Annotated in this window: 53 protein-coding genes (2 of these 53 cut by a window edge); 28 read left to right on the top strand and 25 right to left on the bottom strand. The window is 65.6% G+C overall.

What is annotated here, in order from left to right; all coding sequences use genetic code 11:
- The 5 genes in view from QCE64_RS07165 to QCE64_RS07185 are tightly spaced (at most 29 nt apart) and all read left to right on the top strand, a layout consistent with a single transcriptional unit that may run on beyond the window.
- A protein-coding gene (locus QCE64_RS07165) for a ShlB/FhaC/HecB family hemolysin secretion/activation protein (RefSeq protein WP_310003220.1) crosses the window boundary here: on the top strand, positions 1–819 show its 3' portion. Its footprint begins 948 nt before the window's first position; only the last 819 of its 1,767 coding nucleotides appear in the window; its start codon lies beyond the left edge, outside the window; the stop codon is at positions 817–819.
- A gap of 8 nt (positions 820–827) precedes the next feature.
- On the top strand, positions 828–1,475 hold the full coding sequence (locus tag QCE64_RS07170; protein WP_309930113.1) for a FecR family protein: 648 nt from the start codon (positions 828–830) through the stop codon (positions 1,473–1,475).
- A gap of 11 nt (positions 1,476–1,486) precedes the next feature.
- Entirely contained in the window at positions 1,487–3,763 is a 2,277-nt protein-coding gene (locus tag QCE64_RS07175) for a SulP family inorganic anion transporter (protein ID WP_310003222.1), read from the top strand.
- Complete coding sequence (locus tag QCE64_RS07180; protein ID WP_310003224.1) at positions 3,760–6,003, top strand: adenylate/guanylate cyclase domain-containing protein; 2,244 nt, start codon at positions 3,760–3,762, stop codon at positions 6,001–6,003. The genes QCE64_RS07175 and QCE64_RS07180 overlap by 4 nt, the downstream gene beginning before the upstream one ends.
- A 29-nt stretch (positions 6,004–6,032) precedes the next feature.
- A complete protein-coding gene (locus QCE64_RS07185; RefSeq protein ID WP_310003226.1) occupies positions 6,033–6,842 on the top strand; it encodes a 3',5'-cyclic-nucleotide phosphodiesterase in 810 nt (269 codons plus the stop codon).
- A 15-nt stretch (positions 6,843–6,857) separates the two neighbouring features.
- Here QCE64_RS07185 and tehA read toward each other — a convergent pair whose 3' ends face one another.
- Positions 6,858–7,889 carry a dicarboxylate transporter/tellurite-resistance protein TehA gene (tehA, locus tag QCE64_RS07190; RefSeq protein WP_310003228.1) on the bottom strand — a complete coding sequence of 344 codons (1,032 nt, stop codon included), beginning with the start codon at positions 7,887–7,889 and terminating at the stop codon, positions 6,858–6,860.
- 119 nt (positions 7,890–8,008) lie between these two features.
- Positions 8,009–8,986 (bottom strand): alpha/beta hydrolase, encoded by a 978-nt coding sequence (locus tag QCE64_RS07195; protein ID WP_310003230.1) that lies wholly within the window; start codon positions 8,984–8,986, stop codon positions 8,009–8,011.
- 135 nt (positions 8,987–9,121) lie between these two features.
- Between QCE64_RS07195 and QCE64_RS07200 the strand changes: the two genes are divergently transcribed.
- Positions 9,122–9,448 (top strand): hypothetical protein, encoded by a 327-nt coding sequence (locus tag QCE64_RS07200; RefSeq protein ID WP_309916332.1) that lies wholly within the window; start codon positions 9,122–9,124, stop codon positions 9,446–9,448.
- A gap of 26 nt (positions 9,449–9,474) precedes the next feature.
- Here QCE64_RS07200 and QCE64_RS07205 read toward each other — a convergent pair whose 3' ends face one another.
- Positions 9,475–10,953 carry an NCS1 family nucleobase:cation symporter-1 gene (locus QCE64_RS07205; protein ID WP_310003232.1) on the bottom strand — a complete coding sequence of 493 codons (1,479 nt, stop codon included), beginning with the start codon at positions 10,951–10,953 and terminating at the stop codon, positions 9,475–9,477.
- A gap of 219 nt (positions 10,954–11,172) precedes the next feature.
- Between QCE64_RS07205 and QCE64_RS07210 the strand changes: the two genes are divergently transcribed.
- From QCE64_RS07210 to QCE64_RS07230, 5 genes are all read left to right on the top strand, one after another.
- The gene (locus QCE64_RS07210; RefSeq protein WP_309916338.1) at positions 11,173–11,343 is read left to right on the top strand and encodes a hypothetical protein; all 171 of its coding nucleotides are present in this window, start codon (positions 11,173–11,175) and stop codon (positions 11,341–11,343) included.
- A 78-nt stretch (positions 11,344–11,421) separates the two neighbouring features.
- Positions 11,422–12,333, top strand: coding sequence for a YihY/virulence factor BrkB family protein (locus tag QCE64_RS07215; RefSeq protein WP_309916340.1), 912 nt, complete (start codon positions 11,422–11,424; stop codon positions 12,331–12,333).
- Positions 12,334–12,377: 44 nt separating this feature from the next.
- Positions 12,378–13,289: a DMT family transporter gene (locus tag QCE64_RS07220; RefSeq protein ID WP_404987306.1), complete on the top strand. Its 912-nt coding sequence runs from the start codon at positions 12,378–12,380 to the stop codon at positions 13,287–13,289.
- Between the two features lie 608 nt (positions 13,290–13,897).
- Entirely contained in the window at positions 13,898–14,674 is a 777-nt protein-coding gene (locus QCE64_RS07225; RefSeq protein WP_310003234.1) for a hypothetical protein, read from the top strand.
- Positions 14,675–14,687: 13 nt separating this feature from the next.
- Positions 14,688–15,791, top strand: a complete 1,104-nt coding sequence (locus QCE64_RS07230; RefSeq protein WP_309916345.1) for a GGDEF domain-containing protein — start codon at positions 14,688–14,690, stop codon at positions 15,789–15,791.
- 16 nt (positions 15,792–15,807) lie between these two features.
- Here the strand turns inward: QCE64_RS07230 and QCE64_RS07235 are convergent, their stop codons facing one another.
- On the bottom strand, positions 15,808–16,719 hold the full coding sequence (locus QCE64_RS07235) for a recombination-associated protein RdgC (RefSeq protein WP_310003236.1): 912 nt from the start codon (positions 16,717–16,719) through the stop codon (positions 15,808–15,810).
- Between the two features lie 127 nt (positions 16,720–16,846).
- On the opposite strand from QCE64_RS07235, the gene QCE64_RS07240 reads away from it, so the two are divergent.
- Together QCE64_RS07240 and QCE64_RS07245 are read left to right on the top strand one after the other, a co-directional pair.
- A complete protein-coding gene (locus QCE64_RS07240; protein ID WP_310003237.1) occupies positions 16,847–17,713 on the top strand; it encodes a methyltransferase in 867 nt (288 codons plus the stop codon).
- 110 nt (positions 17,714–17,823) lie between these two features.
- A complete protein-coding gene (locus tag QCE64_RS07245; protein ID WP_309916352.1) occupies positions 17,824–18,144 on the top strand; it encodes a hypothetical protein in 321 nt (106 codons plus the stop codon).
- Between the two features lie 82 nt (positions 18,145–18,226).
- On the opposite strand, the gene QCE64_RS07250 is transcribed toward QCE64_RS07245, so the two are convergent.
- Positions 18,227–18,382: a hypothetical protein gene (locus QCE64_RS07250; RefSeq protein WP_309808395.1), complete on the bottom strand. Its 156-nt coding sequence runs from the start codon at positions 18,380–18,382 to the stop codon at positions 18,227–18,229.
- Positions 18,383–18,540: 158 nt separating this feature from the next.
- Here QCE64_RS07250 and QCE64_RS07255 point away from each other — a divergent pair, with 158 nt between their 5' ends.
- The 3 genes from QCE64_RS07255 (at position 18,541) to QCE64_RS07265 (ending at position 21,484) form a co-directional block, all read left to right on the top strand.
- Entirely contained in the window at positions 18,541–19,935 is a 1,395-nt protein-coding gene (locus QCE64_RS07255; RefSeq protein WP_310003239.1) for a selenium-binding family protein, read from the top strand.
- 19 nt (positions 19,936–19,954) lie between these two features.
- Positions 19,955–20,578 carry a hypothetical protein gene (locus tag QCE64_RS07260; RefSeq protein WP_309916360.1) on the top strand — a complete coding sequence of 208 codons (624 nt, stop codon included), beginning with the start codon at positions 19,955–19,957 and terminating at the stop codon, positions 20,576–20,578.
- A 297-nt stretch (positions 20,579–20,875) separates the two neighbouring features.
- Entirely contained in the window at positions 20,876–21,484 is a 609-nt protein-coding gene (locus tag QCE64_RS07265; protein WP_310003241.1) for a methyltransferase domain-containing protein, read from the top strand.
- Between the two features lie 333 nt (positions 21,485–21,817).
- Here QCE64_RS07265 and QCE64_RS07270 read toward each other — a convergent pair whose 3' ends face one another.
- From QCE64_RS07270 to QCE64_RS07280, 3 genes are read right to left on the bottom strand one after another with little or no spacing between them, the layout of a single operon-like run.
- Positions 21,818–23,320 (bottom strand): efflux transporter outer membrane subunit, encoded by a 1,503-nt coding sequence (locus tag QCE64_RS07270; protein ID WP_404987354.1) that lies wholly within the window; start codon positions 23,318–23,320, stop codon positions 21,818–21,820.
- A gap of 14 nt (positions 23,321–23,334) precedes the next feature.
- On the bottom strand, positions 23,335–24,549 hold the full coding sequence (locus tag QCE64_RS07275) for an efflux RND transporter periplasmic adaptor subunit (protein ID WP_309916365.1): 1,215 nt from the start codon (positions 24,547–24,549) through the stop codon (positions 23,335–23,337).
- A gap of 2 nt (positions 24,550–24,551) precedes the next feature.
- Positions 24,552–27,764: an efflux RND transporter permease subunit gene (locus tag QCE64_RS07280; protein WP_310003243.1), complete on the bottom strand. Its 3,213-nt coding sequence runs from the start codon at positions 27,762–27,764 to the stop codon at positions 24,552–24,554.
- Between the two features lie 570 nt (positions 27,765–28,334).
- Here QCE64_RS07280 and QCE64_RS07285 point away from each other — a divergent pair.
- A complete protein-coding gene (locus tag QCE64_RS07285) occupies positions 28,335–28,637 on the top strand; it encodes a DUF4148 domain-containing protein (RefSeq protein WP_309916370.1) in 303 nt (100 codons plus the stop codon).
- Positions 28,638–28,866: 229 nt separating this feature from the next.
- On the opposite strand, the gene QCE64_RS07290 is transcribed toward QCE64_RS07285, so the two are convergent.
- Both QCE64_RS07290 and QCE64_RS07295 read right to left on the bottom strand, forming a co-directional pair.
- A complete protein-coding gene (locus QCE64_RS07290; RefSeq protein WP_309916372.1) occupies positions 28,867–29,985 on the bottom strand; it encodes a hypothetical protein in 1,119 nt (372 codons plus the stop codon).
- A gap of 194 nt (positions 29,986–30,179) precedes the next feature.
- On the bottom strand, positions 30,180–30,428 hold the full coding sequence (locus QCE64_RS07295; RefSeq protein ID WP_310003245.1) for a hypothetical protein: 249 nt from the start codon (positions 30,426–30,428) through the stop codon (positions 30,180–30,182).
- 261 nt (positions 30,429–30,689) lie between these two features.
- On the opposite strand from QCE64_RS07295, the gene QCE64_RS07300 reads away from it, so the two are divergent.
- Together QCE64_RS07300 and QCE64_RS07305 are read left to right on the top strand one after the other, a co-directional pair.
- Complete coding sequence (locus tag QCE64_RS07300; RefSeq protein WP_309930132.1) at positions 30,690–31,733, top strand: DUF2235 domain-containing protein; 1,044 nt, start codon at positions 30,690–30,692, stop codon at positions 31,731–31,733.
- A 138-nt stretch (positions 31,734–31,871) separates the two neighbouring features.
- The gene (locus QCE64_RS07305; RefSeq protein ID WP_310003247.1) at positions 31,872–33,455 is read left to right on the top strand and encodes a hypothetical protein; all 1,584 of its coding nucleotides are present in this window, start codon (positions 31,872–31,874) and stop codon (positions 33,453–33,455) included.
- Positions 33,456–33,479: 24 nt separating this feature from the next.
- On the opposite strand, the gene QCE64_RS07310 is transcribed toward QCE64_RS07305, so the two are convergent.
- From QCE64_RS07310 to QCE64_RS07330, 5 genes are all read right to left on the bottom strand, one after another.
- Positions 33,480–33,866 carry a hypothetical protein gene (locus QCE64_RS07310; protein ID WP_310003250.1) on the bottom strand — a complete coding sequence of 129 codons (387 nt, stop codon included), beginning with the start codon at positions 33,864–33,866 and terminating at the stop codon, positions 33,480–33,482.
- Between the two features lie 153 nt (positions 33,867–34,019).
- A complete protein-coding gene (locus QCE64_RS07315) occupies positions 34,020–35,255 on the bottom strand; it encodes a porin (protein ID WP_309808409.1) in 1,236 nt (411 codons plus the stop codon).
- Positions 35,256–35,796: 541 nt separating this feature from the next.
- The gene (locus tag QCE64_RS07320; RefSeq protein WP_309916383.1) at positions 35,797–36,069 is read right to left on the bottom strand and encodes a hypothetical protein; all 273 of its coding nucleotides are present in this window, start codon (positions 36,067–36,069) and stop codon (positions 35,797–35,799) included.
- Positions 36,070–36,195: 126 nt separating this feature from the next.
- Positions 36,196–37,353, bottom strand: a complete 1,158-nt coding sequence (locus QCE64_RS07325; protein WP_310003251.1) for an aromatic ring-hydroxylating dioxygenase subunit alpha — start codon at positions 37,351–37,353, stop codon at positions 36,196–36,198.
- A gap of 132 nt (positions 37,354–37,485) precedes the next feature.
- A complete protein-coding gene (locus tag QCE64_RS07330) occupies positions 37,486–38,439 on the bottom strand; it encodes a LysR family transcriptional regulator (protein WP_310003253.1) in 954 nt (317 codons plus the stop codon).
- Positions 38,440–38,543: 104 nt separating this feature from the next.
- Here QCE64_RS07330 and QCE64_RS07335 point away from each other — a divergent pair, with 104 nt between their 5' ends.
- The gene (locus QCE64_RS07335) at positions 38,544–39,491 is read left to right on the top strand and encodes an EamA family transporter (RefSeq protein ID WP_309916391.1); all 948 of its coding nucleotides are present in this window, start codon (positions 38,544–38,546) and stop codon (positions 39,489–39,491) included.
- 5 nt (positions 39,492–39,496) lie between these two features.
- Here the strand turns inward: QCE64_RS07335 and QCE64_RS07340 are convergent, their stop codons facing one another.
- Positions 39,497–40,144, bottom strand: a complete 648-nt coding sequence (locus tag QCE64_RS07340; protein WP_309931594.1) for a DUF938 domain-containing protein — start codon at positions 40,142–40,144, stop codon at positions 39,497–39,499.
- A gap of 137 nt (positions 40,145–40,281) precedes the next feature.
- Here QCE64_RS07340 and QCE64_RS07345 point away from each other — a divergent pair, with 137 nt between their 5' ends.
- The 4 genes from QCE64_RS07345 to QCE64_RS07360 all read left to right on the top strand — a co-directional run bounded on the left by QCE64_RS07345 (position 40,282) and on the right by QCE64_RS07360 (position 44,105).
- The gene (locus tag QCE64_RS07345; protein WP_309916394.1) at positions 40,282–40,548 is read left to right on the top strand and encodes a hypothetical protein; all 267 of its coding nucleotides are present in this window, start codon (positions 40,282–40,284) and stop codon (positions 40,546–40,548) included.
- 241 nt (positions 40,549–40,789) lie between these two features.
- Positions 40,790–41,296, top strand: a complete 507-nt coding sequence (locus QCE64_RS07350; protein WP_310004180.1) for an ankyrin repeat domain-containing protein — start codon at positions 40,790–40,792, stop codon at positions 41,294–41,296.
- 288 nt (positions 41,297–41,584) lie between these two features.
- The gene (locus QCE64_RS07355) at positions 41,585–42,835 is read left to right on the top strand and encodes a hypothetical protein (protein ID WP_404987307.1); all 1,251 of its coding nucleotides are present in this window, start codon (positions 41,585–41,587) and stop codon (positions 42,833–42,835) included.
- A 31-nt stretch (positions 42,836–42,866) separates the two neighbouring features.
- Entirely contained in the window at positions 42,867–44,105 is a 1,239-nt protein-coding gene (locus tag QCE64_RS07360) for an MFS transporter (protein ID WP_310003258.1), read from the top strand.
- A gap of 28 nt (positions 44,106–44,133) precedes the next feature.
- Here QCE64_RS07360 and QCE64_RS07365 read toward each other — a convergent pair whose 3' ends face one another.
- Entirely contained in the window at positions 44,134–45,516 is a 1,383-nt protein-coding gene (locus tag QCE64_RS07365; RefSeq protein WP_310003260.1) for an FAD-containing oxidoreductase, read from the bottom strand.
- A 220-nt stretch (positions 45,517–45,736) separates the two neighbouring features.
- Here QCE64_RS07365 and QCE64_RS07370 point away from each other — a divergent pair, with 220 nt between their 5' ends.
- Positions 45,737–47,050: a cation:proton antiporter gene (locus tag QCE64_RS07370; RefSeq protein WP_309916407.1), complete on the top strand. Its 1,314-nt coding sequence runs from the start codon at positions 45,737–45,739 to the stop codon at positions 47,048–47,050.
- Between the two features lie 74 nt (positions 47,051–47,124).
- Positions 47,125–47,709: an ATP-binding protein gene (locus tag QCE64_RS07375; RefSeq protein WP_309930151.1), complete on the top strand. Its 585-nt coding sequence runs from the start codon at positions 47,125–47,127 to the stop codon at positions 47,707–47,709.
- Between the two features lie 71 nt (positions 47,710–47,780).
- Here the strand turns inward: QCE64_RS07375 and QCE64_RS07380 are convergent, their stop codons facing one another.
- The 3 genes from QCE64_RS07380 to QCE64_RS07390 all read right to left on the bottom strand — a co-directional run bounded on the left by QCE64_RS07380 (position 47,781) and on the right by QCE64_RS07390 (position 50,796).
- A complete protein-coding gene (locus tag QCE64_RS07380; protein ID WP_310003262.1) occupies positions 47,781–48,890 on the bottom strand; it encodes a saccharopine dehydrogenase C-terminal domain-containing protein in 1,110 nt (369 codons plus the stop codon).
- Positions 48,891–49,040: 150 nt separating this feature from the next.
- Positions 49,041–49,496: an Lrp/AsnC family transcriptional regulator gene (locus tag QCE64_RS07385; protein ID WP_309832366.1), complete on the bottom strand. Its 456-nt coding sequence runs from the start codon at positions 49,494–49,496 to the stop codon at positions 49,041–49,043.
- Positions 49,497–49,905: 409 nt separating this feature from the next.
- Positions 49,906–50,796 (bottom strand): LysR family transcriptional regulator, encoded by an 891-nt coding sequence (locus QCE64_RS07390; RefSeq protein ID WP_310003264.1) that lies wholly within the window; start codon positions 50,794–50,796, stop codon positions 49,906–49,908.
- Between the two features lie 144 nt (positions 50,797–50,940).
- Here QCE64_RS07390 and QCE64_RS07395 point away from each other — a divergent pair, with 144 nt between their 5' ends.
- Positions 50,941–51,480: a Spy/CpxP family protein refolding chaperone gene (locus QCE64_RS07395; protein WP_310003266.1), complete on the top strand. Its 540-nt coding sequence runs from the start codon at positions 50,941–50,943 to the stop codon at positions 51,478–51,480.
- 124 nt (positions 51,481–51,604) lie between these two features.
- The gene (locus QCE64_RS07400) at positions 51,605–52,033 is read left to right on the top strand and encodes a PGDYG domain-containing protein (RefSeq protein ID WP_309916415.1); all 429 of its coding nucleotides are present in this window, start codon (positions 51,605–51,607) and stop codon (positions 52,031–52,033) included.
- Positions 52,034–52,058: 25 nt separating this feature from the next.
- On the opposite strand, the gene QCE64_RS07405 is transcribed toward QCE64_RS07400, so the two are convergent.
- The 5 genes from QCE64_RS07405 to QCE64_RS07425 form a co-directional block, all read right to left on the bottom strand.
- Positions 52,059–52,424, bottom strand: a complete 366-nt coding sequence (locus QCE64_RS07405; protein ID WP_309930160.1) for a DUF3022 domain-containing protein — start codon at positions 52,422–52,424, stop codon at positions 52,059–52,061.
- Positions 52,425–52,462: 38 nt separating this feature from the next.
- On the bottom strand, positions 52,463–53,242 hold the full coding sequence (locus QCE64_RS07410; RefSeq protein WP_309916420.1) for a YhfC family glutamic-type intramembrane protease: 780 nt from the start codon (positions 53,240–53,242) through the stop codon (positions 52,463–52,465).
- 9 nt (positions 53,243–53,251) lie between these two features.
- Positions 53,252–54,331 carry a LacI family DNA-binding transcriptional regulator gene (locus tag QCE64_RS07415; protein WP_309916423.1) on the bottom strand — a complete coding sequence of 360 codons (1,080 nt, stop codon included), beginning with the start codon at positions 54,329–54,331 and terminating at the stop codon, positions 53,252–53,254.
- A gap of 105 nt (positions 54,332–54,436) precedes the next feature.
- Positions 54,437–55,405 (bottom strand): D-glycerate dehydrogenase, encoded by a 969-nt coding sequence (locus tag QCE64_RS07420; protein WP_309916426.1) that lies wholly within the window; start codon positions 55,403–55,405, stop codon positions 54,437–54,439.
- A gap of 46 nt (positions 55,406–55,451) precedes the next feature.
- Positions 55,452–56,129, bottom strand: partial view of an MFS transporter gene (locus QCE64_RS07425; RefSeq protein WP_309916429.1) — the 3' portion only. 606 nt of this gene lie beyond the right edge of the window; 678 of the gene's 1,284 nt are visible here — the last part of the coding sequence; its start codon lies off the right edge, out of view; the stop codon is at positions 55,452–55,454.

The following is a 56,129-nucleotide window of genomic DNA, read 5'->3' on the forward strand; positions in this document are numbered from 1 at the left end:
GCCGGCTATACGCGCTCGACCTATTCGGTGGGCGGCCAGTTCGACGATCTCGACGCCTACGGCAGCGCCAATGTGTGGTCCACCTTCCTGAGCTACGCGCTGCTGCGCGCGCCCGCGGCGAACGTGTACGCGACGCTCGGCTACGATCACAAGCTGCTGTCGGATCATCTGGGCGCGTTCGATTCCGTCGACGACAAGAACAGCGACGTCGCGCGCCTTGCGCTGTCGGGCAACCTGACGCTCGAAAAGAGCATCACGACCTTCGATCTCGGCGCCCAGCACGGCAACCTGCGTTTCAAGTCGCCGCAGCCGGGACAGGCCGCCGCGCAGATCGCGGGTTCGTTCTCGAAATTCGTGTTCGCGCTGACGCACACCCAGGTGCTGGGCGCGCAGGCCAACGGGACTCAGTTGTACTTCTCGCTGAACGGCCAGGCGAGCTCGCGCAACCTCGACTCCTCCGAGCAGATCTCGCTGGGCGGGCCGTACGCGGTGCGCGCCTACGCCACCGGCGACGCGCCCGTCGACGAGGCCTACATCGCGAGCCTGGAACTTCGCCAGGGCGTGCCGCAGACGCTCGTGCCGGTGCGCGTCACGCTGAGCGCTTTCGCCGACACCGCCGACGGCAAGGTCGTCGCGCATCCGGTCGTGCCGGGCAGCAATCATGTGCGGCTCTCGGGCCTGGGCGTCGGCGCTAGCGTGGCCGCCCCGCACGATCTCCTGCTGTCGATGTCCTGGGCGCATACGCTCGGCTACGTGCCGGCGACGCTCGGCACCGGCCACGCGAACCGCTTCTGGGTCGCGCTCACCAAATCGTTCTGAGACCGGCCATGGCGCGCGTCCTCATCTTTCTGCTGTGTCTGCTCTTCGCGCTGAGCGCGCGTGCCGAGGAAAGCCGCACGGTCGCGACCATCAAGGCGCTGGTCGGCAACGTCGCGATCCAGTCGGCGAACGGCGCGCAGCGTGTGGCGGCCGCAGGCGGCGAAATCGACAACGGCGACACGGTGCAGACCGGTGTCGGCGCCGAGATCGTGATGATCTTCACCGATGGCCAGCGCGTGTACCTGAAGCCGGGCTCCGTCTTCCGGGTCGACGACTTCAACTATGCCGCCGGCGCGCCGCAGCAGGACCGCAGCTTCCTGTCGCTGGTGAAGGGCGGACTGCGCGCGGTGGACGGGCTGGTCGCGAAACAGGGCAAGCCGGAGAACTATCGCGTGAAGACGCCGACCTCGACCATCGGCATTCGCGGCACCGAATATTCCGTCACCGATTGCGCCGATGTCGAACCCGGCAGCAACGCGAACTGCAAGGGCGAGCAGATCGTCGTGTACGACGGCCAGATCGTGGTGCTCAACCAGGTCGACAGGCAGATCGTGCGCGCGGGCGAAGGCACGATCGTCGTCAGTCCGCGACTGCCCTTCGGCGTGCTGCCGGCCTCGCGCGTGACGCCGGTGGTGCCGTCGGCGGCCTGCCGCTAGCGGAGGGCGCGATGAGCGAGCACCCGGGCCCCGATCCCGCATTGCTGCGGCCCGCGCGCGCCGCGCGGCCGGCGGCGGCGTTGGCGCTGGCGGCGCTCGGCACCGACACGCTGGCCGCGCTGCTCACGGCGCTGATCGCGCTGTCGTACGCCGCCGGCTACGGCGCGATGATCTTCTCCGCCGGCCTCTCGCCATGGCTGCCGGCCGGCATGCCCACCGCGCTGCTGAGCTGTGTGCTCGTCGCCCTGGTGGTGTCGCTGACGAGCTCGGTGCCGTTCGTGATCGCCGGGCCCGATTCCAACGCCACCGCGCTGCTGGCGCCGCTCGCCGCGGGCATCGCGTTGTCGGTGCATGCGGCGGGCGGCGACGATGAAGCCGTGCTCGCCACGGTGCTGATGCTGATCGCGGTGTCGTCGCTGGCGACCGGCGCGCTGCTGTTCGCGCTGGCGCACTGGAAACGCGGCAATGCGATCCAGTACATCCCGTTTCCGGTGATCGGCGGCTTTCTGGCGGGCACCGGCCTGCTGCTGCTCGAAGGCGCGCTGCGCGTGCTGACCGACGTGCCCGTCGGCCTCGCGACGCCGCTCATTGTCATGCAGTTGCCGTGGCTCGCGAGCGTGCCGGCGCTCGTGGTCGGCCTGGGCCTGCTGGTGCTGACGCGCATCACGCGGCCGTCGCGCTACGCGATCATCCTGCCGTCGATGATGGCGCTCGGCATCGCGCTCTTCTATTTCGGGCTGGCCGCGTCGGGCAAGCATCTCGAAGACGCGCGGCGCATGGGCCTGCTGTTCCGCTACGAACCGCTGTCCGGCATGCGCCTGCCGGTCGCGCTGATTCACGTCGCCTGGCTGCCGATGCTATGGTCGCGCGCACTCGACATCGTCGCCATCGCGGCGGTCTCGTCGATGACCGTCCTGCTCAACGCGACGAGCATCGGCGTCACCACGTCGCGCGACATCGACTTCAATCGCGAGATGCGCGCGGCCGGTCTCGCGAATCTGTTGACCGGGCTGGCGGGCGGGCTGGTCGGCGCGCAATCGATGACGCGCACCATGACCAACTGGCGGCTCGGCGTGCGCGAGCGGCGCGCGGGCGTGCTGGCCGCGCTGCTCTCGCTCGCCGTGATCGCGTTCTTTCCGAGCATGATGACGCTCCTGCCGAAGCCGGTGCTGGTCGGGCTGCAACTGTTCATCGGCGCGGCGATGCTGATCGAATGGCTCGTCATGTCCATCCGGCGCCTGCCGTGGCACGACTACCTGCTGATTCCCGCGATCATGGTCTGCATCGCGGTCTACGGCATCACGGCGGGCGTCCTGCTCGGCATCGTCGCGGCGTGTCTGCTGTTCGTGGTGCGCTACGGGCGCGTCAATTGCCTGCGCCGCGAATTCGACGGCCGTGGACGGCGTTCGAACGTCGAGCGCGGCGTCGATGACACCCGGCTGCTCGATGCCCACGCGCATGCGCTCTATGGCGTCGCGCTGCAGGGCTTCCTGTTCTTCGGCACGGCGCACTCGATCCTCGCGCATATCCGCGGGCGCATCGAAGCGCCGGAGGGCACGTCGAAGGAGCCGGGCGTGCGCTACGTGCTGGTGGATTTCGCGCGCGTGCATGGCGTCGATGCATCGAGCGCCGCGAGCTTCGTGCGGCTGCGTCAGGCCTGCGGACGCGTGCGTGCGCAGATTGTGCTGACGGGTCTGTCTCCCGCGCTGCGCAGCTGGCTGGCGCGTGATGCCACGCATGCAAACGACCCGAACGGCCCCGGCAGCCCGCATGTCTTCGACGACCTGGACGGCGGCCTCGAATGGATCGAGACACAGATCCTGCGCGACGCGCGCGGCGCCGCGTCTGCGTGCGCTGCGCCTGCCGCCAGCGAGACCTTCGTCTCGACGCTGCCCGCCACGCTCGACGCGCTGCGTCCGCATCTCGACACGCTCCGGCTCGCGCCCGGCGACTACCTGTTCCGCCAAGCCGATCCCGGCGATTCCATCTACTTCGTCGAGACCGGGCGCGTGACCGTGGCGCTCGCGCTCGGCGACGGCCACACGCTGCGGCTGAGGAGCTTCGGTGCGGGGACCATCGTCGGGGAAATGGCGGTGTACACGGGCGCGCAACGCAGCGCGGATGTCGTCGCCGACGCGCCCACGGTCGTCTCGCGGCTGGCGCTGACGACGCTCCGGCGTCTCGAGGACGAAGACCCCGCGCTCGCGGCGCGCATGCACAAGTTCGCCGCGCGCGTGCTGGCGGCGCGGCTCGGCGCGGCCAACGAGCAGTTGCGGGCGGCGCAATGAGGCGCCGCCGGCGCGCGGACCGCGAGCCCTTCGCTTTCGTGCTGAAACGCGCGGGCGGGCGCTGGGCGCTGGGTGTGGCGATCGTCATCGGGTTCGCGGCGCACGCGCTGTCGCTTTATCCGCTGCGTTTCGTCGATACCCTCGACGCCCTGATCTACGACACCCAGTTGCGCCTCTTCATGCCGCGCACGACGGACGCGCGCATCGCCATTCTCGACATCGACGAGAAGAGCCTCGCGGAACTCGGCCGCTGGCCGTGGAGCCGCGCGCGCATGGCGGAACTCGTCGAGACGCTGTTCGAGCGCGAGCATGTCGCGGTGCTCGGTTTCGACATGGTGTTCGCCGAGCCGGATGCGAGTTCAGGCCTCGCCGTGCTCGACGGCCTCGCGCGCGGCGCGCTCGCCGGCGACGCGGACTACCGCGCGGCGCTTGCGGCGCTGGCGCCGACCCTCGACTACGACCAGCGCTTCGCCGCCACGCTCGCGCGCCATCCCGTCGTGCTCGGCTATTACTTCGCGAACCAGGATGCGTCGAGCGGCGCGATCCCGGCGCCGCTGCTGCACGCGGGCGCGTTCGGCGCGCATCCGTTCACGCTGTTCGACTGGACCAGCTATGGCGGCAACCTGCCCGCGCTGCAAACGGCGGCGCGGCGCGCGGGTTACTTCAACCCGGTGATCGACTTCGATGGCGCCGTGCGGCGCGTGCCGCTCGTGACCGCTTATCGCGACGGCGTGTATGGCGCGCTGTCGCTCGAAGTGCTGCGGGCGCTGTACGGCGACGCCGCCGTGCGCCCGCTGTTCGATGACCCCGCCGACGCGAGCGCGCCGCTGTCCGGCCTTGCATTGACGACGCCGCGCGGCACCCGCGCGATACCGCTCGATGAAAACGGCGCGGCGCTCGTGCCGTATCGCGGCGGCGCGGGCAGCTTCCCGTATTACTCGATCGCCGACGTGCTCGCGCGGCGCATTCCGGCGGGCGCGCTGGCGGGCCGCATCGTGCTGGTCGGCACGACCGCGCCGGGCCTGATGGATCAGCGCACGACGCCGGTGGGCGAGGTGTATCCGGGCGTCGAGGTCAACGCGAGCCTGATCAGCGGCATGCTCGACGGCGCCATCCGCTTCCAGCCGCCCTTCGCCGCCGCGTTGCAGGCGGTCGCGCTGGCGGTTGCGGGACTCGCGATGATTTTCGTATGGCCGTGGCACGGTCCCGCGCGCGCGACGCTCTGCACCGTGCTGTTGCTCGCGGCGTTCGTCGCCGCCGATCTCTATGCGTTCGCGCGCCTCGACTGGTTCATTCCGATGGGCTCGCTGCTGCTCGCCATCGTCGCGCTCCATGCGCTCAACATGTCGTACGGCTATTTTGTGGAGGCGCGAGCCAAACGCCGCTTCGCCGCGCTGTTCGGCCAGTACGTGCCGCCCGAACTGGTCGAGGAAATGAGCCGGCATCCGGAGGACTACAGCATGGTGGGACGCCGTGCCGAACTGACGGTGCTGTTCTGCGACGTGCTGGGTTTCACGGCCATCGCCGAGACGCTGGAGCCGGAAGCGCTCGCGCGCCTGATGAACGAGTATCTCGGCACCATGACCGAAGTGATCCGCGCGCATCGCGGCACGCTCGACAAGTACATGGGCGATGCGATCATGAGCTTCTGGGGCGCGCCCGTCGACGACCCGGCGCACGCGCGTCACGCGGTGGCGGCGGCGCTCGGCATGCGTGCGGCGCTGGTGGAACTGAACCGTACGCTGAGCGCGCGCGGCTGGCCGACGCTGTGGATCGGCATTGGCATCAATACCGGGCCGATGACGGTCGGCGACATGGGCTCGCCGGTGCGCAAGGCCTATACGGTGATGGGCGATGCGGTGAACGTCGCGGCGCGGCTCGAAGGCCTGACGCGGCGTTTCGACATCGACATCATCGTCGGCGAGGCGACGCGCGCGCAGGTGCCCGATGTCGTGTTTCGCGAGCTGGACCGCGTGCGCGTGCGGGGCCGCGTGGCACCGATCGCCGTGTTCGAGCCGCAGCCGCCGCAGCATGACGCCGAGGCGCTCGCGCGCTGGCACGCGGCGCTGTCGCATTACCGCGCGCGCGAGTGGGACGCAGCGCAGGCGCGGCTCGATGCGCTGGCGACGCAGTATCCCGGGCAGCAGCTGTATGCGCTGTATCGCAGGCGGGTCGAGACGCTGCGCGGGGCCGAGCTGCCCGCCGACTGGGACTGCGTCAGCGCATTCGATACGAAGTGATTTCCTGCAGTCTTCAACTGGGCCGCATCATGAAAGTTCGGGTACTCGGCTGTAGCGGTGCGATCAATGGCGGCGGTGGCGGTGGCGGTGGTAATGGCTCCGACCACGATCCGGGTGGCACCACGGCGCTGCTCGTGGACGACGATCTGCTGATCGATGCGGGCACGGGCGTCGCCGTGCTCGCCGACGAAGCCCTCGCACGCATCGATCACGTGTTCCTCACGCATTCGCATCTGGATCACATCGCGTATCTGCCGCTGATGATCGATGCCGTCGGCGAAGCGCGCAGTGCACCCGTCACCGTGCATGCGAGCCGCGCGACGCTCGACATCCTGCACGCTCACATCTTCAACAATCTGATCTGGCCGGACTTCACGCGGATTCCATCGGCGGCGGCGCCCGCGGTGCGCTTCGAGGCGCTGGAAGCGGGCGGGAGCGTGGTGCTCGACGGGCGCACCGTGACCGCCCTGCCCGCATACCATACGGTGCCGTCCACCGGCTTCGCGCTGACGGGCGCCGCGGCGAGTCTCGCCTTCAGCGGCGACACGACGACGCATCCCCCGTTCTGGGCCGCCGTGCGCATGCTGCCGGGCTTGCGTTACGTGATCGTCGAGACGGCGTTTCCCGATGCGCAGATCGACCTGGCGCGGATCGCGCATCACTATTGCCCGAGCCTGCTCGCCGCCGATCTGCGCGGCATTGGCCCTGGCTTCCAGGCCGAACTGCTGATTTCGCATCTGAAGCCGCCGCACGGCGCGCAGATTCTCGATGAACTGCGCGCCGCGCTGCCGGATCTCGCGTTGCGTGCGCTGCGCGCGGGCGAGGTGCTTGAACTGTGACGAGCGTCGCCGCGTTCAATGCGGGAGCGCGGCGGCGCGGTTGTTGATCGGCCGGGCCGGGCTGCTGGCGCCGGCGGCCGCCGGCATCAGTTCGCCCCGCACGATGGCCCGCACCGTTCCCGCGATCAGCAGTCCGATCACCACATTCGACAGCACGAAGGCCACCGGCGCGAGCCATTCGAGCGGTCCCGTGGCGCCGCGTTCGAGCATGCGCAGCATGAGCGTCGGCAAGGCGGCGGCGCCGAAGCTCACGGCCCAGTAGGCGGGCGTGAAGCCGCGCTGACGGATCCACGGAACCAGCCGGATCAGCAGCAAGGCCTGATAGAGCCCGTAGCCGAGCAGCATCCAGGCGAACACATCGGGTACGCCGTGCGTGATCGCGAGATAACTCACACCGCCGACGACGGGCGGCGCCAGCTGGATCCCGAGACTCGGACGCATTGCCTCCGGCAAGGGTTCATGCACGGCGGCGCGATGCAGCACGATGGATTCGATCGCTATCCACGAAAACACGCCTGCGCCGAAGAACAGCGCGCCGAGTTGCGTGAAGCCGAGACTCGCAGCGGCCGTGCCGGCGACGAAGCTCGGCGCGACGGTCGGCAGGTAGATGGCGGGCGTGCTCAGTTCGGGCTTGCGGCCGCCTTGCCAGAATCGTCCGTGCAGCCAGACCCCGAGCGCGAGCTGCGCGATCACGCCCAGCGTGAAGAGCGCGATGGCGAGATCGCGCGAATAGACCTGCACCGCTTGCGCGGCAAGCAGCGCGGACACGGGCACGAGCGCCGCGAACGAGGACTGCACCGGATGCTGCAATTCGGTGAGCGCCGCCGCGCGCGCGACGCGCCACGTGCGGGCGTAGGCGATCAGAACCACCAGCAGGACGGCAAGCGCGGCGGCGGTGAGGAATGCCGGGATGACATCGGGAATCGTCCAGACGCGTGCGGCGGCGCGCCACGCGCCTGCGAAGGCCAGTGCGCCGACCGGGATGCCGAAGAACGCCACCGGCATCGGCGCGGGCTGGGGTGTTGCGCTGTTGCTGTTGCTGTTCATTGCTCTTCTCCTGGAAGTCGATGGAGAGAGCTTAGGAGCGCAGCGCTCCGGGTTGAATGTCGCGGAGGATCGTTGGTCTGCTCGGGCGTCTCAATTCGCTCCGTCCGATCCCGCGCCCGTCACCGCCCGACGAACGCATCCACATGCCGCGCCAGCTCCAGCGGATACTGGAACATCAGCGCGTGCCCCGCATCCGCCACGACGTCGAGCCGCGAACGCGGAATCATCTGCTCGAGCGCCCGGCCATTGGCGTCGGGCAGCACCGCGTCGTCCGCGCCCTCGATGATCAGCGTGCGCACCGGCGAGCGCCGCAATGCCGCGGCGGCGGTGTGATCGGCGAACCAGCCCTGCATCGCCCGGTCCTGCTGCACCGCGACCGCGTCCGGCACCGGCCGGCCCTTGTAGCCCGGCGGCGCGAACATGTCGCCGACGAAGCAGCGCGACGCATCCGCCACCGCGTCGGCGGGAAACAGCACGCCCATGATGCGCGCAAAGGCGTCCTTGCCCCCGCCCGACAGGACCGAGAGCACCTCGGGCGGCGTCGGCACCGCATCGGGCCCGGGCGGCGCGGTGGCGATCAGCGTGAGCGAGGCGACCTTGTCGCGCGCATCGAGTGCGAGCTGCTGCGCGATCATGCCGCCCATCGACCAGCCGACCACATCGACCTGCGACAGCTTCAGGCCCGCGATGACATCGGCGGCATCGGCGGCCATGTCGCGGATCGAATAGTCCGGGCTGTAGCGTCCATCGACGATCGTCGAAGCGCCGATGCCGCGATTGTCGAAGACGATCACGTCGCGATGCTTCGCGAGTTCGCCCAGAAAATACGCGTTCCATTCGCCGAGCGTCGCGCGATAGCCGGTGATCAGCAGGAGCGGCCTGCCGTGCCCGAACCGCGCATAGCCGATCGGCCCGTTGCGGCCCTGCACCGTGCCCTGTTTCGCTGCGGGCGGCTGGTCGGGACGCGCGCTGTGCAGGCCGCACAACTGGTCGGGGCCGAACGAGACATTCTCGGCGGACGCGGACGGCACGAACCCCACGCAGGCGGCAATGACCAGGCACGACGACAGGACACGGGCAAGCGGCACGGCTTTCATCCAATGCTCCAGAGTGAGGTCAACGGCTGACGCGCGCAGGGTTCGAACAAAAAGCCGACGCACGTCGTGACAGCGGGGAATAATAGGCGGCGGATCACGCGCCTTCAACAAGAGCTTAAAACCGGAGTTCCAACGATGATGACCCGACTCGTCCACTCGTGCCTTCTTCCCGCTGCCGCCGCGCTGCTGCTCGCCGCGTGCAGCACGCCGGTCGAATTCTCGGCGACGGCCAGCCCGCCGCCCTGGAACGACAGCGGCGACGCCGACTTCACCGGCATGGACAGCGCGATGTCCGCCTGCAAGGCCGCCGCGAAGCAGGCCGGCGCGGGCCGCTGCACGCAGATCCGCGCCTATGAGGCGTGCATGAAGACGAAGAGCTATATCACCGTGCTCGGGCCGGAGAACCCGCCGAACTGCGGCCAGCCCGACTGGGAGCAGGACGTGCGCAAATGGATCAAGTGAGGCCGGTCAGGTGCGCTCAGGTGCGCTCAGGTGCGATGGGCGAGGCGCATGAACAGCACATAGAGCAGCGCGCCCGCCGCCGCGCCGATCAGCCAGCCGAGATTGTTGGGCGGCAGGAGCTTGAGCATCTGCGTCGAGAGCTCCCAGCCGACCGACACGATCCCTGACAACACCAGCGCCGCCAGCCCGACCTTGTTCCAGCCGCCGTCATAGTGGAAGCGTCCGCCGGGCTGCATCGTGTAGAGATCGGCGGTCTGCACCTGCTGGCGCTTGATGAGGTAATAGTCGGACATCATGACGCCGTACATCGGCGCGAGCACCGCGCCGAACACCGACACGAAAATGGTGATGGCCTTGGGGCTGTCGACGAAGATCCACGGACACACCATCACCGCGAGCACCGACGCGATCAGCCCGCCCTTCTTGAAGTCCACGTGCTTCGGAAACAGATTGGCGATGTCGTAGGCCGGCGAAACGAAGTTGGCGACGATGTTGATGCCCATCGTCGCGATGATGAAGGTAATGCTGCCGATCGCGACCCACACCTTGTTCTCGATGCGCGAGACGATCTCGACCGGGTCCATGATCATCGTGCCGAAGACCTTCTCACTGCCCGCGGTGACGATCACCGTGATGATCGCGAACGCGACGAAGTTGAACGGCAGGCCCAGGAAGTTGCCGACCTTCATCTGCCGCTCGCTCTTGGCGAAGCGCGAGAAGTCGCCGAAGTTGAGCAGCAGCGCCGCGAAGTAGCTCACCACGAGCAAGGTGGCGTTGATCATCGCGTGGAGTTGTTCGTCGCCGGACAGGACCTTGCCCGACAGCGTGAGATTGAGACTGCCGAGACCGGCGTGATAGAGGATCCAGCCCATCAGCACGAACATCACGACGTACACCGCCGGCCCGCAGAAATCGATGAACTTGCGGATGATCTCCATGCCGCGCTGGAAGATGATGAGCTGCAGGAGCCACATGAAGAGGAAGCTCACCCAGCCGAGCATGTCGAGCCTGAGAAAGCTGGTGTCGCGCCACGCGGCCACCGACGGCACGAACAACAGCAGCAGCGTGGCCACGGCCTTCGATGCAAAGTAGGTCTGCACGCCATACCACACTATTCCTACCACGCCGCGAATCAGCGCCGCGAGATTCGCGCCCATCACGCCCATCGAGACGCGGGCCATCACCGGGAACGGTATGCCGTGCACGAGGCTCGGCTTGCCGACCCAGTTCATCAGCACATACACGACCAGGATGCCGATGGTCAGCGCGAGCAGCACTTGCCAGCCGGAGATGCCGAGCAGGAACAGGCTTGCGGCAAACGTATAGCCGCCGACGCTGTGCACATCCGACATCCACATCGCGAAGATGCTGTAGCCGTTCCAGGTGCGCTTCGAGCGCGGCACGGGCGCGAGATCGTGGTTGTAGAGCCGCTCGTCGGCGTCGACGATCTCGGTGTCGGCGCCAGGCAGCGCGGCATGGGCGGAGCTTGCAGGGGTGGCTGACATGGCGTCCTCCTGGACCGATACGGAAGCGGACTGTCGAACTGCCCGGAGCATGAATCGGGGCACAAATCGCGGCACGGCTCAAGGGCAAGAGTAGTTCATCCACTGGCGAAGGTGAACCGGACATCGACAGTGCTTACTGCGGCTTTCACCGCGTTAAAGTCCGATCGTGCCCTTGCCGTTATGCACACCATGAGAAAAAGACGCCTCCCCTCCCGCGACATGAACAACGCCTTCTCCGCCGCCGCCGAAGCGCTGGCGCTGTTCTGCCGCCTGCGTAATATCGACGCCACCGAACTGCCCGCCGAAGACGTCGATACCCTCCTCGATCTCGCTTTCGAAGAAGCCGCGCAACTGGCCGCGGCACGCAGCGAGGCACGCCGGACTAGCTGACAGCGATCGAGCCTTCGCGACAGGCGTGGAACTTGCTCGTCGGCAAGGGATGCGCAGTGCGCGCCGCGCGGAGGTGGCATGTCCCGGATTCTCGGCCCGGTACTGGGCCCGCAAGTACGTAGTGTCGCGCGTCATCCGTTCGGTTTCGCGCTGCGCACGCTGAAGGCCTTCCGCGCGAACCAGGGCGTATTGCTGGCAGGCGCGGTGGCGTATTACGCGCTGCTCTCCATCGTCCCGCTGCTGATCCTGATCGTCATCGTGCTGTCGCGTTTCGTCGGACAGCAGGAATTGCTCGACACCCTCGCTCATCTGCTCGAATGGCTCGTGCCGGGACAGGCGCGCGCGATCGTGCGCGAGCTGGCCAATTTCCTCGCGCATCGCGCGGTGCTCGGCTGGGTGCTGCTCGTCACGATGATCTTCTTCAGCTCCCTCGCCTTCACCGTGCTGGAGAACGCGATGTCGGTGATCTTCGTGCATCGCGTCGCGATCCGGCGCCGCCATTTCCTGCTCTCCGCCTTGCTGCCTTATTGCTACATCCTGTTCCTGGGCGTCGGCATGCTGATCGTCACCTTCGTCTCCAACGGACTCCAGGCGATGGGCAGCAACTCCATCGACCTGCTCGGCATCGAGGTGTCGCTCAAGGGCGTGTCGCGGCTGCTGCTCTATCTGCTCGGCTTCGCGGGCGAGGTCTTCGTGCTCACGTCGATCTATCTCGTGATGCCGGTCGGACGCCCTTCGCTGCGGCTCGCGCTGCTCGGCAGCGTCGTCGCGGCCGTGCTGTGGGAAATCACGCGGCACGTGCTCGTGTGGTACTTCGCGACGCTCTCGCAGGTCAGCGTGGTCTACGGCTCGCTGACGACGTCGATCGTCGTGCTGTTCAGCCTCGAAGCACTGGCGACACTGTTGCTGTTCGGCGCGCAGGTCATCTCCGAGTTCGAGCGCTTCGGCCACGACGCCGATACGCCGCCGCGAGGCTTCACCACGGATTGAGCATGCGTGCGCTACAGTGAAGCGCCCCGTCCTCCGTGCCGCCGATGTCCAAGCCCCGTTCCGATGCCGCCTCCCGCGCGGGCTCGTCACGCTCGCCACCGAACGCGCGCGTGGCCGTTTTGACGTGCAGCGCGATGCTCGCCTTCGCCGGCAACTCGCTGCTGTGCCGGCTCGCGCTGAAGGGCACGCAGATCGACGCGGCCACCTTCACGCTGGTGCGCATCGCTTCGGCGGCGCTGTTGCTCGCGGCGATCCTGATGGCGCGCGGCCGTGACCGGCACGCCGAAGCGGCGCGCGCCGGCAGCTGGATGTCCGCGCTCGCGCTGATCGTCTATGCCGCGATGTTTTCCTATGCGTATGTGCGGCTCCCGGCCGGCACCGGCGCGTTGCTGCTTTTCGGCGCCGTGCAGGCGACGATGATCGGCTATGGCCTCGCGACAGGAGACCGGCTCGCACCCGCACAATGGCTCGGGCTGTCGCTCGCGCTCGCCGGGCTCGTCTGGCTCGTGCTGCCGGGACTGACGGCGCCAGACCCGCCGTCGTCGGCGCTCATGATCGCGGCGGGCGTCGGCTGGGGCGTGTACTCTCTGCGCGGGCGCGGCCTCGCCGATCCGGTCGCGGCCACCGCCGGCAACTTCCTGCGCGCGCTGCCGTTCGCGGCGGCGGTTTTCATCGCAGCGCTCGCGCTCCAGCAGGCCCGCTTCGACGCCGCCGGCCTCGGTTACGCCGCGGCCTCCGGTGCGCTGACCTCCGGCCTTGGCTATGTCGCCTGGTATGCAGCGCTCAAAGGCCTCAAGCCCGCGACGGCCGCGACCGTGCAACTGAGCGTACCGGTCATCACGGCGGTCGGCGGCGTGCTGCTGCTCGGCGAAACGCTCGGAGCGCGGCTCGTGACGAGTTTGATTGCCATACTCGGCGGCATCGCACTTGTCGTGATGACCCGACGAAATACCTGAAAGCTCATCGTTATGGTCATCCCGAATGATGAAACTTCGGGAATCCATGTGAACTTTTAACAATTCCGGGCCACGAATGCCCATGCGTCTCGTGAAGCCCGCGAGCCGCACGATTCGTATGTGCGCCAGCTCACATACGCCCGGCGTGGTCCTCTGAAGAATGACGTATGCGGAGCACTCCATTTTTGGGGCTGGAACGAAGCCTGCTATGTAGATTGGCTGGAGATATTTCGTTGTCGTGTCGCGCGATGCGGGACGCCCTGAGCAAAGGGCTTGCCAGACGGTGTCAGATCCACCGGTCCCGATCGAGCGAGATACATTCCGCCGTTTTGTTCGACTGTCCGATGCCGCCAGATCCATGGCGAGACCGGACGGCAGTTGTATTGATCGGCTTACTGATCCGCTAAACGAGCGCCGGCCGGAGCGGCCGGCCCGGCGATGCCGCGTTCCGCGCATGAGTCATCTGCGCTGAACCGGGCGATGGCAGCACCGTTCCTGCTTCGGCTGATTCCGGTGCGAGTGCCCGTCGTCCCGTGCGGCTGCCTGACCGGGCGTGCGCGCTGCCATGGCGCCCGCCGTCTGACCCATACGTTCTGGAGAGTGCTGACATGCCTCACCATGCTGAGCTACCCCCCGAGGAGCGTTTCGAGGCCCATCCCGGCCCGGCGAACGATCCGAGCGTCATCAACCTGTCTCCGCCCGAGCCCGACTTCGGCGATGAACCCTCGCCCGTGCGCGCGCCCTTGCGCTTCGGGCGGCTCGCGCTGTGGATGGCGTCCGCGAGTGCCCTCGGCATCGGCGTGCTGGGAACCGTGGGCTACGGCATGTGGTTCAACCACGACCAGCGCGTCTACGCGGAAGCGATGGCGAGCGCGCGCAAGACGCTCGGCATCGAGCAGCCGGTGATCGCCGCGCAAACGCAGTCGGCGGGTGTCGTGGAGGCAACCGGAACCGCGCCCGCCGTGTATGTGGGCAACACGAGCGGCGATGCATCGGCGAACGTGACCGCGACGCCGCTCGACACGGCCTCGCCGTCCACGGATGCGCCGACGACCCTCGCTGCCGCCACCGCCGACGACCCTGCACAGGATGTAGCCGGCACCACGGAACTCGCGACGGCCACCGCGCTTGCCGCGACGCCCCGAAGCACCGCGCCCGCACAAATCGCCGCGACGACGCGCCGCGCCAACGGCGCCGCGGTCCAGCAAACGGCCCAGACCAGCAGTCGCGCGCCGCAGGCCAACCAGGCCAGCGCGGCGCGCCGGCACAGCGCGCACGCCAAGCCCGAGGGCGGACTGTTTGCGCGCGTCGGCGCGTTCTTTCATCGAGTGAGCTATCGACACAATGTTCCGACCCGTCAGCGAGAGGAGTATTCCCGTCCCTGATGAGACCCTTGTGATGCGTTCCCGGCGCGTACTCGAATACGCGTTCCGGCGGGCGCGCGCGCGGGGGCCGGCGCCGCTCGCAGGCGCCGCGCTGCTATGTCTTCTGATGGGTCTGCTGTTCCTGGCTTTCCAGGTGCGCGCGATCTTCTCCACACAGCTTCAGCAGGAATATGTGGGGCTCGTGCTCGAGGCAGTCGAGCGCGCCGGCGCGGCCCGCGCCACCGCCTTGTCCCTGCAGGATTCGCCCGCCAGCGATCCGCAGCACCGCACCGCCTATCGCGAAGCGCGCCTCGAACTTGCCGCGCGGCTGGCGGCGCTGCATGCGCTCATCTCATCGAGTCCGGAGCCGGCGCCGGCGCTGCCCGCCTCCGTGCTGGCGCCGTCGGCGGCGCTCGGCGAAGCGAGCAGCGCGCTCGATTCCACCTACGCGTACTGGCGCACCGAGCGCGACCGCACGAGCGCCGACGTGCGCGCACGCATCCTGAGCGTGTCACATACGCTGATCGCGCTTTCGGCCATCGTGTTTGGCGTGCTGATTACCGCGCTCGGGATGTATGCCAAGCGCAACCGGCAACTGGTCGGCCTCTCGAACGAGTTCGAGCAGGCTTCGCTGCACGATCCGATGACTGGCCTGCCGAACCGCCGCAAGCTGTTTGCCGCGCTGGAGGAAGCAGCCAGCGAGCGCGCGGACGGCAACGGACGCATCGCGGTGCTGTATATCGATCTCGACGGCTTCAAGCGAGTCAACGACACGCGCGGCCACCGTATCGGCGATGAATTCCTGATCGCGGTATCGCGCCGCTTTCGCCAGGCGGTGCGCGGCAGCGACCTGGTCGCGCGCATTGGCGGCGACGAGTTCGCGCTGCTGGTGCAGTCGTTTTCGAGCGACAGCGAACTGGCCGCCATCGCACAGCGCATCATCGCCTGCGTACACGAGACCGATGCGCAGATGGGCCTGTCGATCGTGCGCGCGAGCATCGGCATCGCCAGCTATCCGGACCGCGTCGACGACTACTGGCGCCTCGTCGCCGCCGCCGACGACACCATGTACACCGTCAAGCGCAACGGCAAGAACGGTTACGCATTTGCTTCGGCTTCGGCATCAGCTTCGGCGTGAAGCCGAAGCGAAAGCATCAGGCCGCCGCGCGCAAGTCCTCTTCGCCGCCGAGCGCCTCGGTGATGGCCGAGAGCATGCGCGCGAGTTCGCCCGTCATCAGGATGAAGTCGGACTCGAAGCGCTCGTCGTCGTTGGCGGCGGTGGGATCGGCGGCTTCCTTGATGACATCGAGCGCGCTCACGCGCTTGAGCGTCAGCGACGGTGTCAGCACGAACGACACGCGGTCATCCCACGTCATGGCCAGCCGCATGCACTGCTTGCCCGCCTCGATGTGACGGCGCATGTCTTCCGTTTCGAGCGCATGCCCGACGTAACGGACCGTCGCGTTGCCTTCGCCGGTCGAGCGCAGTTCGGTGTCGCGATCGAGCGTGAAGCCGCCGGGCGCGTCGCCCGACAGGAGCCACTCGGTCATCGCGGATACCGGTGAACGCGCGGTGCGCACGCTCGCAAGGGGCAGATCGGTCACCGACTTGACCAGCAGACCGATGATGTCGTCGCACACCGTGGCGGAGGCCGAATCGATCGCGAGCCAGCCGTTGACCGGATCGATCCACACACGCGTATCGCGGCGAATGCTGAAGGCACGCGGCAGCAGTTCGTCGGTGACCTGCTCCTTCAGTTCCTTCATTTGCTTGCGGCCGGGCCTGAAGCCCTGCTGCTCTTCGAGTTCGGCCGCGCGTTCCTTGACGAACTGCGTGACGACCGACGACGGCAACAACTTCTTTTCCGCGCGATACACGATGAGCATCTGGCGGTTCGTCGCATGGACGAGTTCGCCGTCGCCGCGCGGCGCGATCCAGCCGCGCCGTTCGTTCTCGATGCTCGACGCCGCGCTGAACGCGAGCGGCGCGAGCCATTGCTGCAGTTGTTGCGGCGTGACGGACCAGTGAGCGGGAAGACGATAAAGCTGGAGGTTCTTGAACCACATGGCGCGGAATATCGATGAGGGCGATTGCGGGCAACCGGGGGCGACATTCTATACGACGTCTCCGGCACGCAGCAGGCTCGGACGGAAACGCGTATGGTGTCCCCTTCCCTGTCACGCTTTCGATCCCATGGATACTGTCCGTCTGCACCGTGCGCGCGCCGTCGCGCTTGCCGCTGTCTTCTCCGCGCTCGTGCTGGGCGGATGCGCTGCATCGTCATCCAGTGCGCCTGCCTCTTCGCAGGACGCGGCCACGACCTCGCTCGATGCCGCGATCGCCGGCCCGCAACGCAGCGACAAGGCGCGTGCGCGCGATGTGTACCGGCATCCGAAGGAGACGTTGCAATTCTTCGATCTCGCGCCGACGCAGGCGGTGCTGGAGATCGCGCCGGGCGGCGGATGGTACACGGACATACTCGCGCCGTATCTGCACGATGCGGGGCAGTTGTATGAGGCGCAGTATCTCAGCACGTCCGCGGATCTCGCCGCCGAGGACAGCGAAACCGATGCCGCCTACCTTCGCAAGCTCGCCGCCACACCCGCGCTCTATGGCAACGTGAAGGTGGGCACGCTGCACGCGGGACGGTTCATCGGCTTCGACGCGCATGAACGGTTCGCACGCGTGCTCACGTTCCGCAACATCCATAACTGGATCAAGGACGGACAGGTCGATGCGAACTTCAAGGCCTTCTACGATGCTCTCCAGCATGGCGGCGAACTGGGCGTCGAGGAACACCGCGCGCGACCGGGAACGAGCGTGCAGCAGATGATCGATACGGGCTATGTGACCGAGGCGTTCGTGATCGAACATGCGACAGCCGCCGGCTTTGTGCTCGCCGGGCGCAGCGAGGTCAATGCGAATCCACGCGACACGAAGGACTATCCGTACGGCGTATGGTCGTTGCCGCCGACCTTCAAAGGGGGCGATGCCGACCGCGCGCGTTATGCCGGGATCGGCGAATCGGACCGGATGACGCTCAAGTTCGTGAAGCCATAGCCGAGCCCGCTCATGCGTTTTATACCGTGCGAACGACGTGGGCGGCACGACCGGCGTTACACTAGGGACGCCTGAAAACCGATGACAGGCTGAGCGTGCAAGGAGCGATCATGAGTGACTTCGACGGCAACCGCACCTTTCGCGGACTACCGCTGACGCCCGAGCAGGACGCCGAGATCCGGCACTACATCAAGAAGCGAAAGCAGCGCGGCGAAACGTGGGAAACACCCGAACTGGAGGCGATGCTGCAGGACATGCTGGAGCCGCCTCCCGACGACGACATCTTCGCCGACGAGGAAACCGAAGAGGAAACGCGCGGCGTGGCGGAACGCGCATCGGCATTCATCGACGAGGGCATGGACCCGATCGAGAACAGCGAGGAATGGCATGCCGCCATGGAAGCCGAGGCGATGAAGGGGCCGCGCCGCTGATCGGCGTTTCACACGAACAGTTCACTTCATTCATGCACACGGCGCCGAGTCATGCCGGCGCGTTGCATGCTGCACTGCGCGCTCAATGCCTGTGCAACCAGTCGCGCTGCGGATGCGAATCCAGCCAGCGCGGCCGCGGCGTATGGATATGCGGATGCCGGCGATTCATCACGAGCACTGCCGCGATGCACAACAACAGAAGCACACCCGCCATCACGCTGATCATCGGTTCGGTCATCGCAATCTCCTGTCGATCAAGGGGCGATATCTGGCATTCTAGGCCGCGCTGCGCTTGACGGTCCGACTTCTTCACGCACAAGGCCCGCGTGGCCGGGAGCACGCAAAGCGCTTGTGTCCTATAGTGCTTGGCAGGCGAACCGACGACTGGAGACACACATGGCGACATGGAAACCGGATCCGAGCTTCTACCCTTCCCCGCGTCTTGCAGCGAAGGCGCCGCGCGAGACGCTCGCGTACGTGGCGACCTTCGATCCCGAGCGCCGCGCACCCGACAAGATCGCCGTGGTGGATGTCGATCCGGATTCGCCGGACTATACGAAGATCGTCGGCGAAATCGCCATGCCCGATACCGGCGACGAGCTGCATCATTTCGGCTGGAACGCGTGTTCATCCTGTCTCTGTCCCAACGCGCCGCATCCCCATATGGAGCGGCGCTATCTGGTGGTGCCGGGGCTGCGTTCATCGCGCATCCATATCATCGATACGAAGCCGGATCCGAAGAAGCCCGTCATCGTGAAGACGATCGAGCCCGCGGAGCTCGCCGAAAAAACCGGTTATACGCGGCCGCACACGGTGCATTGCGGGCCGGGTGGAATCTATATCACGGCGCTCGGCAATGCCCAGGGCCAGGCGCCCGGCGGCGTGCTGATGCTCGACCAGCAGAGCTTCGATCCGCTCGGCCGCTGGGAAGTGGAGCGCGGTCCGCAGCAGCTTGCCTACGACGGCTGGTGGCATCTCGGCTACGACACCATGGTCACGAGCGAATGGGGCACGCCGGACACCTTCGAGAACGGCCTCGTGCCCGATTTGCTGCTGGGCGCGAAGTACGGCCGCAAGCTGCATTTCTGGGACTTCACGAAGCGCAAGCATATTCAGGAGATCGATTTTGGGGACGAGTATCAGCTCGTCTTCGAACTGCGTCCCGCGCACGATCCGACCAAGGCCTACGGCTTCGTCAATTGCGTGATCAGTCTGAAGGATCTGTCCTCGTCGATCTGGACCTGGTACCGCGACAAGGACAAGTGGGCGGTCAGGAAAATCATCGAGATTCCCGCCGAGCCCGCCGACGCCGACCAGCTTCCGCCCTTGCTGAAGGGCTTCAATGCGGTGCCGCCGCTCGTTTCGGACATCGATCTGTCGATGGACGACCGCTTCCTCTACGTCTACAGCTGGGGCACCGGCGACATGCTGCAATACGACGTGTCCGATCCTTACGAGCCGAAGCTGACGGGCAAGGTGCGCATCGGCGGCGTGGTGTCCCGCGCGACCCATCCGGGCGCGGCCAACGGCGCGCTGAACGGCGGCCCGCAGATGGTCGAGGTGAGCCGCGACGGCCGTCGCGTGTACTTCACGAACTCGCTGTATGGCGCGGTGGATGCGCAGTTCTATCCCGAAGGCATCGACGGCTGGATGGTCAAGCTCGATGCCGGCGCGGATGGCGGGCTCTCGGTCGACGAGAAGTTCTTCATCGACTGGCCGAAGGGGCACCGGCCGCATCAGATCCGGCTGCAAGGCGGCGATTGTTCGTCGGACTCGTTCTGCTACCCCTGACACGCCGCGAGCCGCCCGCATGGATTCTGCCTCGCCCGGGCTGCTTCTCACAGCCGCGAGCCTCGGTGCCTTCCACGGGCTCAATCCCGCGATGGGATGGCTCTTCGCCGTCGCGCTCGGCCTCTATGCGAGAAGCCGGCGGGTCGCGCTGGTGTCACTCGTGCCGATTGCGCTCGGGCATGCCGCCTCGGTCGCGCTGGTGCTGGCGGGCGCGCTCACGCTCGGCATGGCAGTGGGCCACGACGTGCTCGCGCGCGGCTGCGGTGCGGTGCTCATCGGCTGGGGCGTGTGGCGGGCCTGGCGCGGGCATCGCGGCAGACCGACGGTCGGCATGCGCACCGGGCTCGCCGGGCTCGCGCTCTGGTCGTTCGTGATGTCGAGCGCGCACGGCGCCGGGCTGATGCTCGTGCCCGCGCTGCTGCCGCTTTGCACCGGCAGGATCTCCGATCGCGCCTACGAAGCGGGCGCGATCGCACTGATGGTGCACACGGGCGCGATGCTTGCCGTGATCGCGCTGATCTCGATGATCGCGATGTCCGTGCAGGCGCGCGGCGGCCTGGGCTTTTTGCGCAGCGGCTGGATCAACATCGATTGGCTCTGGAGTGTGGCGCTCATCGCATGCGGCGCGTGGCTCTTCCTGTAGTCTCCACGTTTTGAAAGCGCCTTGATGCAGGGTGCGATGCGACCGCGCCGGCCGACTCGACGGCATGGCGGCAGGCGGCTTGAGTTCGGCGGGCAACGGCTATCGTGGCCGATTGCGCGGGACAGCGACTCCCGGCACTATCGCCCGGAACGAACAGTGAATATCGCGGCGCGCCACCGGAGCATCAGGCCGATAAAACCACGTGGGGAGTTTTTGATGCGCGAGATTTCATACGAAGAACAAACCGTCAATTCAGGCAATCCGCTCGCTCGTTTCGCCCATCGCACGAGAATGTCGATGGCGATCAATTTGGTCAGCGAACTGTGCCCTGAGCGCGGTACCGTCGCGGATTTTGGCGCGGGACCGGGGCTGTTTCTGCACGCACTCGGTGAAACTCGTCCTGACGTGACGCTCATCGGTCATGACATGTTCATGGCGCCGGCGTTTCCGGAGATCAAGTACGCGGAGTCGCTCAAGTCGGTGGCGGCGAACAGCGTGGACGTGCTGACCGCATTCGAGGTCTGCGAACATCTCTTCGATCACGAGCTCGATGCCCTGCTCGACGACGCCTCGCGGATTCTCAAGCCGAACGGTGCATTCGTCATCTCGGTGCCGATCATGTATGGACTCGCGATCGGACCGAAAGTCTCGAACTGGATGATCCGCAGCCGCTCGTTGCAGTCCGAGTATTCTCCGGCTGAGTTCTTCAAGGCGATGGTCGGGATTCGCGTGAGCCGGCCCGAGAATCCGCGCACGACGCACAAGGGCTTCGACTTCCGCGAATTGCGAGATGTCGTCAGCAAGCGCTTCCGGATCGATGCGACTCAGCTCAGTCCGCTGCCCATCGCGCCGTGGTGGATGAGCTCGCAGTTCTTCATGACCTGCAGGCCGAAGGGCAAGAACTGAGAGACTGTGCGCGGGCGAGCTGCGTGGTCGCGCTAACGTAGGGATCGGAAGTGAGGAAGCGCCGGGTCTTTGAGATCATCAGGGGTCCGGCGTTTTGCGTTTTGAATGCTTGATGCTGAATGCCAGGCGGTATTTTGCATGCATCGTGCGGCATGCATCACAAGGAGTTCAGAGCACGGCATGCAGAGCGCGGAAAGCAAAGAGCCGAGTGCAGTGGATCCAGCTTGACGACCCGTCGCCGTTCCTCTCATCGCGTTGCATCGTTGCCGCTCAATGGCATTTTGCCTTTTGCATGCATGATTCCATCCGGCCGAACGCATGCAAAATGCCGTATCACTCGCGCCGCGATAACTCGTCCGTGCCCGGCAGATCGGCGGCGCTCCAGCCGCCGCCAAGCGCCTTGATCAGCGCGACGCTCGCCGACATCCTGCGCCGCTCGATGCGCACCGCCGCCCGCTGATCCGACAACACGATCGCCTGCGTCACCACCACGCTCAGATACGTGATCGCGCCGTTCTCATAGCGATTTCCCACCTTCGCAAGCGCGCGTTGCGCGGCGTCGACGGCATCGCGTTGCGCGGCGCTCTCGCGGCGCAAGACGTCAAGCGCGTTGAGGTTGTCTTCGACCTGACCGAAGGCCGAGAGCACCGTCTGCCGATAATCCGCGACGCTCTCGTCATAAGCGGCGCGCGCAGCATCGCGCGCCGCGGCGCGGCCGCCGAAATCGAGCACGGTAAATGCGAGTTGCGGCCCGAGCGACCAGAAACGGCTCGGCGCCTCGATCCACGAACTGAAGTGAGTGGCTTCCAGTCCGCCCGTCGCGGCGAGCAACAGGTTCGGAAAGAACGCCGCCGTGGCCACGCCAACGCGCGCATTCGCGTCCGCGACACGCCGCTCTGCCGCCGCAATGTCCGGCCGGCGTTCCAGCAAGGCAGAGGGCACGCTGAGCGGCAGCGCGTTCAGCGCAGCCGATGGCCGAGGCGCATGCCCTTCGTTGAGCGGATCGACGTCGAGCGCAAAACTCGAAGGCGGCTCGCCGACGAGAATGGCGATAGCGTTGACGAGGCTCGCGCGCGTCGTCTCCAGGTCGATCAACTGCGCCTGCGTCGAACGAAGCTGTTCCTCCGCCTGCGCCACGTCGGACTCGGCCGCGACGCCGCCGGCGAAACGGTCGCGCGTCAAGGCCAGCGCCTTGTCGTAGGCCTGCAGCGTCGCCTGCAAGAGCCGCTCTTCCTCCACCGTGCCGCGCAGATCGAAATAGTTGGTGGCGAGCTCGGCCTGCATCGACAGGATGGCGCCCTGGAGGTCTGCCGCGCTCGCTTGCGCCTCGGCCCGGCCGCCTTCGACGGCGCGCGAGATGCGCCCCCACAGATCAGGCTCCCAGGAGATCTGGGCATCGACGAGATAGTCCGGCACCGTCACGCCCGCGCTCGACTTGTACAGCACGTTGGACGACGCACGCGACTGATTGAATGCCGCATTCGTGGTGACCGTCGGGAAGTAGGCCGAGCGGGTCTGCGCCACGGCGGCACGCGCCCTGCGATAGCGCGCCGCCGCCGCGGCCACGGTCTGGTTCGCTCCCGCGACGCGCTCTTCGAGCGCGTTCAACTGCGGATCGCCATAGACTTCCCACCATGCCGCACGCGGCGTGGTGTCGGCGGGCCGGGCGGGTTTCCAGTCTTGCGCGGCCGTTGCCGATGCCGGAACGTCCGACGCAATCTGCGTTTTGTATGCAACCGGCATCGCGACGTCCGGACGGACATAGTCGGGACCCGCTGCGCACCCTGACAGCACCGCCGCTGCGAGCCATGCGATCGGCCTGCCTCGCCGAAGAATGAACGCAGCCCGCGTCACGACTCGCTTCCTTCCGGTTTCGCCGCGCCCCCGCGCGGTCCCTGCGGCGCGCCGCCATGCGTGCGGCCGATGCGCACCGCAGTCCCGTCGATGATCGAATCCGGCGGATTCACGATCACGCGTTCATCGCCCTTCAGTCCCGACGCAATGGCTACCCGCGTGCCGTAGTCCGTACCGAGCGTGACCGGCAACAGCTTGACGCGATCGTTGGCATCGACACTCGCGGCATGCACGCCATCGGGACGGAACAGCAACGCATTGCCCGGCAGCGTGTACGAAGGCGTCGCGCTCGTCAGCTTGAAACGCACCTGCGCATAGGCGCCCGCAAGCAGTTCGCCGGTCGGGTTCTTGACATCGACTTCGACGCGCATCGTGCGTGCAACCGGATCGACGGCGCCGGCCGTCCGCACAGTCACGCCTTCGAACTTGCGGTTGCGATCTTCGTTGAGCAGCAGCTCGGCGGGCAGGCCCACCGTGACCATGCGCGCATAGGCTTGCGGCACATCGACGAACACCCGCAGCGCCGACGCATCCTGAATGTGGAACAGCTCACGTCCGGCCGCACCGCTGCCCGCATCGATCAGCTGCCCGACATCCGTGTTGCGCGCGGTCACAACGCCATCGAAAGGCGCATAGATCTTCTGGAACGACACAAGCTGTTCGAGCCGCGACACGTTGGCTTGCGCGGCATTGAACGCGGCTTCCTTGGCGAGCATGTCGCCGTTCTTCTCATCCGTCTCCTGGCGCGATACCGAGTTGTTCTTGAGCATCTGCGTCCAGCGCTCGGCCGTGGTCTTCGAGAGCAGATAGTTGGCCCGTGCGGTCTGCGCATCGGCGCGCGCCTGGCGCAACTGGTCGTTGATCTCGGGTGCATCGATCTCGGCGAGCAACTGCCCCTTCTTCACCCGGGTGCCGATGTCCACGGTCCAGCGCTTCAGATAGCCGTTGGTGCGCGCGAAGATTGGAGCGTCGGAGAACGCGCGGATATCGCCTGCCAGCACCAGGTCCTGCGAGGCCTTCATGCGCGCCGGCTTGATCACCTCGACCGTCTGCACGCTGTGCTCGCTCGCATCGCGCTCCAGCTCCGCATGCGCAGCATGGCGCGAAACGATGCCCTGCGCGACGAGCGCGACGACCACCACGAGCGCGGCCACGAGCCACCAGCGCCCGCGCTTCGGCTTGTCGGATCGTTGCGACACCTGCTCTTCCATGCTCACTCCGCCTGCGGATCGTTGGTTTCAATGCCCAGCGCGCGCGCCGCCGCGCCCGGTCCCTTGCCGCGCGCTTCCATGCGCTGATAGATCATCGAGAACACGACCGGCACGAAGAACAGCGTGGCGACGGTGCCCACCATCAACCCGCCGATCACCGCGCGTCCGAGCGGCGCGTTCTGCTCGCCGCCCTCGCCGAGTCCGATCGCCATCGGCACCATGCCGATCATCATCGCGGCGGCCGTCATCAGCACCGGACGAAAGCGCGTATAGCCTGCTTCCAGCGCCGAGCGCAACGCATCGCCATGCTCAGCGAGCGCGCCGCGCGCGAAGCTCACCACGAGGATGCTGTTGGCCGTCGCGATGCCGATGCACATGATCGCGCCCGTCAACGCGGGAATGGAGAGCGTCGTGTGCGTGAGGAACAGCATCCACACGATGCCCGCCAGCGCGCCCGGCAAGGCCGTGATGATGATGAACGGATCAAGCCATGACTGGAAGTTCACGACGATCAGCAGATAGACCAGCATGACCGCGAGGATGAGCCCGAACGCGAGACCCGAGAATGAGCTGTTCATGGTTTCGACCTGCCCGCGCATTTCGATCGACGAGCCCTTGGGCAACTCGCCGCGCGCGTCGTCGAGGATGCGCTGCACGTCATCCGATACTGCGCCGAGGTCGCGCCGCTCGGTGGTTGCATAGAGATTGATGGTGGTCTGCGCGTTGTAGTGATACACGACGGCATCGCGCGCGCCCCGTGACAGCGAGGCAAGCGCGCCGAGAATATTGGTCTTGCCGCTCGCCGACGTGACCGGAATGTTCGCGACCGACTGCAGCGAATTCATGTCGTACTGCGGCGCCGTCGTGATGACCTGATAGCTCACGCCGTTGACAGGATTGAGCCAGAACGTGGGCGTCGTCTGCTGGCTGCCCGAGAGCGTGATGAGCAGGTTGTTGGCGACGTCGCGTTGTGTGAAGCCGGCTTGAAGGGCCTTCGTGCGGTCCACTTCGACATTGATCGACGGCAGGTCGGAAGGCTGCTGGATGCGCGCATCGACGAGCCCCGGCACGCGGCGGATCTTCTCCAGCAAGCGGTTCGCGAGCGCGCGATTGGCATGCACGTCACGCCCGGTGATCGCGATATCGATCGGCGCGGGGACGCCGAAGTTGAGGATCTGGCTCACGATATCGGCGGGCAGGAACGAGAACGCCACGCCTGGAAACTCCTGCGGCAGGCGCTTGCGCAGTTCGCGGATATAGCCTTCCGTCGGCGCGTGATCCTCGTTGAGGCTGATGAGCACGTCGGAATCCGCGGAGCTGATGGTGCCCGTGTTGCTGTACGAGAGATTGATGCCCGATACCGGCAGGCCCATGTTGTCGATGATCGAACGGAGCTCGCCGCGTGGAATCAGTTGCCGGATACGGGCATCGACACGATCGGTCAGCGCCGCGGTTTCCTCGATACGCGTGCCGGTCTTCGTGCGCATGTGCAGCGCGATCACGCCGGAATCGACGGACGGGAAGAAGTCGCGCCCGAGGAACGGCGCAAGCCCGAGCGACAGCAGACAGCACAGCAGGAACAATGAAGCGAAGCGTCCGGGATGTGCGAGTTGCGCTTCGAGAAAACGTCGATAACGGCCGCGCACTGCCTCGAAGCGGCGCTCGAAGCCGAGATGAATGCGCACGAAGGGATTGCGTGAGCCCTTCATCGATTCGACATCGCCGCCCATGTGTTCATGATGACGCAGCAGATACTTGGCCAGCGTCGGGATCAACGTGCGCGAGAAAAAGTACGAAGCCAGCATTGCGAAGACGACGGCTTCGGCCATTGGCACGAAGAGATAATGCGCGACGCCCGTCAGCAGGAACATCGGAATGAAGACGATGCAGATGGAGAGGGTCGAGACGAGCGTCGGCACGGCGATCTGCTGCGCGCCATCGAGAATGGCTTCTTCCAGCGCCTTGCCCTGTTCAAGGTTCTGGCTGATGTTCTCGATGGCGACAGTCGCATCGTCGACGAGAATGCCGACTGCGAGCGCCAGTCCGCCCAGCGTCATGATGTTGATGGTCTGGCCGATCGCGGATAGCGCGACGATCGACGTCAGCATCGACAGCGGAATGGAGATCGCGATGATCAGCGTGGCGCGCCAGCTGCCGAGGAAGAGCAGCACCATCAGCGCGGTGAGTCCCGCCGCGATCACCGCTTCGCGCAACACGCCCGACACCGACGCGCGCACGAACAGCGACTGGTCCGCGACCGGTTCGATCTTCAGCGATTCAGGCACCATGCCCCGCAAGGTCGGCAGCAGGTTCTTCACCCGCGCGACGATATCCAGTGTCGATGCATTGCCGCTCTTGTTGATCGTGAGGAGCGATGCGCGCGTACCGTCCACGCGCACGATGTTGGTCTGCGGCTGAAAACCGTCGCGCACGTGCGCCACGTCGCGGATATAGATCGTGCCGGCCGGTCCCGTGCGGATGGGGATGTCGTTGAGGCCTTCGATCGAACCCGGACTCGCATTCAGCCCGACCGAATATTCCATCGATCCTATCTTCGTGGTGCCGGTCGGCAGGATCAGGTTCTGCGCGCTGATGGCATTGACGACGTCGGTCGGCGCGAGGTTCTTCGCCTGCAGCTTGTTCGAATCGATATCGACCATGATCTGGCGCTGCTTGCCGCCATAGGGCAACGGCACGGATGCGCCCTGCACCGTCGCGAGCTGCGTCTTCAGGAAGCTGTTGCCGAAGTCGTAGAGCTGCTGCTCGGTGAGTTCGGACGACGACAGCGCGAGCCGCAGGATCGGCACCGTGGAAGCGTTGAAGCGCAGGATGTTCGGTGGCGTGATGCCCGGCGGCAGCGAGCGCAACTGGGTTTGCGAGAGCGCGGTGATCTCGGCGATGGCTTCATCGACGTTCGCACCCGGCTGGAAGTAGATGCGGATGACCGCGATGCCGGGCAAGGATTCCGACTCGATATGCTCGATGTCGTTCACGGCCACCGACAGCCCGCGCTCGTAATTCAGCGTGATGCGGCGTTCCATCTGATCGGGCGGCAGACCCGTATAGGACCAGATGACACTGACGACTGGAATGTCGATGTTGGGAAAGATATCGGTCGGCGTGCGCAGGATGACGAGCGGACCGATGATCAGCAGAAGCAGCGACAGGACGATGAAGGTGTACGGGCGCTTGAGCGCGAGTCTGACGATCCACATCGAAGTTCCGCTTGCCCCGTTTGGTGTTCGTTATTCGAATCGTTGGATTGCCCGACATGACCGGGCAAGAACATTCGCTACGATGACACAATTGAAGCTTACAAAACAATTTGCGCAAACGCTTGCGAGGGTTTATGCGGAAGGTTTTCTGCCGACGAATGAGCGATTGCGCCGTTCATGGCGGCGTGGCCCTGTTGTTTGATGGCAACTGGCTTGCCGGCTTTGTGCGCTACGGCGATTTATGCCGACGAACGCGGGCGTCGCAAGTCTAGCGGGACACCGACCGGCGATTAAGCACCGCTTTGAAGAATAATCTTTACACCTCATGCAACAGAGCATTATTCAAGCTTGCAGCCAAGGAGTTCTTTAGCCTTCCAACGCCGTTCCCGTAGGGCGCCGCGGTAAAACTTTGCATGGCGCACAAGCTCTTCATTGCGATTATTCCCGTCTCGGCAAAGATCAATCAACAGATAAGAGAATGATCTTCGTCAGGCCCGTCTTTAAACTCCGTTCCAAGCTGCTTGAGAAGAACGGCAGCATCATCAGACATCCGAATCGGAGTTACCTATCATGAAGACGCTCGTTTCCGCCCTTGCTGTTGCTGCCGCCCTCGCTGTTCCCGCCCTGTCGTTTGCCCAGCAAGCCGACGCGCCCCTTTCGCGCGCCCAGGTCCGTGCCGAGCTGGCCCAGTTGCAGCAAGCTGGCTACAACCCGAACATCAGCGATCCGTCGTACCCGCAAAACATTCAGGCTGCCGAAGCTCGCGTGAGCACGCAGACGAGCGATTACGGTTCGGTGGCGGCAGGGTCGTCGCAGTCGGGTCGTACAGCCGGCGCACAGCCGCGCGCACTTGGCGCGTATTTCGGTCAGTAATAGCGTCGACGGGCGGTCCGATCATCCGGAATCGCCCTCCTCCGTCCAATCCACATGGCGGCAAGCGCAAAGAGCGACATCTTTCGATGTCGCTCTTTTATTTTGCATGCGTGATGCAAAATGCCCATCTGCATTAATGATGCTGCATGCAAAACGCAAACGCGTGCGATCACGTTTTGCTGCATTCGCGCTCATGCGGCAAGCCGTGCTTCGATACGCGCGGTATCCATCAATTCGCGGGAATAGTCACCACCGGCGACTTCGAGGTGTCCGTCACCTCCGCGAGCGCCATCAGGTTCTGCACCACCGTGAACGCGTATTTCGAATCGAAGTCGCCGCGGTCAATCCAATAAGAAGACTCGTCGTAGAGCACGCTCACATACGCATCCTTCGGCGGCTTCTCTCCCGTCTTCACCACGATGGTCGGCCGCGTTTCACCGCCGATCAGCCCGATCGTCGGCATGGTCGCGCCATTGCCTACCTGCTCGTTCGGCACGGCGATCTGCGCGCCGAGATCGGTCAGGATGCCGAGCACCGAGCGCGTGACCATCGGAATCCGGTCGTGATCCGCTGATTGCCCGTAGACGATCTCGTAGGTCTTCATCTTCGGCGACAGATGCAGGAGCTTGCGCACGAGCGCCAAGTCGTCGGTGACCTGCTTGCTGTCGCCGCTTCGCGTCGCACCGAGCGTGATGAACACGCCGCTCTTGTCCGCATCGTTGATCCGGCTGGTGCCCTTGGCCGTCTTGTCGTCCTTGCCGTTGTCCGTATTGCGCGACTCGACGTTCAACTCACCCGCCAGTTGCAGACGGCGCAGCGCCTGGAGCAACAGGAAGAATTGCGGCGAGCCCGACGAATTCGGCCCGCCCAGCGCCGTGCCGTTCTGCAAACCCGCAATCGACTGCGCGGTGATGCGCAGCAGCAGGTCGATCGGAATCCCGCTTTCCGCGAGCGGCATCACGAGCGTCGGCGACAGCGGCCGGATATACGCGCTTGCGTAGGCATCGCCGGTGGTCGGCGTGAACGTGAAAGTGGGATGGTTCGAGTAGGACACGCTGCCGGTCGCCTGCGCGTAGTTCGGCTGGGCGCCGGAGCCGGCGTTCAGGATCGCGCCGCCGGTGGCATCGAAGGTATATGCCGCGATGATGCTGCTCACTGTGAGAAACGAAGGCGCATCGGCGAAGCGCAATCCGACAATCGCTGCAAGAATTTCACGTTTTTTTGCGTCGCCGAGCGCGCGGGCGTAGTCGACCTGATCGGCCTTGAGGCGGCCCGGTCCGATGCCCGCGCAACCTGCTGCGAGTACGGAAGCGGAGAGAATGGCGATCGATAGCGCTTTCCTTGTCATGGGTCTCAATGAAGGTGAAAGGGAGGATCGACGGCGTACCGCCGCGGAGCACCCGGGCGGCGGCCGCAAATTTCATACCTTTGCCTGCAAATAAAAAGTGGAACGCGTTGCAAAAAAAGCGTGCGAACGCGATCTGGCGCGTTGCACGCCGGTTTTCCGGCAAGCCTGGCGGCTTGCCTCCGATCATCGATCGCTCATGCGTCCGGAGCGGGAAGCGCCTGATCCGTCGACGGTGTTTGCAACGGACCTCGAGTTTGCGCACGGTCCTGACGCACCGGCGTCCGGCCGATGTTGCGCGCCGCTTCCCGATGCTGCGCGACGAGCGCATCGAGGCGGTCCTGTGCGAGTCGCGGTCCGTCACCGCGCGCGAATGCGGATGCGCCCGGTATCGCCAGCATGACCGATGCAACAATCAGCGCCGCGCCGAAAGGCTTGCTTTTCATGATTCACCCCGCAGGAGCGCGGCCTTTCATCCGGCCGCAGGCTCAGGATCGCACAAGGCCGCGCAGCGCGCGCGGCATCCCTGCCATGCAGCGCGCAGACATGCCACGCTTATCCGCCAAAATGCAGTGCTTCGGTGCATGAAGCCCGCTTTACATGCTTCGCGTGCTTGCACATGGCGCCGCCGTTTCCTATTCCTTACATCGGGGCGTCGAATTGTCATACCGGCGCCATCGAGTCAGGATCACTGGAGATCTGCGTTCATGAACCTCGCCATCTTCTTCGACGGCACGTGGAACGAACCCAACGATCGCACCAACGCCTATCTGCTCTACAAGCTCGCGCCGGAAACCGATCAGCAGGAAACCTTCTACGTGCCGGGCGTCGGCACGCAGGGCAAGGGCCTGTTTGCGCTCGCCGACAAATTTCTGGGCGGCGCCTTCGGCGACGGCCTCAGCCAGAACATCAAGAGCGGCTATGCATGGCTGTGTCAGCGTTACCGGCCCGAGGCGAAGATCTATATCCTCGGCTTCAGCCGCGGCGCCTATTCCGCGCGCAGCCTGGCGGGACTCATCCGCAAATGCGGCCTCACCAACGGCTGGGACGCAGACTCGGTCGATCAGGCCTACGGCATCTATCGCGATCGCGATGTCGGGGCGTCGGCTGAATCGGTCGTCGCCTTCCGCAAGCAGTTTTCGCGCGAGGTGGATGTCGAGTTCATCGGTGTGTGGGATACCGTCGGCGAACTCGGCATCCCGCTGGACGGCCTGCCGGTCCCGGGTTTCTCGAGTTACTACCGGTTCCACGACACCACGCTTTCGAACAGCACGAAGGCGGCTTATCACGCGATCGCAGCGAACGAATTCCGCTCGCTCTATAAGCCGACCTTGTGGACCCCCGGCGAGGAAGCGCGTGGTGACTTGCCGCTCGAACAGCGCTGGTTTGCGGGCGCGCATGCGAATGTCGGCGGCGGCTATCTCAGTCCGCCACGCTCGCCCGCGGATCTGCTGCCGCTGATTCCGGCCGAATGGCTGCGCCAGAAAGCCGCCGCGCGCGGTCTTGCCATCGACGGTCCCATCCAGATTCCGCCGCTCGCCTACGATTCACAGCCCATCGATTCGTACACCGAGTTCACCGCGCACCACCCGTTCCTCAAGGCAGTCTGCAAGGAGGAGCCGCGCACCGCCGGTCAGGCGCTGAACGAAACGATCGATCCGAGTCTCGTCGCGCGGCTGAAGGATCCGGGCTTTCTCAGCGCGTATCCGGGGTTCGTCACGCAACTGAAGGCGCTTACTGTCGGCACATGAACGCGTTATACCCCATGTGCAATGCGTAAGTCGATACGCACGCCATGCGCCGATAGTTGCAATCGCAATCATCTGCGCGCCTGGCCGGCAATACGTCCGTCCGCAGCCCATGCTCCGCCCGGACACGAGGAGACCGGAATGAGCACATCCACGACAGCGGAACGCGCTGCGCACCCTTCCAGCACTCAGGAAGACGCGGAAGACGCGGAAGACGAAGCCGGCAGCGGTCAGCCGGGTCCGCGCGTCGCCGACGATCTTGCTGCGTGCGAAGCGCTCATCTCGCATGCGGACGCAAGTGGCACGGTGTTGACGAAGCCCGACGTCGACGCCGTACGCCGCGCGCGCGAGGCGTTCGATCAAGGCGTATGGGATCGCGCGATTGGCGGCGCGTTCTACGAGGCGATGATCCGCATTGCCGCCTCGGTGCACTATCCCGGACGACGCATCGCCAGCGATCTCGACCACTGCCGCGACCTGATTTCGTACGGCGCGCAGAACGGCAAGCTGCTCGACGAGCACGATGTCGAAGCCATCGCGAAAGCGCGCGCGGCGCAGGGAGAGCACGCGTGGGACGCGGGCATCGAGAGCGCGTTCTACGCCGCCATGAGCCGCATCGCCCATGCAGTCGCGCCGGTCGTCGCGGAGACGGCGGGCGACGAGGCGCGGCACGGCGCGCGCCGTGCGATCCGCATCTACACGTATTCGGCGATCGCGCTGACGGTGTTCGTCGTGTCCCTGTCGTGTCTGTTGTTCGTCGCCAATCAGGTCGCCACGGACATCGCCACGGTCGTCAAGAGCAACGACGCCGCCGCGCTGACGCTGCACAACCAGTTGCAGGCGCATGCCGTGGCGATCGGCGACGCCGAGAAAAAGCACGACGCCGATGCCGTCATCGCGTTGCAGAACTCGCAACCCGCGCTGCAGATCAAGGAGGAACTGCAGAACTTCGCAACCAATAATCGCCAGTTGTTCGCGGACGTATCGCGCATCAGCGCCTTCACGACGAGTCTCGGGCTCGGCGCGATCCGCAGCCCCTACAAGGCGCCCTGCGACGCCCAGGAAAGCGTGCTCAATTTTCAGGGCGCTTATCGCACTTCGCATTCACCGCGCTATTTCTCCGGCAAGACCCAAAGCGGCGACTGGCAATGCAATCCGGATGTCGCGCGCAAGGTGCTCGAAATCACGCTGCCGCTGCTCGCCAGGCCGAACGCGGAGCCCGGCGACAGCCATCCGCCCAGCGACCTCGACGCCGTTCAGCAAGGCTTCCAGAAAATCGCCGTCTATCAGGACATTCGCGCGATGGCGCTCTATGCAAACGACATCATCCTGTCGATCGTCGGCGCGGTCACCGGCTTCATGTTGCCGGTGCTCTATGCATGGCTTGGCGCGTGCGCGGCGATCCTGCGCCAGCTGTCGGCCGAATCCGCGGCCAGCACCTTCCATCCCGAGCATTCGAAAGTGGCGAACCGGGCGCATGTGACGAGCGCGGTGATCGTGGGGATATCGATCGGGCTGTTCAGCGGCTTGCTCGAAGGCGGCAAGAATATCTCGCCGCTCGCCATCGCGTTCATTGCGGGTTATGCGTCCGACAAATTCTTCTACTTCGTCGATCGTCTGGTGGGCGCGATGTTCCCGCCGCGCGTCGATCATGTGGATCACGCCGCGCGTCGTCCCCCCGGCGCGTCGAAGGACACGGCGAAGACGCTTCGGTCAGGCTCCTGAACGCGCGCCGCAGCGTTCAAAGACTCAGAACAGATGCGGCGGACGGGGTTCGGTCATCTCGCGCGGAAAGGTCTCGTCGAGTTCGAACTCGATGCCCGGATAGTCCTGCAAGCGTCCGCTGACTTCGGTTTCGCGCTCGCTGGTGAAGAGGCCATCGAGGAAGTCGAACGACAGGTGTTCGACCAGTGCCTTCAACGCCAGCTCGGCGCTGCGCTTCGGCTCCGTGACGATATCGCCCGAATCCGTGCGCGAGCAAAAGGCGCCGTTCTTTGCTTCCATCGCGCCGATGTCGATCACCTTGCCATCCACGTTCTGCGCCAGCACGCGCTGTTCGACCGCGAACAACCTGAAGGGACGCGCGAGGCCGGCGGGAGCATCGGCGCCGGATGACGAGTCTGAGCGATTGGACATGATTCAATTCTCCATGGCTGCATTGGTGAGATGCGGTCAGCAAGGCCTGCGCCCGCCGGTGCATCGGATCAGTATGGAGAAGCACAAAAAAAACCGGACGCACGAGGCGTCCGGTTTTGCAACGATCCGCGGCACGCGGCCGCGAAATATTGCTTAGAAGCGGTGGATGATACCCACGCCCGCCGCGAACTGGCTGCGCGAGGACGACGGGGCGCCCTGGAAGCCGTCGCCGATCGATGCAGTCGCGTTGATCTGGCGGTTGACCGCGCCCGTCGGCGTGAACACCGGCGTGCCCAGCGTGCGGCCATTCGCGCGCTGGAACGCTTCCAGTGCGTACAGGCCCGTGCGCTTCGACAGCGAGTAGTACTGGGACAGGTTGAACTGGTGGTACGACGCTGCATCGTCGATGCCGTTCGCCTTGCTGGCCCACGTGTAGCTGTAGCCTGCCGCGAAGTCCCATGCCGTCGTTGCCTTCCAGTGCAGCACGGTGCCCGCCGTGTTGAAGATGGCCGTATCGGTGAACTTCGAGTTGATGCCCGGGATGTACTGAACGTTCGTGTACGTCGCCGAGACATCCCACGCGCTGTTGAAGGTGTAGCCGAAGCCCACCGCGAAGCGGTTCTGCGCCTGCGCGCCCTGGTAGCCGTTGGTCACCGCCGACACGCCCGACTGACCGCCGGTGTTGGTCGTCGAGTCCGCGCCGTACACGCCGCCGCCGTTGGTCGAGTTGTTGATGCGCGTGAACGCCACCGCGCCGCCGATCGGGCCTTGCTGATACTGGATCGCAGCCGACCACGTGGAGCCCTGGTAGGCGCTGTCAGGCACGCCTGCGAGCGAGTACGAACCGCTCACCGTGAAGCCGTACAGCTTCGGCGACGTATAGACGATCGAGTTGTTCGCGCGGTAGATCGTGTCGAGTTCGTCCAGATCGCCCGGGTGCGCGCCGAAATAGCCGGTCAGCCAGTTGGTCGGGCTGTACGGCGACATCAGCGTGTAGTACGAGGTGTATTGACGGCCCAGCGTGAGGGTACCGTAGCCCGGGTTCGTCAGACCGACCCATGCCTGGCGGCCGAACATGGCGTTGGTGTACTGCTGGCCGCCGGTATTGATGTTGAAGCCCGATTCCAGCTGGAAGATGGCCTTGTTGCCGCCGCCCAGATCTTCAGCGCCCTTCAGGCCGAAGCGGCTGCCTGCCCAGATGCCCGACGCCATCTTGACGTTGGAGCGGCCGCCGCTGTTCGAACCCAGCGACGTCTGGCTGCTTTGATAGACGATCGAATCGTCGACGATACCGTAGAGCGTGACGCTGCTCTGGGCAAAGGCCGGTGCCGCGGCCGCGAATGTCGTGGCTGCGACGGCAGCGGCCTGGGTCAGCGCAAAACGCTTCATTTTTTATCTCCTCATGCAATGGGCTGAACTTGTGTCGTCGACTTGTGGAACCGGTGCCGCCGAAGCGGCTTGACGTGTATCAAGTCGTAACTTTTATCGACGGGAAGTGTATGGCTTACAGACAGAATGCGAAAGGACGTCACACTTTGTTGTCGTTTTTTTTCACTGTCTGGTTAACCAGAATTTCCGCAAGCTGCGTTTGGCGGCATCCGGTCGCGAAACTGACGAATGCCTGACGCCAGCATGGCTTCGGAGCGGAGTTTGCACGAAACGAACGATCGCACGGCGGCACGGCCGGATGGACCTGAGCAGTCGATGGGGCGGGGATGCAAGGAAAGCTGGAAAGCCTGAAAAGGCCGTGCGCCTTGAGTCTGGCGCGAGGGAAGCGCGGTGCGGGTCAGCCGACCCGCCGCGTCAGGTTGAAATTACTTCCATGAAGCAAATGGCTTTCGGCTCAGCGTCACGCCACGGCGAACCGAAAGCATCAAGAATGCATTATGCCAGCGCCCGGGAGCGGCGCTGGCGGTGATCCTGGCACCGCTCAGGGTTCGATTTTCGTGCGCAGCTCGCGCGCGGTTTCCAGGAGCCCTTCATAGCCCGAGCGGGCATGCGCGGGAAGATCGGGGTCGCCGACGAGTGTGCCAAGTGTCTCGATGATGCTGTACAAGATGCCCTTCGCCGCGCCCGCGGCCATCTTGCCGGCGGCGTAGGACTGATCGACATGCGAGATCGCGGCGTCGAAATGCTCGACGTCAGGATGTGCATCGTCGATCTGCGGAGCGTCGCTGCGCGGCTCGGTCGGGTCGTTGTTCATGATGGATGTCCTCCGTGCTTGAATGTTCGCCTGCTGTCGATGGACTCTCTTCTGTCTCTGTATAACGCCGCGCCGCTCCCCGCGCAATCGAGAGCGCTCCGCAGGAAGTCCGCTCACGAAGCTCGCTTATGAAGCCGGCAGCTCCTGCACCGGCTGGATGAAATGGACGCGGCGCATCTCGCCGCCGCCGCGACCGGTGCCGTGCGGAACCCCTTGCTCCGACAGCAGCGCGCGCAGATCCAGGATCACCGGAAACACCTCGTGGTTGTGATCCGCGCCCTGCCGGTCATGCGCTTCCTGTTCACGCTCGACGATCCACCGGTCCTCCGTAAAAATGCGCTCGGTAAACCAGACCAGCAGCGGCCACGCGGCGTCGAGCACCAGCGGCAGCTTAGGGCGGCGGATGGACAACAGGCCGAAGGTGCGGTTGGTGCGCTGCTCGGCGTCGAGCGGCACATAGGCGATCCACAGATCCATCACCATGGTTTCGTCCTTGGTGCGGATCTTGAGCGTCTGCCACGGGTACTCGGTGCGGACCGTCATGACGTCCTTGTTCGAGTCGTCCGGTTTCGCGCCGCGCTTCTGGCTGAACACCAGCGCCTCGCCGATCGGCTGCTTGCCCGCCTCCCGCGCGAACACGTAGTCGACCTCGATCCAGTCATCTCCGCGACGCCGTCCGAGCGAACGCGCGCGCATGCTGCCCATCTGCCGGCGATGCAGGAACTGATGGTTCATGTCCATCAGATTTTCGTGCATGAAGGTGTAGTGGCACTTCACATCGCCGCCGAAACGGCGTGTCTTGTAGGCGCGATCATCGGCGGAACCGAGCTCGGGGAACTTCGCTTGCGGGGCGAGCGCCGGGTCGCCGGTGAACACGAAGATGAGCCCCGCCGCCTCGCGGCACGGATAGGCGCGCACGCCGTTGGGCAGGCGCTCGCGGCCAAGATAGGGAATGTCGGTGCAGCGGCCGGTGCAATCGTAGGTCCAGCCGTGATAGCAGCAACGGATCGACTCGCCGTCGACGACGCCCGCCGACAGCGGCACCTGCCGATGCGCGCAGCGGTCCTCGAGCGCGAACACCTGGCCCGATTCGGTGCGCACGAGCACGATCGGATCGCCGGCGAACTTCACGCCATGCGCGCGGCCGCGCTTCACCTCGCGCGACCACGCGAGCGGATACCAGTTGTCTGGATGGATGTCGACGCGGCGCAGATCGCGCGTCGGTCTTGCGGGTGTATCGGTGGAACCGGCTTCCTGCTCGCCTTGCGGCAACGCTGCGTGCATGTACGACGCCTCCGGGAAAGGGAGATCGGATTGAGCGCCCCGGGCGACTGCGGCGCAATGAACGACCATTCGCAGTCTACACGGCGATGTCGGTTTCGGCGCGTGCAAGCTTGTCCTAAATCAAGCCGATGGCTACGCGTCCCGCCCCGCGTTCCCAAGGTGCGCATGCAGGTGATCGATCAGCGCTCGCACCTTCGGTGGCAGGAAGCGGTTCGGCGGATACAGCAGCCACACCGGGCCCTGATACGCGCGCACCTGGATCTCCCAATCGGCCAGGACGGGCTGCACGCTGGCGGCGGCGAGCGCATCGCGGGCCGCGAATTCGGGCAGCGCCGCGATGCCGAGCCCTCGTTCCGCCGCCTCCAGCCGCGCGCCCGCGTGATTCGCGAGGTAGCGGCCGTGCACCGTGACCGTCGCCGTCTCGGCGTTCTCTCCGGCCGCGTGGGTCGCGTGCCGGGTGAAGCGCCAGCGATTGTCGTCGGCGGTTTCGCCGAGATAAATGCAGTCGTGCGCCGCGAGTTCGCGCGGATGCTCGGGCACGCCCCGCGCGCGCAAATACTCCGCCGACGCGCACAGCTGCCAGCGCACGCGCCCGAGCGGACGGGCGGCGAGCCCCTGCGGCGGCTGGCTGGTCGCGCGGATGACGAGATCGATGTCGTGTTCGAGCGGATCGATGTCGTGGTCGCTGAAGACAAGCTGCACGTCGACTTCCGGATAGGCCGCGAGAAACGCCGGCACGAGCGGGTGGATGACGGATTTCGCGTAGGCCGTCGGCGCCGACAGCGTGACGCGCCCCTGCGGCTTGCCGGTGGAGAGACCGGCGGCATCGACGGCGGCCGCGGCGGCGGCAGCCATGTCGCGGCAATATCGATACACCTGCTGCCCTGCTTCCGTGACGCGGACCTTGCGCGTCGAGCGTTCGAGCAGGCGCGTGGCGAGCGCCTCCTCGAGACGCTTGATCTGGCGGCTCACCGTGGAGGGTGGCGTGCCCAGCTGCCGTGCGGCGACGGAGAAGTTGCCGGCATCGACCACGCGCGCGAACACGGCCATGTCGGGCATCAGGGCGAACAGATCGACGGGATTCATTTGTGCATCGGCGACAATAACGCTGTGCGTGACGACCTGATTATCGCGTGCCGCGCATCATTCGACAATGACGGCTTCTTTCGCTTCTTCTTTCGGAGCCGTCCATGTCCCGCGAATCGCCCGCCCGCCGCATGCTGCCGCTTGCCGATCTCCTGCTGTTCGCCGTCGCGATGGTGTGGGGAAGCAGCTATGGCGTCGTCAAAAGCGCACTGGCCTTTTATCCTGTGCTCGGACTGCTGACCCTCCGCTTCGGCATCACGTTCTGCCTGCTTGCCGTTCATTTGCGGCATCTGCGGTCGGCTGGCAGGAAGACGCTTGCCGGTGTCGTCGTGCTCGGCCTTTTGCTGCTGTCGATCTTTCTCGCCGAAACCTTCGGGGTCTTGCACACGCGTGCTGCAAATGCTGCGTTTCTCATCAGTCTGTGCGTCGTGCTGACACCGCTCGTCGAATGGGGCCTGCTGCGCCGACGGCCCTCGACGCCCGAATGGATCGCGGTCGGCGTGTCCTTCGCGGGCGCCTGGTTGCTCGCCAGCAACGGCACCCTTTCCTTCGATTTCAATCTCGGCGATGGCCTGATTCTCGCCGCGGCCGTGTTGCGCGCGTTATCGGTCTGCGTGACCAAGCGCGTGCTTCGAGCGGCGCCGCTGCCCGCGCTCACGGTGACGGCCGTGCAGGCGGGCGTCGTGACGATCGGCAGTGCGGCGATCGCGTTGACCCTCGCGCCGTCGCAATGGCAGGCGCTGCCGTCGGTCGCGGGTCATGCGGCGTTCTGGGGCTCGGTGATGTATCTCGTGTTTGCATGCACGCTGTTTGCATTCTTTGCGCAAAACTACGCGATCGGCCGCAGCAGTCCCACGCGGGTGTCCCTGCTGATGGGCAGCGAGCCGGCCTTCGGCGCGCTGTTCGCAAGCATCTGGCTCGGGGAGCACGTGTCGACCGCCGGATGGATCGGCGGAGCGATGATCGTAGCCGCCTCGCTCATGGCAAGCGTCTCGTGGCGCGGTCGGCTGGTGCGCCTCGGTGCGGGTGCGCGCTCGGCTGGCGAAGCTTGAATGCGTTATGCCAATTTCTCGAAGACGACGCTGAAATTGTTCGCGGGCATCGCGATGACTTCCCTGAGTGCAAAGCCGACGCGCCCGCCTGTTCTTTCCACCTCCTCCAGATCGCGCACGCCCCAGCGCGGATCGCGGGCGCGCAACTGTTGATCGAAGGCTTCATTGCTCGGCGCCGTGTGCGCACCGTTGCGCCGGTATGGCCCGTACAGGTACAGTACGCCCCCCGTGCCGAGTCTCGCGCCGGCGCCCCGAAAGAGCGCCTCCGTGGCTGCCCACGGCGCAATGTGGATCATGTTGATGCACACCACCGCCGACACCGCGCCGATTTCCCAGTCATTGCTCGTCACGTCGATAGCGAGCGGTTCGCGCAGGTTCGTTAGTCCGGCGTGAGCGCGCCAGGCCGCGATGGAGTCGCGCGATGCGGCATCCGGATCGCTCGGCTGCCAGACGATGTCCGGCAACGCGGCAGCGCAGTGCGCCGCGTGTTGTCCGGTTCCGCTCGCGATCTCCAGCACGATCCCGGTTCGGGGCAGCACCCGCTTGAGGACCGATAGAATCGCATCGCCATTACGCTCGGCGGCCGGCGCGCGACGGCGAATGCCGGTTTCGGGTTGCGGTGTGCCATGGGGATCGGATGCTGCGTCGGTCATTTGGGTCGTGTCGTGGTGAGGGTGCGGGGAAGGCGTTGCGAAACGCCGGCGATTGGGTGTTTTCAGGATTCGTATCGTGCGTATCTGGGTATTGCAGGTTCGATCGGGGTGGGTGGCTCGCAGCGTTGCGAACTTCAATGTTCCGCAAGACCAGTCTTAATCGCGATAACTTGCTTCGCCTGCGGCATTCGCAGTTGCTGCAACTTCCGTCGGCCTTGCGGCTTCAGCGACCCACCGCCGACGAGACGTTTGCAGCCCTCAGAACGATGATGATCACCTGCAAGCCCGCAAGCGCTCGCAGCTCTTCGGACGGACGCGCGAAACGCACCATACAGGGTGCCCGCACCGCGCGCCTGGGCTCGATTCGTGCTGATCCGGCCCGCGGCAAGCGCGGCGGGACATGAAACCTGTGTATGCTCCCGGTTGATCCCGCGTCCGCCGCTCATTTTGCATGATGCGTTTTGCATGCGAAATGCCATTTGGTATGCATGAGCCATGCATGCAAAACACAGCAAGGCATCCGCTTGCAACGCTTCCCACTGAAAAGAAGCAGCGCATGCGGCGCAATCGAAAATGGAGTCAAGCATGCAGCATGATCCGAACCAGCAGGCGCCGGAGCAATCGCGTCCCGGCCCCGACGACGACATGATCGCCTTTGCAAGCGAAGTGTTCGACGTGGCCCGCCGCGGCGACGCTTCAATGCTCGACGCCCTGCTCTCCAAGGGTCTGCCGCCCAACCTGCGCAACGACAAGGGCGACAGTCTCGTGATGCTGTCGAGCTATCACGGCCACGCCGACGCCGTGCGCGTGCTGCTCGAGCACAAGGCCGATCCCGACCTGCGCAACGACAACGGCCAGACGCCCATCGCGGGCGCGGCGTTCAAGGGCTTCACCGACGTGATCGAGACACTGCTTGCGCATGGCGCCGATGTCGAGGGCGCGTCGCCGGACGGACGCACCGCGCTGATGATCGCCGCGATGTTCAATCGCGTGGAGATCGTCGAGTTGCTGGTCGAGCGTGGTGCGGATCCCGATGCGCGCGATGCCGGCGGCTTCTCGGCCCGCGACGCCGCCGAAAAGATGGGCGCGCCCGATACCGCCGCCCGCCTCGCCGAAATATCGGCTGCGCGCAGTCGCCCGGGCGCTGCATGAGGGTGCAGGAAGAGGCGCACGGCGGCGGTCACCGGGCGGTCACGGCGCATCGACTTCCGCCTGCGGCATTTTGCATTCAGCCTTTTGCATGCAGGATGCAACCCGTCCTGGCGATCGACACACACAGCATGCGGGGCGCAGTGTGCTAAAACGGGTACGCCGCCGGCAACCGCGCATGGCGGACGCACATGCACGTGCACATGCGGATAGCAACCGCGCGACGCCACGATCCGACCAACGACAATCAAGACCAACAAGCAGGTGATTCGGAACCATGGAGCTTTTGTGATGACAGGCGGTTTCCCGCAACGGGGTCATGGGTCGTCGAACCGTGAGCACGCGCCTCGCCGCGTGCGTCGGATCGACGGGGCCTTGCACGCGGCCGCGTACTGCCTGGCGCGCCTGTTCGCGCGCATGCTGGCGCTCGCCGCCCGATGCACATCGGTTGGCGGACGAACCTGCGCACGAACCCGCAACGCTTTCCGCCCTCGCACCGCAGCAACCCTGCTGGGCGCCGCGGCGCTCTCCGCATGCGGTTTGCTGCCGAAACAGGTGCCCGCGCCGATCGTCGAGCATTCCTACATCCCGACGCCCGCCGAAGCCGCGCCCAACGAGCCCGAGGAGCCCTTGCCCGAAGTGCAGGCGCCCGAGCCCGCCTCCGCCGTCAAGCCCGCGCCCGCACCGAAGCCCAAGCGCCGCATCGTCCGGCCGAAACCGCAGGAGCCGGCCGTCACGCCGCCGCCCGAGCCGGCCGAACCGCCGCCGCCTCCGCAGATCATCTCGACCCGCACCATGCAGCACGATCAGCTGCACGGCCTCCTCGATGCCGAGGTGCAGCGCCCGGACGGCAAGGTCGTCGGCCGCGCGGTGGACATGTATATCGATACGGCCGCGCGACCGAAGCTGCTGATGGTGAACCTCGCCGGTTTCATGGGCGTCGGCGACCGCAAGGTCAATTTCCCGTGGACGGCCTTCCGCTTCACGCCCAATGCGAAGGGCGCGCCGATCACCTTCGTGCAGCCGGCGCCGCCCGCCAAGGGCAAGCCTGCCGATCCGGCGCCCAAGCCTCAGCCAGTCAACGAGGCGCCGCCGAACCTCGTGCAGCTGGTCGATTCGACGGTGGCGCAGAAGAGCGGCGCGCGCATCGGCCGGGTGGTCGACGTGCTGGTCGATTCGCAGTCCCAGCCGCAGGCACTCGTCCTCGATCTGTCGAGCTCGCTGGCGGAGGACAAGCGCCACGTGGCCGCCAACTGGGGCGACCTGCATGTCGTCTCGCACAACAAGCAATGGCAATTACAGATGGACTTCAACGACGCGCAGCTTAAGGCGACGCCGACCTACTCGCCCGAGCAGCCGATCAAGATCGTCTCGCCGGTGGTGCCGGCGCCTGCGTCGGCGCCAGCGGCCGCATCGGCCGCATCGGTCGCGTCTGGCACATCGGGAACATCGGGCGCAGCAGCGACGGGCCCCACAGGGACGACGGCATCGGGCGCTGTGTCGGCGCAGAAGCCGGCCTCCAGCGCGCGCCCCGCCAAATAACGGATAACGACATCGAGAACAGATTCACAACATGGTAATTGCACGCAGTCTGCGCGCGCTCGACTGGCTGAACTTCTTTGTCGCCAACGTGCAGACCGGCTTCGGCCCCTTCATCGCTTCGTACCTTGCGGCCAACAAATGGACGCAGGGCGAGATCGGCCTGATGCTTTCCGTCGGCACGATCAGCGCGATGGCGAGCCAGTTGCCGGCCGGCGCGCTCGTCGACGCCATGCGCAACAAGAAATTCGCTGCGCTTTCCGCGATCGTTGCGATCATCGTGAGCGCGCTGTTGCTCGCCGCGAGTCCGACCTTCGTCCCCGTCTTCGCGGCCGAAGTGCTGCACGGCTTCGCGAGCTGCATGCTCGTCCCGGCGATGGCCGCGATCTCGCTCGCCCTCGTCTCGCGCGCCGATCTCGGCGACCGGCTGGGCCGCAATGCGCGCTGGGCATCGATCGGCAGTGCACTGACCGCTGCGTTGATGGGTGCGTTCGGCGAGTACCTGTCGCTGCGTTCGGTTTTCTTCCTGACCGCCGCGCTCGCCGTGCCGGCGATCTTTGCGCTGCGCATGATTCATTACGACATGGCGCCCGCCGTACCGCGCGCACCGCCCGGCAAGCCGAAGATCACGCCCGAAGGTGAAGAACGCGAGTCGCTGCGCGAGTTGCTGAAAGACCGGCGCCTTCTGATCTTCGCGGTGTGCGTCGTGCTGTTCCACCTGTCGAATGCGGCGATGCTCAATCTCGCCGCCGGCGAGGTCACCGCGCACATGGGCGACAACGTTCAATTGGTGATCGCCGCCTGCATCATCGTGCCGCAGTTCCTCGTCGCGGTGATGTCGCCATGGGTCGGACGCCAGGCGCAGAAATGGGGACGCCGGCCGGTGCTGATCCTCGGCTTTTGCGCGCTGCCCGTGCGCGCGATCCTGTTTGCCGGCGTGAGCAGCCCTTACCTGCTCGTGCCCGTGCAGATGCTCGACGGCATCAGCGCGGCGGTGTTCGGCGTCATGCTGCCGCTCATCGCGGCGGACGTCGCGGGCGGGCGCGGACACTACAACCTGACTATTGGTTTCTTCGGTCTCGCTGCGGGCGTCGGCGCGACGCTCTCTACCGCGGCGGCGGGCTTCGCCGCGGATCGCTTCGGCACGACCATGAGCTTCTTTGGATTAGCCGGCGCAGGCGCGCTGGCCGTGCTGATGGTGTGGCTCGCGATGCCCGAGACCCGCATCGAGCATGCGAAGACCGTGGAGGTCGAACCGCCGGTCAAGGCCTGACCTTGCACGCGCGCTGTGAAGCTACGCGTTATCGCAACGGCTTCAGGCCTTCGAGCAGCGTCGGGATCAGTTCACTCACCGTCGGGTGGATGTGCATCGCGCGCTGCAGCGTCGTGTAGGGCGCATCGGCGTTCATGATGTCGATGAAGGTATGGATCGCCTCATCGCCTTCTATGCCGTAGATCGCCGCGCCGAGGAACCGCTTCGTGCGCACATCGACGAGCGCTTTCATGAAACCATCGGTTTCGCCGCGCTCACGGGCCCGGCCGACACGCGCCATCGGCATCGTCGCGATGAGCGCCTCGCGGCCGTCCTTGCGCACCTCTTCCTCGCTCATGCCCACGCGCGCGAACGGCGGATCGACGAACACCGCGTACGCCATGATGCGCGTGTCGACGCTGCGCGCCTCGCCATCGATGAGGTTCGAAGCGACGATCTCGTAGTCGTTCCATGAGGTATGCGTGAACGCGCCGCGCCCGTTCACGTCGCCGATTGCATAAATGCCCGGCACGCTGGTGCGCAACTGGCCGTCCACGTCGATCATGCCGTGCCGGTTCACAGCGATGCCGGCTTGCTCGAGGCCGAGATCGTCGGTGTTCGGCGTGCGGCCGGTCGCGAACAGCAGATGCGACGCATCGACCGTCCCCGTGCCGGTCACGATGCGCACGCCCGCCGCCAGCGGCTCCACGCGCTGCAAGTCGGTGTCGAAGCGGAACTCGACGCCCTCGCGCGACAGCACGTCCTGCATCGCGCGGGCCACGTCCGCGTCCTCGCGTGTGAGGATTCGCTCGCCGCGCACGAGCAGCGTCACGCGGCTGCCGAAGCGCCGGAACATCTGGCCGAATTCCAGCGCGATATAACTGGCTCCGACGATCACCAGATGCTCCGGCACCTCGGTGAGTTCGAGGATGGAGGCGTTGGTCAGATAAGGCACGCTCTCGAGCCCGTTTACGGGCGGCACCGCGGCGCGCGTGCCCGTGTTGATGAAAACGAGATCGGCATCGATGTCCTGGGTCGAGCCGTCGGCGGCCTCGATGCGCAATGCATGCGGTCCTGTGAAACGTCCGTGGCCCTTGAACACGGTGAGGTTCTTCGTGCCGCGCAGCCACTTCTCGACGCTGCTGCGGGAACTGCCGATCACCTCGTCCTTGCGCGCTTTCACGCGGGCCATGTCGATGGCGATGTTGCCGTCGATCATGACGCCGTAGCGTGCCGCCGTGCGCGCGACATGCGCGGCCCGTGCACAGGCCACGTAGGTCTTGGTGGGCGTGCAGCCGACGTTCACACAGGTGCCGCCGAACAGATGCCGCTCGATGACCGCCGTGCGCCGGCCACTCTCGGCCAGCCGGACCGCGAGCGGCGAGCCGCCCTGTCCCGTGCCGATGACGACTGCATCGAAATGCTGTGACATGGTGAGGCCTCCGTGATTCGTTGCGAGCGCGCCGTCGTGGATGGCGAACCGCTGAACATGAGTCGAAGCATCTTACGCGCAAGCCGCCACGGCTTCAGGAACGATGCATCGGGCGTCCGATGCGGACATGGGCATGACACGTGCTCCTTTTGTGTGAATCATGCCGTGCGTCCAGGGCCGCGGCGTTCATCCATTCCGGCTCACGTGACCGAAGGCATTCATGATCGAGACGATATGGTTCCTCGTAGTCGGCGGCGTGCTCATCTTCATGGGCCTTGCCAGTTCGATGTTCCGACGCCTGCCGATCAGCACCGCGATGTGCTATCTGGCGATCGGCTTCGCGCTCGGTCCCGCCGCGGCCAATCTGCTGTCGCTCGACCTCGCCACCGATGCGACGGTCCTGCGGCGCATCACCGAAGTCGCGATGCTCGCGTCGCTGTTCGCCATCGGCCTGCGCCTGCGCGTGCCGCCAACCGATCGCATCTGGTTCCTGCCCGTGCGACTCGGACTGGTCGCAATGGTGCTCACCGTCGCCGCGCTCACCGTCTTCTGCGCCTATGTGCTCGGCCTGGGCTGGGGGCCGGCGTTGTTGCTCGCCGCAATGCTTGCGCCAACCGACCCGGTGCTCGCGCACGACGTACAAGTTGAAACCCCCGGTGACATCGACTTGTTGCGCTTTTCGCTCACCGGCGAAGGCGGCCTGAACGACGGTATTGCGCTGCCTTTCGCGCTGCTGGGCATCGCCGTGTGCCGCTTCGAGGCCTCACCCAGCGAGGCGCTGCACTGGAACTTCGCGTTGCAGGCGGCATGGGGCATCTCGGGCGCGCTTGCGAGCGGCTGGCTGCTCGGTGCGCTGTCAGTGCGGCTCGTGGCCTATCTGCGCACGCGTCATGGACAGGCGCTGGGTCCGGAAGGCTTCTATGCGCTGGGGCTGATCGCGCTGTCGTATGGCGTCGCCGAACTGTTGCACACCTATGCCTTCCTCGCGGTGTTTGCGGCGGGGCTCGCAATGCGCCGCGTCGAACAGAAGGCGAGCGGCGACAAGACGCCACGGCAGGCGGTCGGCAAGATCGATGCGGACGATGTCGGCGCGGCCGCGGCGGATCCTGAACGCGCGCACGCGTTCGTGGCCGAGCGCGTGCATGGCTTCACGATCGAACTGGAGCGTATTGCCGAGGTGGCGATCATGCTGATGGTCGGCGCCCTGCTCGCGACCCTGTGGCGCGACCTCTTCACGTGGAGAGCCGCCGTGCTGATCGCGGCGCTCTTCCTCGTGTTGCGGCCGGCGGCCGTCGAGCTCTCGCTGATCGGTTCCAATGCGACCGGCACGCAACGTCGGCTCATGAGCTGGTTCGGCATACGCGGGGTGGGCTCGTTCTACTACCTGCTCTATGCGCTCGAACAAGCCCCGCGCGACGTTGCGGCGCCGCTCGTGCCGCTCGTCATCGCGACCATTGCGGCATCGGTCGTGGTTCACGGCATCACCGCCACGCCGCTCATGAACCGCTATCAGCGCTGGAGCGCGGACGATTGACGGCGTGCTTGCCGGGATGCGCGGGCGCGCGGCATCATCATCGTCATGCTCAATCCATTCAAGGACGTTCAGGCGTGAAGCATCTGCTCTTCTTCTGCGGTCATGCGGGCACCGGCAAGACCACGCTGGCCAGGCGCCTGTTCGCGCCGCTCGGCAACGCCACCGGCGAGCCTTTTTGTCTGCTCGACAAGGACACGCTCTACGGACCGTACAGCGCTGCGGCGATCGGCGCGCTCACCGGCGATCCGCACGATCGCGACAGTCCGCAGTTCATCGAGCACTTCCGGGATCCCGAGTACCGTTCGCTCATCAATACCGCGGCGGAGAATCTTTCGCTGGGTACGAGCGTGATCGTCGTTGCGCCGCTCACGCGCGAAGTGCGCAGCGGCCGCCTGTTCGATCGGGCGTGGCTGGGCATTGGCGACGATGTCGCGATTCGCGTCGTATGGGTTCATACCGCAGAGGCGGTGGCGCGCGAGCGCATTCTTGCCCGCGCCGATCCCAACGATGCGTACAAGCTGGCGCATTGGGACGAGTATCGCCGGCGCCTGTTCGTACCCGACGACACTCTCGCCCAAACGCTCGTGATGGTCGACAACACCGCGCCCTCGGACGATACGCAGGTTGACTTGCTGGCGCGTCTTGTCGAGACAGGATGATGCATGCTGCATTACGCGTTTTGCATTACGCGTTTTGAATTACGCGTAATGAATGCACCTCGGTATGCACATCACGCGGCTGCGAGCCGCCGCGCCGGCGCCAGCGCATTCGCGCCTTCGTACGGCTTGCCGAAACGATTGCCGAGGAACGCCTCGAGCGGCACCTGCTCCTGACGCACGAAGCCGGACTGCGGTAGTACGCCCTCGCGGAACAGGTCGAGTTCGGCGCAAATCGCGCCGGCCGTGGTGATCTGGATCGCGCTCATCGGTACGCCGCACACATTCTTCGCAAAGATCTTGCGGGTGAATACGTCCTGCACGAGCTGGCCGTGACGCATGCCCGTCACCGTGACAAAGATCAGCACCACGTCCTGCGCCGTCGAGGGCACCGCGCTCTTGAGCATGGTCTTGAGACCGTCGCGGTCGGTGGACATGCGCAGGTCTTCGAGCAGGAATTGCATCAGGTCCCGGTGCCCCGGATAGCGCACCGACTTGTAGTCGAGCGTCTCCACCTTGCCGGCAAGCGTTTCGCAGAGCGTGCCGAGGCCGCCCGACGTGTTGAACGCCTCGTATTCGATGCCGTCGAGCGAGAAATGCTCGACGCCCTCGAGCGGCTGCACCCACTGCGTACGGCCTTCGCGAATCGCCTCGCAGGGCTGGCAGTACTCGTTGATGAGACCGTCGATGCTCCACGTGAGGTTGTACTTCAGCGCGTTGGTCGGAAACTCGGGCAGCGCGCCGACGCGCATCTTCACTTCGCGGACATCGTCGAGACGCTTCGCGAGATCGTGCGCCACGATGCCGATGAAGCCCGGCGCGAGACCGCATTGCGGCATGAACGCGAGTTCCGAACCGTCGGCGATGGCGCGGATCGCATGCGTCGCGCGGACGTCCTCGGTCAGATCGAAATAATGGACGCCTGCCGCCTTCGCTGCCGAGGCGACGTTGATCGCGAGGTAGTAAGGCAAGGCGTTGACGAGGGCATCGAAGCCTTGCAACGCCTGCCGCAGCGCGGGGGTATCGGCGGAATCGACACGGCGTGTCGCGAAGCCTTGCGCATCGAGCAGTGCGAGCGCGTGTTCGTCGCGATCGAACGTGACCACTTCGAAATCCCCGCTGTCACGCAACAGTTGAGCAATGCTGCGACCGATCAATCCGGCGCCGACGAGAGCCACTTTCATATTCGTCTCCTTGTGTGTGTTCGAGTGGGGCCGAAGCCGTCTTCAAACAGTGTAGGGGCGGACGAATGCGGTTCCTAGACGCAAAGTGATGCGCTTCGACGAAGGTTTTCGACGTTTCGACGGGACAATACTGCGTTTTGTCGTGTCCGGCTAACCTGCCCGGTCGATCTTGCGCGCCAGGATGATGGACGTCGTCGTCCGCTCGACGCCTTCCAGCGCGCCGATTTCGTCGAGCAGGTCATTGAGGCGGTCGGGTGAGTCGGCGCGCAGCCAGGCGACGTAATCGAATTCGCCGCTTACCGCGCAGAGCAACTGGATCTCGGGCATGCGCGCAAAACGCTTCTGCAGATCGCGCCCATATCGCGGCGTCAGCTTGATGCCCACGTAGGCCTGGATACTCGCGTCGAGCACGTCCTGTCCGAGTCGCACGCCATAGCCCGCGATCACCTGATTCTTTTCGAGCCGCGCGATCCGGGCGATCACCGTGGTGCGCGCGACGCCAAGCTGCCGCGCAAGTTCGGCGACGCTCTCGCGGGCGTTCATCTGCAAAAGCGCGACGAGGTTGCGATCGATGTCGTCGAGTTGATCGAGGCGCGGCGGTCTCATGTGTGCGTCGTTCCTGGCGTTTTGTATCGGCTGAGTTGGTTCTATGCGTTATGCATTACGCGCTATGCGTTTTGAATGCCAAAGGGTATTCGGCATGCGTAATCTTGCATGCCGGCGCGCGGTCTGTGCTTTCCGTCGCCCTCACGAAGGGGCCGCCGGGTAACGAAGCAACGTCACGCCTGCACTGCACCTCCCGTTTTTGCACCTCACTCGCACCACGTTGCATTTTGCGTTACGCGTATTGAATGCAAACCGGCATTTGGCATTTTGTGTTTTGCATTATCGCCGACGGGCCTGGGACATCAGCAGCGTCGTACGTTCGAGTCGCGGCCCGGTTCACACAAGGCTTGCCGCCAGCACGTTCGCATCGTGCCAAGCACTCTCAATCGCCGTCGCCCAACTCCCGTCATCACACCCCCAGCCGCGCCATCATGAAGTCGACGAAACTCGCGAGCTTCGGCGTCGCGCGCGTATCACGGGGATACACCAGATGCACCGGCGAGGATTTCGGCAAGTACGCCTGCAACACCGCCACCAGCGCGCCGCTATTCAACTCGTCCTCGACCAACGCATGCGGCTGCAACACCAGCCCGAAGCCCGCCAGCGCGGCTTTCTTCAGCGCCTCGCCGTTGTTTGCCCGAAAGCGCGCGGAACCGGTGCGGCGTGCGAGGATCGCGTCATCTTCCCCCTCCAGTCGCCAGCCCGCCTCGCGTCCCTGATGCACGAAACCCAGGCACTCGTGTCCCGCGAGATCGGCGGGCGTTGCGGGCGTCCCCGCACGCGCAAGATAGCCGGGCGCCGCGCACACAGCCATGGCATAAGGCTTCAACGGGCGTGCGACGAAACTCGAATCCGCCAGCGCGCCGATGCGCACGGCCGCATCGAACCGTTCCTCGACGATATCGACCATGCGGTTGGTGAGATCCAGCTCCACCGCGATCTGCGGAAACGCCGCCAGAAAATCAGTCACGGCCGGCGTGACGAAATGCACGCCGTAGGTCAGCGGCACCGTCACGCGCAACACACCGCGTGGCGTCGCGCTCATGGCTTCTGCAAGGGTATCGGCGGCATCGACCTCGGCGAGAATGCGGCGGCAGCGTTCGTAGTATTCGCGGCCGACCTCGGTCAGACTCTGGCGCCGCGTCGTGCGTACCATCAGGCGCGTGTTCAGACGCGCCTCCAGCGCCTGCAGATGCCTGCCGGCCATTGGCGCGGAGATGGAAAAGCGCTCGGCCGCGGCGCTCAGGCTGCCCAGATCCACGATGGCCACGAAGACCCGCATGCTCAACAAGGTATCCACTGCGCTTTTTTTCCAGAGTCGTATCGAATGTAAGCAGTTGTCGCAATGCAAGCGAATTTGAATGCAATCGTGATACTAATATCCGCCAACGGCATGCAGCATACCGGCACGCCCACCTTTCATCTCGATTCAAGGTATATACGAATGAAAAGAACTCTCGTCACCCTGGCCGCCTCGCTGGTCTCGCTGGGCGCATTGAGCCCGGTCTTCGCACAATCGTCCGCGCCCGCAGCCACTTCCGCGCCGGCCGCTCCTTCTGCTCAAACCGCCGCTTCAGCGCCGGCCGCCTCGAATCGCGAGGCGCGCACTGAAGAGCGTATCGCTGAGCTTCACTCGAGCCTCAAGATCACGCCGCAGCAGGAAGAGCAATGGTCGAAGTTCGCCGACGTGATGCGCGACAACGGCCGCACCATGGCCGATCTCTATCGCCAGCGCGTCGCCCAGCGCAGCACGATGTCCGCGCTCGACGACATGAAGCAGTATCAGCAGATCACGCAAGCAAACGCGGACGGCACGAAGCGCCTCGTCGAGGCTTTCGAGCCGCTTTACGCGAGCCTCTCGCCGGAGCAGAAGAAACTGGCCGATACCAGCTTCCGCGACGAGCATGCCAAGGACCACCGCCATCGTGCGCATCGTCGCCCGCATGCGGCCAGCCCCGCGCCGGCTTCGGCAACCAAGCCCTGAGTTGAATCTTGCATGATGCATACAAAGCCCGCCTAGGCGGGCTTTTTCACATGACGAGGCGCACAATGCGTGCGAATGCCGTTACGATCCCGCATCCCCATGTCACGCCATCCGGCAACGCACCATGCTCCATCTGACCCAGCTCGATCTCGCCTCTGACCCGGCCGCATGCCGCGTCGTCAAGGACGAAGCCGTATCTGTCGAATTCGCAGCCGGCGACGGCGAACTGATGAGTCTCGAAGGCCCGAACCGGCACACACAAGGCGATGCCATCGTCAGCGGCGCCGGCGGGGAACGCTGGGTCGTGTCGCGCGCACGCTTCGATACGAAGTACGCGCCCGAAGGCGGCATTGCGCATGGCGAGCCGGGGATCTATCGCAACCTGCCGAGCGTCGTGCTTGCTCGCGAGATGCACGAGCCCTTCTCCATCGCGCGCTCGGCCGCCGGCGACATCCTCACGGGCGATGCCGGCGACTGGGTCATGCAATACGCGCCCGGCGACTACGGCGTCGTCAAGGCAGCGCGCTTTGCCAAGGTGTACCGCGTGCTCTAAAAACGCACGCCAAAGTCCAGACGCCTCAGGCGAAGTCCTCGCCCATCTCCAGTTCGACCTCGCGCGGCACAGCCTCGCCGTTCGCATACTGCTCCTCCAGCGATCCGAGCGTGGCCTCCACATACGCGCGCAACACCGCATAACTGCGTGCGTGCATGCGCGGCGGCGTCGCGCGGTAGCGTGCGAGCGCATCCGGATCGAAGCGCACGTCGATGGCAATGCGCCGCGCCTGCGCGCCAAAGCGCATGGCCACGTAGTGAATCACGAGCGAGGTCCGGCCCGTGTCGTCCTTGCGCTCGACGAACTGCGTCTGTTCCGGAAAGAGGTCGGAGATCACACGCGCCAGCATGTCGATGTCCGCGCTCGGGCAGTCGTATTGATAGTCTTCCATGCCGTGTCGAAGAGAGATCGGGAAGTGGCGGATACGGTTCAGGCCGCGCGCCGATAGTAGCGCACCAGCCCCACTGCGACGAACACGCCGAGCGCGAGATACACGGCATCGGCGGCGAAGAGCGGCACCAGCCGCGCCTGGAACAACGCGGCAGGCAGGCCGACGAGCGCATGCGCCGCGATCAGGAACGGCAACGCATGACGCGAACGTTCGCGCAACATCTGCCACATCAGTGCAGAGAAGCCGAGTTGCAGGACGAACGCGCTCGCGCGCTCGATCACGAAGATGGCCGCCGATACCGGCGAGAGACTCAGCAGCACCAGATGGATGCGCGCGACCGCTTCGAGCGGCGCGTTCGCAAAATGCGCATCGAGCGTGCCGCGGTCGGCGAGCACCGCGTAGATGATCCATTGCACCTGCACCAGCACGCCGACGATCCACGCCTCGGCGCCGCCATGTCCGATGCCAAGCCCAAGCCCCGGTCCGACGCGGTCCAGCGCGCCGGGTTCGCGCGAGATGAGCCACTTCATCGCGAGAAAGCGGCCAACTTCCTCGCACACACCGGCGGCCAGCGCGCCATAGACGACGAACACCGCGGGGCTCGCGAGCCAGCCGGACGTGACGGCATTGGCGAGCACGAAGCCATGCAGCGCGCGTTCGATGACCATCGCGAAGAGCGCGAACACGCCCACGCCGAGAATCGTTTCGCGCGGCACGATGCCGAAACGCGGCCTCAGCTTCCGATACAGCACGACGGGCAGCGCGGCGATCAGCAGCGCCGCCAGCGCAAGACACAACAAGGTCGACACACTGACCATTCCAGTTCCTCAGGTTCCTTGGGATAGCACGTGCGGATCGCGCGCCGTGGAAGCGCGCACGATGAGCTCGCCGGGCAGCAGGCATTCGCGCGCGGGCATCGTGGCGCCGCCGAGCCGTTCATGCAGAAACTCGACCGCGCGCCGGCCGATATCGCCGGTCGGCTGCCGCACCGTCGTCATGCCGGCGAGCTGGGCCCATTCGGAATCGTCGATCGACATCAGCGCGACGCGTGCCTGCCAGTCCGCGCCATAGCGCGCCTTCAGATGCACGGCGACGCGCAACGCAACCGGCCCGTTGGCGGCGAACAGCGCGACGCGCCTGCCCGCCGCCTGTGCCGCGCTCACGCGCGCGTCGAGTTGTTCGAGCGCGGCCGACGCATCGGCGAGATCGATCACGAGCGTTGCGCCGCTCGCACCCGTTGCCGCAACCGTTTCACGGAAGGCCGCTTCACGCAGACGCCGCGAGCTGACGTGCGTAACGGGCTGCACGATGAACAGCAGTTCGTCGAACCCTTCAGCGACGAGATGACGCGTGGCCAGCGCCACGGCCGCATGATTGTCGAGCCCGACCATGTCGGTGACGAGCCCTTCCACCGAGCGGTCCACCAGCACGACCGGAATGCCGCCCTGCGCGAAGCCCTGCAGCAATGCTTCCTTCACGCCGAGCGCATTGACGATGACGCCTTCGACGCGATATGTCGTCAGCAGTTGCAGATAGCGCCGCTCCATGTCGATCTCGTTGGCCGCGTGACAGATGAGCGGCATGTAGCCGAGCGTGTGGCACGCGGCCTCGACGCCCTGCAGCACTTCCACGGAGTACGGATTGGTGAGGTCGGCGAGCAGCATGCCGATCAGGCGGTTGCGGCCGCGCTTGAGGCCCCGCGCCATCTGATTCGGCCGATAGTCCAGCCTGGCGATGGCCGCCTCGATGCGCCCGCGCAGGTCGGGCGACAGCACGTCCATCTCGCCGTTCAGGTAGCGCGAGATGCTGGTCTTGCCGGTGCCCGCCTCGCGGGCGACATCGGTGATCGTTGCACGGCGCGTGACGAACGGCGCCGGGGGCTGGGTTGAAGAGGGATCGTCGGACATAAGGGTCGTGGCCCGCGCGGCGCCTGACGGCGACACGCGCAGACTTGATTATGGTTCTGCTCGCATCGCGCATGTTAGCGCATGCGCGGGCCCGATCCTTGTCGCTCAGCGCGTCAGCACGTCGCGATTGACGATATTTTGCGTCAGCGTACCGTCGAGCGCGCCGATCAGGTTTTCGGCTGCATTGCGCGCCATCGCGTGACGCGTCTCGTGCGTGGCCGAGCCGATATGCGGCAACGCAACGACATTCTTCATCGCAAGCAACGGTGAATCGGCGGGCAGCGGTTCGTGCTCGAACACATCGAGGCCCGCGCCGCGAATCGTGCCGTCGCGCAATGCGTCGATCAGCGCGGCTTCGTCTACCGTCGGGCCACGCGACGCATTGATGAGGATCGCGCTGCGCTTCATCTTGCCCAATTCGGCCGCGCCGATCATGCCGCGCGTCTCGGGCGTGAGCGGCACTTGCAGGCACACGAAGTCGGCCTGCGCGAGCAGTTCGTCGAGTTCGACACGCCGCGCGCCGTAGTCACGCTCGGCCTGCTCGTTCGGGCTGCGGTTGGTGTAGAGCACGTCCATCCGGAAGCCGAGCGCGGCGCGGCGCGCGACCGCCCCGCCGATGCGTCCCAGCCCCACGATGCCGAGCGTCTTGCCCTGCACGTCCACGCCGAAGCAATCCTCGCCGATGCTCCCTTTCCAGTGGCCTTCGCGAACCCAGTCGGCCAGTTCCACGACGCGGCGCGCGCTCGAGAGGATCAGCGCGAACACGGTGTCGGCGGTCGATTCGGTGAGCACGTCGGGCGTATGCGTGAGCACGATGCCGCGGCGCGTGAGGTCGGCGACATCGAACTGATCGAAGCCGACGGAGATCGTCGAGAAAGCCTTCAGGCGCGTGGCGCCGTCGAGCATGTCGGCGGAGATCTTCACGCTCGCGCCGATGGCGCCATCGGCACGTTGGAGCGCCGAGACGAATGCGGCGTGGTCTTTCGGATCGACATCGATGACGTCGGCGCGCTCGCGCAGCCAGGCGTCGACGTCGGGGGGCAAGGCTTTGTAGGCAACGATGGTTCGGGTCATGGGCGCTCGATGCGATTGCAGGTTGGAGGGGCCAAGCATAAACGGCTCAGGACCGCGCCGCCACGCCCGTGCGCACCGTGGCCTGCGGCTTGACGGCCAGCGTGAGCCAGACCGACAGCAGCAGCGCCGCGCTCATGAAGACGTAGGAGGCAGCGGGCGAACCGGTCGCGCCATTCAGATAGCCGACAACATAGGAGCCGACGAACGAGCCCAGCGCGCCCATGCTGTTGATGAGCGCCATGGCGCCGCCCGCGACGTTCTTCGGCAGCAGCTCGGGCACGATCGCGAAGAACGGTCCGTAAGGCGCGTACATGGCCGCGCCGGCGATCACCAGCAGCGCGTACGAGGCCCAGAAGTTGGTCGAGCCGAGCAGATACGAGCCCGCGAAGGCAATGGCGCCGATCAGCAGGAACGGCCAGACGAAGGCCTTGCGCGCCTGCAGCTTGTCCGAGGCCCAGGACGCCAGCAGCATCGCGATGGTCGCCGCGAGATACGGCACCGCCGAGAGCCAGCCGGTCTCGACCATGCCGAGCGTCGAGCCGCTCTTCAGGATGGAGGGCAGCCACAGCACGAACCCGTACACGCCGATGCTCCAGCAGAAATACTGCGCGCACAGCTTGATGACGGCCGGCGACTTGAAGGCCTCGCGGTAGTTCTTGACCGGCCTGATCGACGCCTGCTCGGCGCGCAGCGTGGCGTCGAGATCGCGTTTCTCCTGTTCCGA

The sequence above is a fragment of the Caballeronia sp. LZ043 genome (genome assembly GCF_031451075.1).
Lineage (GTDB): Bacteria > Pseudomonadota > Gammaproteobacteria > Burkholderiales > Burkholderiaceae > Caballeronia.

Bases quoted from the DNA above. Each gene is read 5' to 3' on its own strand.
- QCE64_RS07170 (WP_309930113.1), top strand. From the start codon at position 828: ATGGCGCGCGTCCTCATCTTTCTGCTGTGTCTGCTCTTCGCGCTGAGC.
- QCE64_RS07175 (WP_310003222.1), top strand. From the start codon at position 1,487: ATGAGCGAGCACCCGGGCCCCGATCCCGCATTGCTGCGGCCCGCGCGC.
- QCE64_RS07180 (WP_310003224.1), top strand. From the start codon at position 3,760: ATGAGGCGCCGCCGGCGCGCGGACCGCGAGCCCTTCGCTTTCGTGCTG.
- QCE64_RS07185 (WP_310003226.1), top strand. From the start codon at position 6,033: ATGAAAGTTCGGGTACTCGGCTGTAGCGGTGCGATCAATGGCGGCGGT.
- tehA (WP_310003228.1), bottom strand. From the start codon at position 7,889: ATGAACAGCAACAGCAACAGCGCAACACCCCAGCCCGCGCCGATGCCG.
- QCE64_RS07195 (WP_310003230.1), bottom strand. From the start codon at position 8,986: ATGAAAGCCGTGCCGCTTGCCCGTGTCCTGTCGTCGTGCCTGGTCATT.
- QCE64_RS07200 (WP_309916332.1), top strand. From the start codon at position 9,122: ATGATGACCCGACTCGTCCACTCGTGCCTTCTTCCCGCTGCCGCCGCG.
- QCE64_RS07205 (WP_310003232.1), bottom strand. From the start codon at position 10,953: ATGTCAGCCACCCCTGCAAGCTCCGCCCATGCCGCGCTGCCTGGCGCC.
- QCE64_RS07210 (WP_309916338.1), top strand. From the start codon at position 11,173: ATGAACAACGCCTTCTCCGCCGCCGCCGAAGCGCTGGCGCTGTTCTGC.
- QCE64_RS07215 (WP_309916340.1), top strand. From the start codon at position 11,422: ATGTCCCGGATTCTCGGCCCGGTACTGGGCCCGCAAGTACGTAGTGTC.
- QCE64_RS07220 (WP_404987306.1), top strand. From the start codon at position 12,378: ATGTCCAAGCCCCGTTCCGATGCCGCCTCCCGCGCGGGCTCGTCACGC.
- QCE64_RS07225 (WP_310003234.1), top strand. From the start codon at position 13,898: ATGCCTCACCATGCTGAGCTACCCCCCGAGGAGCGTTTCGAGGCCCAT.
- QCE64_RS07230 (WP_309916345.1), top strand. From the start codon at position 14,688: ATGCGTTCCCGGCGCGTACTCGAATACGCGTTCCGGCGGGCGCGCGCG.
- QCE64_RS07235 (WP_310003236.1), bottom strand. From the start codon at position 16,719: ATGTGGTTCAAGAACCTCCAGCTTTATCGTCTTCCCGCTCACTGGTCC.
- QCE64_RS07240 (WP_310003237.1), top strand. From the start codon at position 16,847: ATGGATACTGTCCGTCTGCACCGTGCGCGCGCCGTCGCGCTTGCCGCT.
- QCE64_RS07245 (WP_309916352.1), top strand. From the start codon at position 17,824: ATGAGTGACTTCGACGGCAACCGCACCTTTCGCGGACTACCGCTGACG.
- QCE64_RS07250 (WP_309808395.1), bottom strand. From the start codon at position 18,382: ATGACCGAACCGATGATCAGCGTGATGGCGGGTGTGCTTCTGTTGTTG.
- QCE64_RS07255 (WP_310003239.1), top strand. From the start codon at position 18,541: ATGGCGACATGGAAACCGGATCCGAGCTTCTACCCTTCCCCGCGTCTT.
- QCE64_RS07260 (WP_309916360.1), top strand. From the start codon at position 19,955: ATGGATTCTGCCTCGCCCGGGCTGCTTCTCACAGCCGCGAGCCTCGGT.
- QCE64_RS07265 (WP_310003241.1), top strand. From the start codon at position 20,876: ATGGCGATCAATTTGGTCAGCGAACTGTGCCCTGAGCGCGGTACCGTC.
- QCE64_RS07275 (WP_309916365.1), bottom strand. From the start codon at position 24,549: ATGGAAGAGCAGGTGTCGCAACGATCCGACAAGCCGAAGCGCGGGCGC.
- QCE64_RS07280 (WP_310003243.1), bottom strand. From the start codon at position 27,764: ATGTGGATCGTCAGACTCGCGCTCAAGCGCCCGTACACCTTCATCGTC.
- QCE64_RS07285 (WP_309916370.1), top strand. From the start codon at position 28,335: ATGAAGACGCTCGTTTCCGCCCTTGCTGTTGCTGCCGCCCTCGCTGTT.
- QCE64_RS07290 (WP_309916372.1), bottom strand. From the start codon at position 29,985: ATGACAAGGAAAGCGCTATCGATCGCCATTCTCTCCGCTTCCGTACTC.
- QCE64_RS07295 (WP_310003245.1), bottom strand. From the start codon at position 30,428: ATGAAAAGCAAGCCTTTCGGCGCGGCGCTGATTGTTGCATCGGTCATG.
- QCE64_RS07300 (WP_309930132.1), top strand. From the start codon at position 30,690: ATGAACCTCGCCATCTTCTTCGACGGCACGTGGAACGAACCCAACGAT.
- QCE64_RS07305 (WP_310003247.1), top strand. From the start codon at position 31,872: ATGAGCACATCCACGACAGCGGAACGCGCTGCGCACCCTTCCAGCACT.
- QCE64_RS07310 (WP_310003250.1), bottom strand. From the start codon at position 33,866: ATGTCCAATCGCTCAGACTCGTCATCCGGCGCCGATGCTCCCGCCGGC.
- QCE64_RS07315 (WP_309808409.1), bottom strand. From the start codon at position 35,255: ATGAAGCGTTTTGCGCTGACCCAGGCCGCTGCCGTCGCAGCCACGACA.
- QCE64_RS07320 (WP_309916383.1), bottom strand. From the start codon at position 36,069: ATGAACAACGACCCGACCGAGCCGCGCAGCGACGCTCCGCAGATCGAC.
- QCE64_RS07325 (WP_310003251.1), bottom strand. From the start codon at position 37,353: ATGCACGCAGCGTTGCCGCAAGGCGAGCAGGAAGCCGGTTCCACCGAT.
- QCE64_RS07330 (WP_310003253.1), bottom strand. From the start codon at position 38,439: ATGAATCCCGTCGATCTGTTCGCCCTGATGCCCGACATGGCCGTGTTC.
- QCE64_RS07335 (WP_309916391.1), top strand. From the start codon at position 38,544: ATGTCCCGCGAATCGCCCGCCCGCCGCATGCTGCCGCTTGCCGATCTC.
- QCE64_RS07340 (WP_309931594.1), bottom strand. From the start codon at position 40,144: ATGACCGACGCAGCATCCGATCCCCATGGCACACCGCAACCCGAAACC.
- QCE64_RS07345 (WP_309916394.1), top strand. From the start codon at position 40,282: ATGTTCCGCAAGACCAGTCTTAATCGCGATAACTTGCTTCGCCTGCGG.
- QCE64_RS07350 (WP_310004180.1), top strand. From the start codon at position 40,790: ATGATCGCCTTTGCAAGCGAAGTGTTCGACGTGGCCCGCCGCGGCGAC.
- QCE64_RS07355 (WP_404987307.1), top strand. From the start codon at position 41,585: ATGACAGGCGGTTTCCCGCAACGGGGTCATGGGTCGTCGAACCGTGAG.
- QCE64_RS07360 (WP_310003258.1), top strand. From the start codon at position 42,867: ATGGTAATTGCACGCAGTCTGCGCGCGCTCGACTGGCTGAACTTCTTT.
- QCE64_RS07365 (WP_310003260.1), bottom strand. From the start codon at position 45,516: ATGTCACAGCATTTCGATGCAGTCGTCATCGGCACGGGACAGGGCGGC.
- QCE64_RS07370 (WP_309916407.1), top strand. From the start codon at position 45,737: ATGATCGAGACGATATGGTTCCTCGTAGTCGGCGGCGTGCTCATCTTC.
- QCE64_RS07380 (WP_310003262.1), bottom strand. From the start codon at position 48,890: ATGAAAGTGGCTCTCGTCGGCGCCGGATTGATCGGTCGCAGCATTGCT.
- QCE64_RS07385 (WP_309832366.1), bottom strand. From the start codon at position 49,496: ATGAGACCGCCGCGCCTCGATCAACTCGACGACATCGATCGCAACCTC.
- QCE64_RS07395 (WP_310003266.1), top strand. From the start codon at position 50,941: ATGAAAAGAACTCTCGTCACCCTGGCCGCCTCGCTGGTCTCGCTGGGC.
- QCE64_RS07400 (WP_309916415.1), top strand. From the start codon at position 51,605: ATGCTCCATCTGACCCAGCTCGATCTCGCCTCTGACCCGGCCGCATGC.
- QCE64_RS07405 (WP_309930160.1), bottom strand. From the start codon at position 52,424: ATGGAAGACTATCAATACGACTGCCCGAGCGCGGACATCGACATGCTG.
- QCE64_RS07410 (WP_309916420.1), bottom strand. From the start codon at position 53,242: ATGGTCAGTGTGTCGACCTTGTTGTGTCTTGCGCTGGCGGCGCTGCTG.
- QCE64_RS07415 (WP_309916423.1), bottom strand. From the start codon at position 54,331: ATGTCCGACGATCCCTCTTCAACCCAGCCCCCGGCGCCGTTCGTCACG.
- QCE64_RS07420 (WP_309916426.1), bottom strand. From the start codon at position 55,405: ATGACCCGAACCATCGTTGCCTACAAAGCCTTGCCCCCCGACGTCGAC.